Annotated in this window: 58 protein-coding genes and 2 tRNA genes (1 of these 60 only partly in view); 45 read left to right on the forward strand and 15 right to left on the reverse strand. The window is 66.9% G+C overall.

Annotated elements, in window-relative coordinates; translation table 11 throughout:
- Positions 1-100 precede the first annotated feature (100 nt).
- The 6 genes from ACLNEE_RS04540 (at position 101) to ACLNEE_RS04565 (ending at position 5,970) form a co-directional block, all read left to right on the forward strand.
- Positions 101-874, forward strand: a complete 774-nt coding sequence (locus ACLNEE_RS04540; protein ID WP_411422261.1) for a class I SAM-dependent methyltransferase — start codon at positions 101-103, stop codon at positions 872-874.
- A 13-nt stretch (positions 875-887) separates the two neighbouring features.
- Complete coding sequence (locus tag ACLNEE_RS04545) at positions 888-1,844, forward strand: exostosin domain-containing protein (protein WP_411422262.1); 957 nt, start codon at positions 888-890, stop codon at positions 1,842-1,844.
- A 1-nt stretch (position 1,845) separates the two neighbouring features.
- Positions 1,846-2,772 carry a glycosyltransferase family 2 protein gene (locus tag ACLNEE_RS04550; protein ID WP_411422263.1) on the forward strand — a complete coding sequence of 309 codons (927 nt, stop codon included), beginning with the start codon at positions 1,846-1,848 and terminating at the stop codon, positions 2,770-2,772.
- Positions 2,756-3,673, forward strand: a complete 918-nt coding sequence (locus ACLNEE_RS04555) for a hypothetical protein (protein WP_412006823.1) — start codon at positions 2,756-2,758, stop codon at positions 3,671-3,673. Before ACLNEE_RS04550 ends, ACLNEE_RS04555 begins: the two co-directional genes overlap by 17 nt.
- A 373-nt stretch (positions 3,674-4,046) precedes the next feature.
- Positions 4,047-4,808, forward strand: a complete 762-nt coding sequence (locus ACLNEE_RS04560; protein WP_411422265.1) for a class I SAM-dependent methyltransferase — start codon at positions 4,047-4,049, stop codon at positions 4,806-4,808.
- 124 nt (positions 4,809-4,932) lie between these two features.
- Complete coding sequence (locus tag ACLNEE_RS04565; protein ID WP_411422266.1) at positions 4,933-5,970, forward strand: glycosyltransferase family 4 protein; 1,038 nt, start codon at positions 4,933-4,935, stop codon at positions 5,968-5,970.
- Between the two features lie 32 nt (positions 5,971-6,002).
- On the opposite strand, the gene ACLNEE_RS04570 is transcribed toward ACLNEE_RS04565, so the two are convergent.
- Positions 6,003-6,218 (reverse strand): hypothetical protein, encoded by a 216-nt coding sequence (locus ACLNEE_RS04570; protein ID WP_411422267.1) that lies wholly within the window; start codon positions 6,216-6,218, stop codon positions 6,003-6,005.
- Here ACLNEE_RS04570 and ACLNEE_RS04575 point away from each other — a divergent pair.
- The 11 genes from ACLNEE_RS04575 to ACLNEE_RS04625 all read left to right on the forward strand — a co-directional run bounded on the left by ACLNEE_RS04575 (position 6,217) and on the right by ACLNEE_RS04625 (position 15,896).
- Entirely contained in the window at positions 6,217-7,338 is a 1,122-nt protein-coding gene (locus ACLNEE_RS04575; RefSeq protein WP_412006824.1) for an exostosin domain-containing protein, read from the forward strand. The genes ACLNEE_RS04570 and ACLNEE_RS04575 overlap by 2 nt on opposite strands.
- Before the next feature lie 123 nt (positions 7,339-7,461).
- Positions 7,462-8,601 (forward strand): glycosyltransferase, encoded by a 1,140-nt coding sequence (locus tag ACLNEE_RS04580; protein WP_411422269.1) that lies wholly within the window; start codon positions 7,462-7,464, stop codon positions 8,599-8,601.
- 30 nt (positions 8,602-8,631) lie between these two features.
- Positions 8,632-10,035 (forward strand): hypothetical protein, encoded by a 1,404-nt coding sequence (locus tag ACLNEE_RS04585; RefSeq protein ID WP_411422270.1) that lies wholly within the window; start codon positions 8,632-8,634, stop codon positions 10,033-10,035.
- A gap of 19 nt (positions 10,036-10,054) precedes the next feature.
- Positions 10,055-10,597 (forward strand): LbetaH domain-containing protein, encoded by a 543-nt coding sequence (locus ACLNEE_RS04590; RefSeq protein WP_412006825.1) that lies wholly within the window; start codon positions 10,055-10,057, stop codon positions 10,595-10,597.
- 88 nt (positions 10,598-10,685) lie between these two features.
- On the forward strand, positions 10,686-10,901 hold the full coding sequence (locus ACLNEE_RS04595; protein ID WP_411422272.1) for an AbrB/MazE/SpoVT family DNA-binding domain-containing protein: 216 nt from the start codon (positions 10,686-10,688) through the stop codon (positions 10,899-10,901).
- A gap of 30 nt (positions 10,902-10,931) precedes the next feature.
- Positions 10,932-11,270 carry a PIN domain-containing protein gene (locus ACLNEE_RS04600; protein ID WP_411422273.1) on the forward strand — a complete coding sequence of 113 codons (339 nt, stop codon included), beginning with the start codon at positions 10,932-10,934 and terminating at the stop codon, positions 11,268-11,270.
- A 97-nt stretch (positions 11,271-11,367) separates the two neighbouring features.
- Positions 11,368-11,559 (forward strand): PIN domain-containing protein, encoded by a 192-nt coding sequence (locus ACLNEE_RS04605; protein ID WP_411422274.1) that lies wholly within the window; start codon positions 11,368-11,370, stop codon positions 11,557-11,559.
- Between the two features lie 230 nt (positions 11,560-11,789).
- On the forward strand, positions 11,790-12,593 hold the full coding sequence (locus ACLNEE_RS04610) for a glycosyltransferase family 2 protein (protein ID WP_411422275.1): 804 nt from the start codon (positions 11,790-11,792) through the stop codon (positions 12,591-12,593).
- Positions 12,586-13,218 (forward strand): class I SAM-dependent methyltransferase, encoded by a 633-nt coding sequence (locus tag ACLNEE_RS04615; protein ID WP_411422276.1) that lies wholly within the window; start codon positions 12,586-12,588, stop codon positions 13,216-13,218. The genes ACLNEE_RS04610 and ACLNEE_RS04615 overlap by 8 nt, the downstream gene beginning before the upstream one ends.
- Before the next feature lie 478 nt (positions 13,219-13,696).
- A complete protein-coding gene (locus ACLNEE_RS04620) occupies positions 13,697-15,037 on the forward strand; it encodes a glycosyltransferase family 4 protein (RefSeq protein ID WP_412006826.1) in 1,341 nt (446 codons plus the stop codon).
- A gap of 130 nt (positions 15,038-15,167) precedes the next feature.
- Complete coding sequence (locus ACLNEE_RS04625; protein ID WP_411422278.1) at positions 15,168-15,896, forward strand: hypothetical protein; 729 nt, start codon at positions 15,168-15,170, stop codon at positions 15,894-15,896.
- A 380-nt stretch (positions 15,897-16,276) separates the two neighbouring features.
- Here the strand turns inward: ACLNEE_RS04625 and ACLNEE_RS04630 are convergent, their stop codons facing one another.
- Positions 16,277-16,495: a hypothetical protein gene (locus ACLNEE_RS04630; protein WP_411422279.1), complete on the reverse strand. Its 219-nt coding sequence runs from the start codon at positions 16,493-16,495 to the stop codon at positions 16,277-16,279.
- Between ACLNEE_RS04630 and ACLNEE_RS04635 the strand changes: the two genes are divergently transcribed.
- A complete protein-coding gene (locus ACLNEE_RS04635) occupies positions 16,485-17,267 on the forward strand; it encodes a hypothetical protein (RefSeq protein WP_411422280.1) in 783 nt (260 codons plus the stop codon). The two genes, ACLNEE_RS04630 and ACLNEE_RS04635, sit on opposite strands and share 11 nt — an antisense overlap.
- A gap of 7 nt (positions 17,268-17,274) precedes the next feature.
- On the opposite strand, the gene ACLNEE_RS04640 is transcribed toward ACLNEE_RS04635, so the two are convergent.
- The gene (locus ACLNEE_RS04640) at positions 17,275-19,665 is read right to left on the reverse strand and encodes a polysaccharide biosynthesis tyrosine autokinase (RefSeq protein WP_411422281.1); all 2,391 of its coding nucleotides are present in this window, start codon (positions 19,663-19,665) and stop codon (positions 17,275-17,277) included.
- A gap of 131 nt (positions 19,666-19,796) precedes the next feature.
- Between ACLNEE_RS04640 and ACLNEE_RS04645 the strand changes: the two genes are divergently transcribed.
- The gene (locus tag ACLNEE_RS04645) at positions 19,797-20,744 is read left to right on the forward strand and encodes an archaeosortase/exosortase family protein (RefSeq protein ID WP_411422282.1); all 948 of its coding nucleotides are present in this window, start codon (positions 19,797-19,799) and stop codon (positions 20,742-20,744) included.
- A complete protein-coding gene (locus tag ACLNEE_RS04650) occupies positions 20,741-21,283 on the forward strand; it encodes a pyocin knob domain-containing protein (RefSeq protein ID WP_411422283.1) in 543 nt (180 codons plus the stop codon). The genes ACLNEE_RS04645 and ACLNEE_RS04650 overlap by 4 nt, the downstream gene beginning before the upstream one ends.
- Here ACLNEE_RS04650 and ACLNEE_RS04655 read toward each other — a convergent pair.
- Positions 21,272-21,730 (reverse strand): hypothetical protein, encoded by a 459-nt coding sequence (locus ACLNEE_RS04655; protein ID WP_411422284.1) that lies wholly within the window; start codon positions 21,728-21,730, stop codon positions 21,272-21,274. The two genes, ACLNEE_RS04650 and ACLNEE_RS04655, sit on opposite strands and share 12 nt — an antisense overlap.
- A 54-nt stretch (positions 21,731-21,784) precedes the next feature.
- On the opposite strand from ACLNEE_RS04655, the gene ACLNEE_RS04660 reads away from it, so the two are divergent.
- The 3 genes from ACLNEE_RS04660 to ACLNEE_RS04670 are packed head-to-tail and all read left to right on the forward strand — an operon-like array spanning position 21,785 to position 23,933.
- Positions 21,785-22,414 carry a DUF1643 domain-containing protein gene (locus ACLNEE_RS04660; RefSeq protein ID WP_411422285.1) on the forward strand — a complete coding sequence of 210 codons (630 nt, stop codon included), beginning with the start codon at positions 21,785-21,787 and terminating at the stop codon, positions 22,412-22,414.
- Positions 22,372-22,617, forward strand: coding sequence for a hypothetical protein (locus tag ACLNEE_RS04665; RefSeq protein ID WP_411422286.1), 246 nt, complete (start codon positions 22,372-22,374; stop codon positions 22,615-22,617). Before ACLNEE_RS04660 ends, ACLNEE_RS04665 begins: the two co-directional genes overlap by 43 nt.
- Positions 22,614-23,933, forward strand: coding sequence for a cation:proton antiporter (locus tag ACLNEE_RS04670; protein WP_411422287.1), 1,320 nt, complete (start codon positions 22,614-22,616; stop codon positions 23,931-23,933). Before ACLNEE_RS04665 ends, ACLNEE_RS04670 begins: the two co-directional genes overlap by 4 nt.
- Here ACLNEE_RS04670 and gltX read toward each other — a convergent pair.
- From gltX to ACLNEE_RS04700, 6 genes are all read right to left on the reverse strand, one after another.
- Complete coding sequence (gene gltX / locus ACLNEE_RS04675; RefSeq protein ID WP_412006827.1) at positions 23,865-25,304, reverse strand: glutamate--tRNA ligase; 1,440 nt, start codon at positions 25,302-25,304, stop codon at positions 23,865-23,867. The genes ACLNEE_RS04670 and gltX overlap by 69 nt on opposite strands.
- A gap of 65 nt (positions 25,305-25,369) precedes the next feature.
- A tRNA-Asp gene (locus ACLNEE_RS04680) sits at positions 25,370-25,443 on the reverse strand.
- A gap of 156 nt (positions 25,444-25,599) precedes the next feature.
- Positions 25,600-25,788 carry an SH3 domain-containing protein gene (locus tag ACLNEE_RS04685; protein ID WP_006043540.1) on the reverse strand — a complete coding sequence of 63 codons (189 nt, stop codon included), beginning with the start codon at positions 25,786-25,788 and terminating at the stop codon, positions 25,600-25,602.
- Between the two features lie 36 nt (positions 25,789-25,824).
- A tRNA-Trp gene (locus ACLNEE_RS04690) sits at positions 25,825-25,897 on the reverse strand.
- A 57-nt stretch (positions 25,898-25,954) separates the two neighbouring features.
- The gene (gene rplS, locus ACLNEE_RS04695; protein WP_411422333.1) at positions 25,955-26,311 is read right to left on the reverse strand and encodes a 50S ribosomal protein L19; all 357 of its coding nucleotides are present in this window, start codon (positions 26,309-26,311) and stop codon (positions 25,955-25,957) included.
- A 219-nt stretch (positions 26,312-26,530) separates the two neighbouring features.
- A complete protein-coding gene (locus tag ACLNEE_RS04700; RefSeq protein ID WP_412006828.1) occupies positions 26,531-26,926 on the reverse strand; it encodes a hypothetical protein in 396 nt (131 codons plus the stop codon).
- A 90-nt stretch (positions 26,927-27,016) separates the two neighbouring features.
- On the opposite strand from ACLNEE_RS04700, the gene map reads away from it, so the two are divergent.
- Complete coding sequence (gene map, locus ACLNEE_RS04705) at positions 27,017-27,874, forward strand: type I methionyl aminopeptidase (protein ID WP_411422290.1); 858 nt, start codon at positions 27,017-27,019, stop codon at positions 27,872-27,874.
- On the opposite strand, the gene ACLNEE_RS04710 is transcribed toward map, so the two are convergent.
- A complete protein-coding gene (locus ACLNEE_RS04710; RefSeq protein WP_412006829.1) occupies positions 27,855-28,622 on the reverse strand; it encodes an NAD-dependent epimerase/dehydratase family protein in 768 nt (255 codons plus the stop codon). The two genes, map and ACLNEE_RS04710, sit on opposite strands and share 20 nt — an antisense overlap.
- 190 nt (positions 28,623-28,812) lie before the next feature.
- On the opposite strand from ACLNEE_RS04710, the gene ebsA reads away from it, so the two are divergent.
- The 3 genes from ebsA (at position 28,813) to ACLNEE_RS04725 (ending at position 30,953) form a co-directional block, all read left to right on the forward strand.
- Complete coding sequence (ebsA, locus tag ACLNEE_RS04715) at positions 28,813-29,214, forward strand: type IV pilus biogenesis protein EbsA (protein WP_411422292.1); 402 nt, start codon at positions 28,813-28,815, stop codon at positions 29,212-29,214.
- Between the two features lie 92 nt (positions 29,215-29,306).
- Complete coding sequence (locus ACLNEE_RS04720) at positions 29,307-30,404, forward strand: phosphotransacetylase family protein (protein WP_411422293.1); 1,098 nt, start codon at positions 29,307-29,309, stop codon at positions 30,402-30,404.
- A 36-nt stretch (positions 30,405-30,440) separates the two neighbouring features.
- A complete protein-coding gene (locus ACLNEE_RS04725) occupies positions 30,441-30,953 on the forward strand; it encodes an LOG family protein (RefSeq protein WP_411422294.1) in 513 nt (170 codons plus the stop codon).
- Positions 30,954-30,972: 19 nt separating this feature from the next.
- Here ACLNEE_RS04725 and ACLNEE_RS04730 read toward each other — a convergent pair whose 3' ends face one another.
- The gene (locus tag ACLNEE_RS04730; protein WP_412006830.1) at positions 30,973-31,404 is read right to left on the reverse strand and encodes an MAPEG family protein; all 432 of its coding nucleotides are present in this window, start codon (positions 31,402-31,404) and stop codon (positions 30,973-30,975) included.
- A 64-nt stretch (positions 31,405-31,468) separates the two neighbouring features.
- Between ACLNEE_RS04730 and ACLNEE_RS04735 the strand changes: the two genes are divergently transcribed.
- The 11 genes from ACLNEE_RS04735 to ACLNEE_RS04785 all read left to right on the forward strand — a co-directional run bounded on the left by ACLNEE_RS04735 (position 31,469) and on the right by ACLNEE_RS04785 (position 45,608).
- Complete coding sequence (locus ACLNEE_RS04735; RefSeq protein WP_412006831.1) at positions 31,469-32,494, forward strand: class I SAM-dependent methyltransferase; 1,026 nt, start codon at positions 31,469-31,471, stop codon at positions 32,492-32,494.
- 45 nt (positions 32,495-32,539) lie between these two features.
- Positions 32,540-33,031 carry a YajQ family cyclic di-GMP-binding protein gene (locus tag ACLNEE_RS04740; RefSeq protein ID WP_411422297.1) on the forward strand — a complete coding sequence of 164 codons (492 nt, stop codon included), beginning with the start codon at positions 32,540-32,542 and terminating at the stop codon, positions 33,029-33,031.
- A 257-nt stretch (positions 33,032-33,288) separates the two neighbouring features.
- Positions 33,289-33,828, forward strand: a complete 540-nt coding sequence (locus ACLNEE_RS04745; RefSeq protein WP_411422298.1) for a hypothetical protein — start codon at positions 33,289-33,291, stop codon at positions 33,826-33,828.
- An 84-nt stretch (positions 33,829-33,912) separates the two neighbouring features.
- Positions 33,913-37,803, forward strand: a complete 3,891-nt coding sequence (locus tag ACLNEE_RS04750; RefSeq protein ID WP_411422299.1) for a hydantoinase B/oxoprolinase family protein — start codon at positions 33,913-33,915, stop codon at positions 37,801-37,803.
- A gap of 107 nt (positions 37,804-37,910) precedes the next feature.
- Entirely contained in the window at positions 37,911-39,299 is a 1,389-nt protein-coding gene (locus ACLNEE_RS04755) for a V-type ATP synthase subunit B (protein WP_411422300.1), read from the forward strand.
- Positions 39,296-39,931, forward strand: a complete 636-nt coding sequence (locus ACLNEE_RS04760) for a V-type ATP synthase subunit D (protein WP_411422301.1) — start codon at positions 39,296-39,298, stop codon at positions 39,929-39,931. Before ACLNEE_RS04755 ends, ACLNEE_RS04760 begins: the two co-directional genes overlap by 4 nt.
- Complete coding sequence (locus ACLNEE_RS04765; protein ID WP_411422302.1) at positions 39,928-41,745, forward strand: V-type ATP synthase subunit I; 1,818 nt, start codon at positions 39,928-39,930, stop codon at positions 41,743-41,745. The genes ACLNEE_RS04760 and ACLNEE_RS04765 overlap by 4 nt, the downstream gene beginning before the upstream one ends.
- Positions 41,742-42,197 (forward strand): ATP synthase subunit C, encoded by a 456-nt coding sequence (locus tag ACLNEE_RS04770; protein ID WP_411422303.1) that lies wholly within the window; start codon positions 41,742-41,744, stop codon positions 42,195-42,197. The genes ACLNEE_RS04765 and ACLNEE_RS04770 overlap by 4 nt, the downstream gene beginning before the upstream one ends.
- Before the next feature lie 50 nt (positions 42,198-42,247).
- Complete coding sequence (locus ACLNEE_RS04775) at positions 42,248-42,949, forward strand: hypothetical protein (RefSeq protein WP_411422304.1); 702 nt, start codon at positions 42,248-42,250, stop codon at positions 42,947-42,949.
- A complete protein-coding gene (locus ACLNEE_RS04780) occupies positions 42,946-43,743 on the forward strand; it encodes a DUF2764 family protein (RefSeq protein WP_411422305.1) in 798 nt (265 codons plus the stop codon). Before ACLNEE_RS04775 ends, ACLNEE_RS04780 begins: the two co-directional genes overlap by 4 nt.
- A complete protein-coding gene (locus tag ACLNEE_RS04785) occupies positions 43,740-45,608 on the forward strand; it encodes a V-type ATP synthase subunit A (RefSeq protein ID WP_411422306.1) in 1,869 nt (622 codons plus the stop codon). The genes ACLNEE_RS04780 and ACLNEE_RS04785 overlap by 4 nt, the downstream gene beginning before the upstream one ends.
- 62 nt (positions 45,609-45,670) lie before the next feature.
- Here ACLNEE_RS04785 and ACLNEE_RS04790 read toward each other — a convergent pair whose 3' ends face one another.
- Positions 45,671-46,579, reverse strand: a complete 909-nt coding sequence (locus ACLNEE_RS04790) for a polyphosphate kinase 2 family protein (protein ID WP_412006832.1) — start codon at positions 46,577-46,579, stop codon at positions 45,671-45,673.
- A 180-nt stretch (positions 46,580-46,759) separates the two neighbouring features.
- Complete coding sequence (locus tag ACLNEE_RS04795) at positions 46,760-46,933, reverse strand: hypothetical protein (RefSeq protein WP_412006833.1); 174 nt, start codon at positions 46,931-46,933, stop codon at positions 46,760-46,762.
- A 111-nt stretch (positions 46,934-47,044) separates the two neighbouring features.
- Between ACLNEE_RS04795 and ggt the strand changes: the two genes are divergently transcribed.
- On the forward strand, positions 47,045-48,877 hold the full coding sequence (gene ggt / locus ACLNEE_RS04800; protein WP_412006834.1) for a gamma-glutamyltransferase: 1,833 nt from the start codon (positions 47,045-47,047) through the stop codon (positions 48,875-48,877).
- Positions 48,878-48,895: 18 nt separating this feature from the next.
- On the opposite strand, the gene ACLNEE_RS04805 is transcribed toward ggt, so the two are convergent.
- On the reverse strand, positions 48,896-49,411 hold the full coding sequence (locus tag ACLNEE_RS04805) for an HdeD family acid-resistance protein (RefSeq protein ID WP_412006835.1): 516 nt from the start codon (positions 49,409-49,411) through the stop codon (positions 48,896-48,898).
- 189 nt (positions 49,412-49,600) lie between these two features.
- On the opposite strand from ACLNEE_RS04805, the gene ACLNEE_RS04810 reads away from it, so the two are divergent.
- The 6 genes in view from ACLNEE_RS04810 to ACLNEE_RS04835 are tightly spaced (at most 19 nt apart) and all read left to right on the forward strand, a layout consistent with a single transcriptional unit that may run on beyond the window.
- Positions 49,601-50,098 (forward strand): DUF2231 domain-containing protein, encoded by a 498-nt coding sequence (locus ACLNEE_RS04810; RefSeq protein WP_411422334.1) that lies wholly within the window; start codon positions 49,601-49,603, stop codon positions 50,096-50,098.
- Complete coding sequence (locus ACLNEE_RS04815; protein WP_411422311.1) at positions 50,098-50,712, forward strand: DUF2231 domain-containing protein; 615 nt, start codon at positions 50,098-50,100, stop codon at positions 50,710-50,712. The genes ACLNEE_RS04810 and ACLNEE_RS04815 overlap by 1 nt, the downstream gene beginning before the upstream one ends.
- A complete protein-coding gene (locus ACLNEE_RS04820; RefSeq protein ID WP_411422312.1) occupies positions 50,709-51,665 on the forward strand; it encodes a cytochrome c oxidase subunit II in 957 nt (318 codons plus the stop codon). Before ACLNEE_RS04815 ends, ACLNEE_RS04820 begins: the two co-directional genes overlap by 4 nt.
- Before the next feature lie 2 nt (positions 51,666-51,667).
- Positions 51,668-53,371, forward strand: a complete 1,704-nt coding sequence (locus ACLNEE_RS04825; RefSeq protein WP_411422313.1) for a cytochrome c oxidase subunit I — start codon at positions 51,668-51,670, stop codon at positions 53,369-53,371.
- A gap of 4 nt (positions 53,372-53,375) precedes the next feature.
- Positions 53,376-53,975, forward strand: a complete 600-nt coding sequence (locus ACLNEE_RS04830) for a cytochrome c oxidase subunit 3 (RefSeq protein ID WP_411422314.1) — start codon at positions 53,376-53,378, stop codon at positions 53,973-53,975.
- Positions 53,976-53,994: 19 nt separating this feature from the next.
- A protein-coding gene (locus ACLNEE_RS04835) for a GMC oxidoreductase (RefSeq protein ID WP_412006836.1) crosses the window boundary here: on the forward strand, positions 53,995-55,200 show its 5' portion. It continues 315 nt past the right edge of the window; the window shows 1,206 of its 1,521 coding nt (coding positions 1-1,206); the start codon lies at positions 53,995-53,997; its stop codon lies off the right edge, out of view.

The following is a 55,200-nucleotide window of genomic DNA, read 5'->3' on the forward strand; positions in this document are numbered from 1 at the left end:
GGGATCGTGTCGGCCGCGAGACGCTTGCGTTCTACGAGCAGCTGCTGCGCCAGAACGCCTCTGGCGGCACCCGCCCCACCCTGAACACGCCAGGCTCCTGATGATCACCGAAGCTCTGCTGCGCACCCAGGCCTGGCGCTACCCGCCGCCCCTGATCGAAGGCCAACTCCGCGACATCCCACGCATCGCGTCCAACATCGGCTTCGCCCTGCGCCGCCATGCCGGTGCCGATCCGCGCAACCTGTCTCTGATGGACCTGGGGGGCGGCGTGGGGCTTTTCTCCATCGGTTGCGCGGCGCTGGGCATGCGGCGCGTCGTGCTGGTGGACGACTTCAACGACGAGGTCAACCAGGCCACCGGCAGCACCATCCTGGACCTACACCGCTCGATGGGCATCGAGGTGCACTCCCGCGATGTTGTGACCTGCGGCATCGGCGACATCGCGGGCACGTTCGACATCATCACCTCGTTCGACAGCATGGAGCACTGGCACCACTCCCCCAGGGCGCTGTTCGCGCAGGTGGTGGCCAGACTGAAGCCCGGGGGCACCTTCCTGCTCGGCGTGCCGAACTGCGCCAACCTGCGCAAACGCCTGACGCTGCTGTTCGGCCGCGGCCAGTGGAGCACGATGCGTGACTGGTATGAGGTGCCGGTGTTTCGCGGTCACGTCCGCGAGCCCGATGTGGCCGACCTGCACTACATCTGCCGTGACATGGGGCTGGTGCGCTCCGAAATCATCGGCCGCAACTGGCTGGGCCACCTCTCGTCCAGGCGCTGGGTGCGTCTGGGCGCGGCGCTGTTCGACCACCCGCTGCGCCTGCGCCCGCAGCTGTGCTCCGACATCTACCTGCTGGCCCAGAAGCCCACGGGCTGACGGGCGACGAGCCATGGCCCAGGTCTACCTGTTGTCGACCCGCCAGGACGCGACCGACCTGCCTCGCATGCAGGTCGCCGCGGAGCGTGACCGTGTGCGCCAGCACTGGCTGACCGGCCGCCCCGAAGACGCCGACCTGATCCTGTTCACCGACCCTGCCGTGCCCGACATGGCCGACATTCGGCAGCACCCGCTCTACAGGCAGCACGCATCCCGATGCTTCGTGATGGCAACCGGCGACCGCGTGCTGCCCTTCGTGCCGGGCCTCTTCGCCTGTCCCGAAAAGACAACTCATCCTGTCCACCGCAGCCGCACCGGTCCCTACCTCAGGGTGGCCTTCGAGCCGCCGGCGCCCGACGAAGCGGAAGGGTTGCATCCCTCCGAACCTGCCGAGGAGCTGCTGTTCTCGTTCGTGGGCCGCACCGAGACGGCGGCCGTTCGCGAACGCATCGCCAGGCTGCGTCATCCCCGAGGCGTGGTGATCGATGCGTGCCTTCCCGACCGGGGCCTGGCACCGGCCGCATTTCGGCGCCTGCTGGCACGCAGCCGTTTCGTGCTCTGCCCTCGGGGTTACGGCAGTTCCAGCTTCCGCCTGTTCGAAACCTTGAGGGCCGGCCGCGTGCCGGTGATCGTGTCGGACGAGTGGATCCCCTGCTCGGGGCCCGATTGGCCGTCTTTCTCGTTGATGGTGCGCGAAGACAAGATCAGCTCCCTCCCGGCGCTGCTCGAGAAGGCCGAGACTCAGTATGCGCAAATGCAGCAGGCCGCCCGCCGGGCCTGGGCCGAGTGGTTCGCCACAGATGTCGTCTTTCACCGCACCGTGGAGTGGTGCCTCGACCTCGCCCGGCACCAGCCCGCATCGCGCCGATGGGACGACCGCCACTACCGCCTGGGCCGCTGGCGGCCGTCGATGCTGCGCTGGCAGTGGGCTGGCCGTCACTGGCGGCGCCGCCTGAGGGCTGCTGCATGACATGACCCGGGCTGACGACATCAGCATCGTGATCCCTACCTACGGCCGCGAGGCCGTGCTGGTGGACACACTGCGCGCTCTGATGGCGCAGCCCGTGAGGGCTGCCGACATCATCGTGGTCGACCAGACCCCGCAGCACGAACCGCAGACGGTCCAGTCTTTGCAGCGGTGGTCTGCCAGCGGAGAGCTGCGCCACGTGTTTTTCGCGCCGCCCAGCATCCCCCGCGCGATGAACCTTGGCCTGTTGCTGGCCCGCACCCCGTACGTGCTGTTCCTGGACGACGACATCGTGCCCGCCCCGGCGATGGTCGCCTCTCTCGCCCAGGTGCTGAACAGCCTCGATGCGCGCACCACCTGCGTGGCCGGCCAGGTGCTTCAGCCAGGTGAAGCCGTGATCCCGCGCAGCAGCTGGCGGCATAGCTGGTTCCCGTTCAACAGCGCCGAGCCGGCGATGATCGACGACGTGATGGCTGGCAACCTGTGTGTCCATCGTGAATCGGCCATCCACATCGGAGGCTTCGACGAGAACTTCCGCGGTGCCGCCCTGCGCTTCGAGAGCGAGTTCGCTCGCCGCGTGCGCGCCTCGGGCGCGACGATCGAATACCGCCCCGAGGTGAGCATGCACCACCTGAGGGCCGAGCGGGGCGGCACGCGTGCCAAGGGCACACAGCTGACCACCTGGCGGCCCCACCACTCGGTGGGCAAGTACTACTTCGCCTTCCTTGGCGGCCTGTGGCAAGCGTTCCAGGCTGTGCTGGTTTACCCGTTGCGCTCGATCCGCACCCACCATCACCTGGCCGCCCCGTGGTGGATCCCGGCGACTCTGCTGGCTGAGCTCCTTGGGATGGGTTGGGCAGCGTGGCTGCGCCTGAAGGGGCCGAGGCATGTGGATCTGCGCGACCCTGTAGCGCTTGGCAATCTTCAATAGAGGCAGAACTCTGTCTACACTACCGACAGCATTTCTGGGCTTAGCGGTCTACCCCGAAAATCAGGTCTGGCCGAATGTAGTTGCTTTCGTCGCCAGTGCGCGGCGAAACTCGCCGACGAGTGAAATCGTCTTGATCACCTCACCTTTGGGGTCGCGCGACCGCGCCGAATTCCAACGTCATGGTGTGTCAAGCCTGCCACTTGCCGACCCCTCTCCTGTGGGACATGAAGCTGATCCAGAGCATCGTCAGCTGCGCAAGCAGTGGGTCATGTCGCTCTACGCGAAGAGACATCTGCATTACGCCCATGCTCTTGAGCAGATGGCTTCACGCCATGTATTGCTGACTGATACACGCGATGTTGTTGTTGCTGGAGAGTTGAGTGCTCTTGGCGCTGGAAGAAATCTGCTCTTGGCGCAAGAGAATGTGACGCTATCTCTCGGCTCAGAGCCCACAAATCGGAGCTGGATCGTGAAATGTTACGGACAAGAAGAGATGGAGAGACTGCATGAAAGGAGGATACTCTGTGCCGGAACAGTGTACGGGCCCAGCGATGCCCTGCTGGTCTATGTCCGGGAGATGTCTCAAGAGTTCATGCGCGTCGGTATCGTGCGCATCACGGAGTTTGGTGATCAGCCAGTCCACAACTATTTGGCGTACAGCGGGCGATTGCCTGTGTATGAAGTTAGTACAGCAGAGGCCGGTGGAATTAAGACAATTGGTTTGCTACCCAAGCGCCGCTTTATGTTGGGATGGGTGAGAGACTCCTTGGCTCTACGTGCACGGCAGAAGACCGTGATCTATCACCAATACGATCGCCATATGAACTCAAGAGTGTTTCGCTGGGCTTTCGCTCACGCCTCAGCCGACTCAAATTTGCAATCGTACTCTGATCACCAATGACTTGATGGGATTGTCTAAGATATGATGCGCGTAGATCGCGTCGGGCCCTCCAGCAAGAACTCAGATATCTCCGCAAGTCGAGGAATGGCCAATGTGCATATTCCTCGTCATCCGGACTTGGTGTGGCAAATTTGAATTCATGGAATGGTTTTCCTGAGGCGGTTGGCATTGTATCTATAGAGCTTTTGACCTTTGAAGATGATTGCAAATCTATCTGGCGCTTCTTTCTTGATTTGGGATCAATCAGTTTTCGTGGTCGGCTGTCTATTGGCGTGCGCCTAGATAGTGTGTAGATTGAAATTGCTAAGCTGGATTCTCGGTAAAGACGACGTATAGCGCGTTCTGGATCGTTTCGCTAAAGATGGGAGTTTCGATGCTGCAATCCTGGGTCAAGGAACTTGATAGCCGAATCCTCGGCTCAGCCTTGGCGTCTGCCCGCCGCGCATATCGCATGAACAGGTCCGGCGTGCGGGTCGGTCTGAACGGTACGCTCTCATGGCAGGTCGACATGAAAGCGCGTAACCAAGTCGCGGAACTGTGCGATATGCATGGATCAGATAAGGGATCTCGCATGGCGAGTGGTCATTCTTACCAGTGGCCGCCGCACCGTTACTGTGAGTTCTATGCGCGCATGTTCGATCACTGTCGCTTCAGTATTGGGAGGGTGTTCGAATGTGGCATTGGTTCTAGCAATGCAGCGATCTCTTCCAGCATGGGTCCGAACGCGCGCGCAGGGGCTTCCCTTCGAGTCTGGCGAGACTATTTCCCCAATGCACAGATCTATGGTGCCGACATCGATCAGACTGTTTTGTTTCAGGAAGACCGCATTAAGACCTATTTTGTCGATCAGATGTCGATTGACTTGATAGAGAAGATGTGGCTTGATATAGGTGTTGCTGATTTTGATCTCATTATCGATGATGGCTTGCACACTGTGGCTGCGGCAGAAACCCTTTTCAACAACTCATTCTCGAAGCTCAGGCAAGGTGGCGTTTATGTAGTTGAGGATATGCTTTGGGAATATGCAGTGTCTCTCTGCGATCGGCTTCGTCATCTCGGGTGTTCCCCTGAGATTGTAAGTTCGACCATGCTTTCCGGGCACCCTGACTCATTTCTCGTCATCATTCGCCGCTAACTAGGCGACGCATCCCAATCCAGCAGATTGTGGACGTCGAAGATCAGGCTCCAGATTCCTATATGGCACAGAGATGATGCGAGTTGCCTTGCTTTCGGCGGCTCCACAAGCTGCCTGTGGCAGCATGTCTATTCACGCCGAGCTGGTGCGTCGGAGCGTTGAGGCGGTGGCTCCAGATGTCCAGCTGCGCACCGTGCATCTGCTGCGCCGGCAACCCCGCGGTGCAGCGGAGCGCCTGGCGGCGGTCGCGGCGGCCCGCTGGCGCTCCAGCCAGGTTAAGGCCGATGTGGTGCACTGGCTCGATGGCAGCCATGCCTATCAGGCTGCCGGCCTGCCCTGGTCGCGCACGCTGATCACCGTGCACGACCTGATCCCCGCTCTCCAGGCCGAGGGGCACTTCCCCGGGGTCGAGCCTCCCGGCTGGGCGGCTCGCCAGCTCGTGGCCGCCAGCCTGCGGGCCCTGCGCCGAGCCGGGGCGGTGTGTGCCGTGAGCCAGGCCACCGCCGCTGATCTTCAGCGTCTCGGCGGTCGCCAGGTGGATGCGGTGGTGCCCCTCTGCCTGCGGCTCCTGCCGAGCCCGGCCGTCGCGACGGCCCCGCTCCCCCGGCCCTACATCCTGCACGTGGGCCACAGCGGTTTCTACAAGAACCGCCCGGCCGTGATCGCCGTGTTCGCGGCGCTGGCGCCTTCCTTCCCGCAGCTGCAGCTGGTGCTCGCCGGCGGTGCTGCCACCGATGCACTGCGGCGACAGATCGATCGCCTCGGCCTCACTGAACGGGTGCACTGGCACTCTGCGCCCAGCGACGCCGAGCTGGTGCTGCTCTACCGCCAGGCCAGCCTGCTGCTGTTTCCCAGCCTCTATGAGGGCTTCGGCTGGCCGCCGCTCGAAGCGATGGCGCTGGGATGTCCGGTGGTCTGCTCCAACGCCGGGTCGCTGCCTGAGGTGGTGGGATCCGCCGCACTGACGTGCTCACCGGAAGATCATGAAGGATTGATCCACGCTGCGAAGAGACTGCTATGCAATCGAAGTCTGAGGGTTCATTTGATCGAGCAAGGCCGTACAAACACGGCACGTTTTTCATTGGATCGTATGGGTCACGCCTATGCAAGTCTTTATGGGAGGCTTTACAGGGAGAAGGTGGATAAGATGCACTATGGCTAAGGTTGTCAGTCATTGTTCGTGGCATGCTTGAATCAGCCGTGTTGAATCGCTTTGGCTGAATCTGCAATGTTTGTATTTGATCCTTGGATGAGCATTGAGGATGGCGTTGGCTCTCTTGAAGCCTCAATGCCTTTGGTGACTGGCGGTTTCGAGGTGTCTGCCTGTTCATGCTTCTTGCACATCACGTAAACCGTAATACTTCTGGCCGATTCTGCTCGATTTAGCATTCTCTTGGCTTTGATGGGCATGGCGGTTCCTCGAATCAGGATTCATATTCCAAAAGAGTGGACTGCTGCCAGTAAGGGTCGCAGGATGCTGCCTTTGGCAACAAGTCTGCTCGGTTTAAACCCTGCAGTGGGATCTAGCGCTAGTCAACGACTTGCCTTTGATCTGGGCATGGACTTTACGCAGTCTTGCTCGGTATCCACGGATCTTTATGAGTCAGATTTTTTGCTCTATCCTTATCACTGGAGAAACGATGATTGCCAACATGTCTTCTCTTCTGGTATTTCCCAGGCCAGTGTGTGTAGCGGGCTTTGGCCACCGGTTTTGCTCCATGGTTCCACCGCTGATATCTTGTCGCCATCCGAAGTGATTATACCCTTTGACGTCTATACTTATCTGAATCCTTGCCTGATCAAGGGGTGTGAGCCGAAGAATGCTATGGCTTCGCCATTCTTTATTCCTGATCTTGTCCAGGGCTCATGGTCTCCAGTTGGAGAGATGGATACGCCTTCCATAGGGTTTTGCGGAATTGCCGCGCCGCTGAAAACCCCTTTTAATTTTACCAAGCTCACTGACATGGCGCGGCTTGGTGCTACCTATCTCTCATTTCTCGGTATCAACTCGGATAGACTCTTAAGAAGAATTCGGAATAATAGCAAGCACGCTTACAGGGCAAGGCTGATCAGAAATCTGGCAAGGGAAAAGTCTTTTAACACTTCATTCATCCTTCGCGATCGCGGAGGCCTGGTTAGCAATGCCTACTATAGGATGACCGATGATAGCCCATATATAATTGAGTATCTTGATTGCATTAATAATAATCTCTACACCATATGCACTCGGGGGACCGAGAACTACTCGGTTCGTTTTTATGAGACATTGTGCCTAGGGCGGATCCCGATACTTGTTGATTCTGACATCGTTCTGCCGTTTGATGGCAAGATTAATTATAGAGAACGATGCATTTTCATTGAGCCTGCGGAGATTTCAGCGGCCGCTGAGATTATTGCTGAGTGGCACTATTCTCGAACCGCCAAGCAGCTGGAACAGATTCAGGCGAGCAACCGGGAACTGTGGCTTACGCATCTCTCCCATGCGGCCTTTTATCCACGTCTGCTTGAGCACTATCAATCCATGCGCTGAGCGATGGATGCCGTTGGTGGCGCCCAAGTGCGCTCCACAATGGTTGTATAGGTCATTGATGCATGCTTGTCTGTACGACATGCTGTGTCCAGATGCAGGCCTCCTTGAGATATACGCACTGACATGCAGATTTGCGTTGACGCCCTGGCGGTGACCAACCTATCGGGACGCCGTGTGCTGCTGGGCCATCTCGCCGAGCTGATCGCCGCTCACCATGAGCAGCATCGCTTTGTTGTGTTGCATCATTGGGGCAACCGCGATCTCATCCGGGATCTCGGCGCTCCCGTGCGCTGGCTGCAATGCCCGGGCCTGACCCGCCACTGGACCGGCCGCCTGCTGTGGCAGCACACGCTGCTGCCGCTGCTGCTGCGCCGCCACCACATCGACGCGGTGCTCAGCCCCACCGGCGGGCTCACCCCCGCCACGGCCCTGCCGCAGATCGTGCTGGCGCAGAACCCTTGGTGCCTCGTGGCGTCTCTGCATCGCGGGCCCGCGGCCAGACTCAAGGCGGCCCTGCAGCGTCACGCCTACCGCCGGGCCCAGCGCCGGGCCCGGCTGCTCTTCTGCAATTCGGCCTTCCTGGTCCGGCTCTATGCCCGCAATGCCGGCACCCCACCCCGCCCGGAACCGATCCTGGCCAACGGCATCGATGAAGCCATCTTCCTCGCTGCACAGCCGATTGCTCGCTTCGACGCGCGGCTGCTGGAGGTGCTCACCGTGTCGGTGATGGCCCCCCATAAGGCGATCGAACTGGTGGTGGAGGCCATCGCGCTGCTGCGGGGCCGGGGTGTGGCAGTGCGACTGCGCCTCGTGGGGCCCTGGGCCGATGCGTCCTACCGGCGCCGGATCGAGCGGCAGATCGCCGCGCTCGGCCTCGCCGATGCAGTGCTGATCCAGGGCCGGGTCTCTGAGGTGGAGTTGCACGGTTTCTTCCGCCGGGCCCGGGTGTTCGTCCTGCTCAGCCGCTGTGAGTCGTTTGGCCTGCCCGCCGTGGAGGCGCAGGCATTCGGCACCCCCAGCGTGGTGGCCGATCTCGGGGCCCCACCGGAGATTGCGGGCCCCGGTGGGCTTGTGGTGCCACCGGAGGATCCCGCCGCGGCTGCTGCCGCCCTGCAGAGCCTGCTCTGTGATGCCAACGCCTGGGCGCAGGCGTCGGCCAGTGCCGTGGCCAATGCCGAGCGGTTTCGCTGGAGCACCGTCTCCCGACCACTGGTTCACTGCCTGGAGCAATGGAATCAGAGCGGCTCGGTTGACCCTGGCTAACGTCAGCCAACGGCGCTTGCTCCAGCGGCCATGGCACTGTTCGTTCTGCTCACCCTCGGTGCTGTCGCCACGCTTTCGGCCTTGGGCAACTGGCGCTCGGGCTTGATCTGGATGCTGGTGATCGCTGCCGTGCAGGATCCCCTGCGCAAGCTGGTGCCGGGGGCCCCAGGCAGCCTCCTGCTGATTGTGATCCCGGTGTTTCTGGCCACGGGCTTCGGCCTGATCAGTGCCCGCCGGCATGTGTGGTTGGGCTTCCAATCCTCCTTCCCGGCTGTGGCCCGAAGCCTGGGCTGGTTTGTGGTGGCCTGCCTTCCCGCGGCGCTCCTTTCGCTCACCTATGGCCCGGGTTCGTGGGCCTTCACGGCCTTTGGCGTGCTCTCCTACGGCATCATTCTCAGCTCGATCCTGATCGGTTTCTATTACCTTCGCTCCGAACGTGAGCTCAGGCGCCTGCTGGCGATCTACTGCCTGATCACCGCTGTGGCCTTGACTGGCACCTTCCTGGAGTATTTCAAGGTCGATGCCCTTGCCGACATTGTTGGCACGAAAGCACTGGATTTTGACTGGATCCGCTATGGCTCCGGCTACACCGTGCAGCTCCTGGCGGGCTTCTACCGCAGCCCCGATGTGATGGGCTGGCATGCGGCGGCCGCGGCGATGCTCTCTCTGGTGCTTGTTTTTGCCGGGCGCGATCCCGGGCGCTGGCGCTGGCTGGCGGTCACAGGAATTGCGATCGCCGCCCTGGCGGTATCGGGTCGCCGCAAGATGGTGTACATGCTGCCCTTTTTTCTGTTGATGGTGGTTCTGCTGATCTTGCAAAGTCGCAAGCGTGGCCTCGATCTGCAGAGCCTGGTGTTGCTGGCATTGCCCCTGCTCATTGCGTTTTCAGTAGGCAACTGGCTGGGCGCGGAATCTGAATTCGTTCGGTATTACACCGATAACCCCAATGATGTAGCTGTCCAGGCCCAGCGGCATGGCTGGGAGGCTGTGATCGGCACGTTTCAGCAGACGGGATTCTGGGGTTCGGGCCTGGGGTTCGCCACTCCTGGCGCCCAGAACATTCCGTTCCCCAGGCCCAGGGTCTGGCAGGAGAGTGGGATGAGTCGACTGATGGTGGAGCTCGGTGTGCCTGGCCTGTTGATGATGCTGGTATTCATTGGCAACCTGCTCATGGCAGGCCTGCGCAGTGCCCGCTGGCAGTTTGCGGCACACGCTCCCTTTGGCCGCTATTCCATCGCCCTGCTCGCCTTCGTGCTGGCCAACATCGCCAGCCTGGCCATCTCCGGCCAGATCCTGGCCGACCCGTTCATCGCCTGCTTCATCGGCCTGATGATGGGCATGCAGTTGTCGCTCACGCGCCTGGCCTGGCGGTTGAGAGCCGCCGAACCAGTCATGGATGGCCCTCCCCAGGCGGCGATCGCTGCCGCATCCTGAATCACTCCCGCAGCGCCGCGTGATCCAGCGCCTCGATGCCTACCAAACCCCGCCACACTGGCATCCGGGCCGGCCCTGGTTGGTGCAGACCGTCTGGTTCTGCCTGGGCTCGCCGCTGCTGGCGGCCCGCTGGCTGCCAGGGTCCCCCTGGCGCGTGCTGCTGCTGCGCGCCTTCGGGGCCCGCATCGGCGCAGGCTGCCGCCTCAAGCCCGGCGTGCGCGTGCAGCTGCCCTGGCGGCTGGTGGTGGGCGACCACTGCTGGCTGGGGGAGCACGCCTGGTTCGACAACCTCGCCCTGGTGACGCTCGGCAACCGGGTGTGCGTGTCGCAGGGGGCCTACCTCTGCACCGGCAACCACGACTTCCGCTCGGCCGGCTTCGAGCAGCGGCTGGCGCCGATCTCCGTGGGCGATGACGTGTGGATCGCCGCCCGGGCGGTGCTGGCCCCCGGCACCGTGGTGGGCCCCGGCGCCGTGATCGCCCTGGCGGCGGTGGTGAGCGGTGTGGTGCCGCCCGGCGCCCTCCTGCGGGGCAACCCGGCCGTGGTGATGGGGCAGCGGTAGGGGGCAAGCAGGCTGTGCCCAGCGCTCGGAATTATCTGACTTAGGACTTGGTAATTCACCTCTGGGTTTTCCGCCCCTCGCCTCCGTCATGCGCAGCACCATCACCGCCCGCGGCCAGACGGTCATTCCTGCTCCGATCCGTGAGCGCTTCTCGCTTGGCCCCTCGCAGCGGCTCGAATGGATCGTGGAGGCCGATGGCTCGATTCGTGTGGTGCCGGTGGATCCGTCGCCCGTGAAGGCCTTCCGCGGTCAGGGCCGCTGCGGTGGTTCCGCAGACCGCCTGGTGGCCGAGCGGCAAGGCTGAACGCCATGACGAGCGTGTCGGCGAAGCCTGATGGCTGGCCTGCTGCTGCTGCTCGACACCTCCGCCTTGCTCACCCTACGCGACGATGAGCCCGGTGCCGACCGGGTGGAGCAGGCTCTCGGGGACTCTCACCGATGTTGCGCCTGCTTCCTCAGCCGCATGGAGGTGCTCTACCGGGTGTGGAAAGACGAAGGCGAGCGGGCTGGTCGTCTGTCCTACGAGCAACTCAAGGCTCCGCCGCTCGACTGGATCGAAGCTAGCGAGCCGCTGCTGGAGCGGGCCGCCAGTCTCAAGGCCTGCCACCCTGCTGCACAAAGATCCGGAGTTCCGTGCCATCGCCGAGCTTTCTCAGGAGTGGCTCGGCTCTGAAGTTGCTCAGCCTGAGGCCACCCTGTGAATCGGGAGGCTGATCGCCTGTGCGTGTCCGGCCAGCCGCTGTCTTGATGTTCTGGATGCCGAATCCGCGTTGATCGTGCCTGCGATCACCACCCAGGCTGTGGTGGCCATCGCCGCTGTCCAGCTCAGCCACTCCCTGCGTCTGCCGATGACAGGCATCATCCTCTTCGCCGCGGCCCGCATCCATCAGGCCCGGTTCTACACCGTGGACACCGATTTCAAGGGCCTCAACGACGTTGAGGCGATTGCGAAACAAGGCTGAAAGCTTCCATTCAACGTCCCGTGATTCATCCAAGGGGGTCTGGTCATGCGCCGCATCTGGAATGGATCGTGAAGGAGGAATGCCGCCAGGTTGAACCCAGACCTGGGCTGGGCTGCGATCGGCTCAGTCGAGCCTGCCTGATGCTGCACATGTCGAGGATCAGAGGGTCATCTCACTATCTTTAGACGCCATGCTTCCAGCCCGCTCCGCCATCTTCGCTGCCCGATACCGTGGCTGATTCACTCGATCAGGTCACCCCGCTGATCCTCACGTACAACGAGGAGGACAATATCGGCCGCACCCTCGAGGGTCTGCGCTGGGCACGGCGCATCGTGGTGATCGACAGCGGCAGCACCGACCACACCCTGGAGATCCTCCATGGCTTCCCCCTGGTGGAGGTGGTGATGCGGCAGTTCGACAACTTCGCGGCGCAGGCCAACGTTGGCCTCGGGTTGATCCGCACCCCCTGGTGTCTGAGCCTGGATGCTGATCACGGCATCACCCCGGCCTTTGGCGCGGCTCTGTCTGCGCTGATCGCCACCCTGGAGACGGATGTGGCGGCTGTGCGCACGCCGTTTCGCTACCTGGTGCATGGCCGCCCCCTGCGTGGCGCGCTGCTGCCTCCTCGCATCAATCTGATGCGTCCCGGTGCGGGCCACTACGTGAACGATGGCCACGCCCACCGCTTCCTGCCCCACGGCCGCGTTGTGGAGCTGGCTGAGCCCATCCTCCACGACGACCGCAAATCGCTGGATCGCTGGCTGGAAGCCCAACGGCGCTACCTGCCCCAGGAGGTGCACAAGCTGCGCACCACCCCCCGCCACCAGCTCTCTCGCGCCGACCGGCTGCGCCTGCGCCATGGGATCGCTCCCTTCGCGGTGCTGCTGCTCTGCCTGGTGTGGCACCGCGGCCTGCTCGATGGCTGGCGCGGCTGGTATTACGCCTTCCAGCGGATGCTGGTGGAGCTGATGCTCAGCCTGATGCTCTGGGAGGCGCGGCAGTCGGAGGTTGTGGGTGACGTTCCGCGTGGCTGATCCCATCTCCCACTTCGATTACCGCTGGTCAGAGGAGATTCCCCACACCCTCGCCTATCTGATCAGGCCGCTGTTGAGCCTGTTGCAGGAGGGCACAGCTCCTGGTTGTCGGATCCTCGATCTGGGCTGCGGCAACGGCGCTCTTAGTGCCCACCTCAGCCGCCTTGGCTACCAGGTGGTGGGTGTGGATCCCAGTGTCAGCGGCATTGCTGTGGCGCGTCGATCTTTTCCTGCGGTGGCCTTTCATCAGGCTCCTGCTGCGCCTGATGCACTCCAGGCACTGGAGCTGCCGCCCTTCGATGTGGTGATCAGTACCGAGGTGGTGGAGCACTGTTACGCCCCCCGTCAGTGGGCCACAGCGGCCTTCGGAAGCCTCAGGACCGGTGGCCGATTCATCTGCTCCACGCCCTACCACGGCTATTGGAAGAATCTGGCCCTGGCGCTGAGCGGGAAGCTCGACGGTCACTTCACGGCCCTCTGGGACGGTGGCCACATCAAGTTCTTCTCACGCCCCACCCTCACCGAGCTGTTGTCGGAGGCCGGATTCGTGGATCTGAAGTTCATGGGTGCCGGCCGCTGCCCATGGTTCTGGAAGTCCATGTTGATGGCTGGGCGCCGGCCCTGAAAAGAGATGCTGCCCTGTTCACTCCCAGACAGCAGCACCCCTACCTAGGCGATCGAGGACATAAACCCGACATGATCCATCTGGTCATTCAATACGACACCAGTAATCTGCAGATCATCCAGGCACATCTCCGCTGCCTCAAGGGATATGGTGATAGTGGCTCTGAGGAGCTGGCAGTTCATGCAACGCGACCCGTTGATGCCAATCACCCCCTGATAACTCAGCTGTTTCAAGGGTGGCTGGGAGCTTGCCGATCATCGGCAGCAGCGTGACCAGAGTCCGGAAGCCATCCTCTTGGCAGACCGCCTCATGGTGTGGGTGCCGTCATCTTGACCACCGTTGACGCGGTGGCGTTCACGTTTATCTTCCTCATAGTTTCACGGGACGAACCCAGAGTGTTGGCCAGCGGTCGCCTCGATTTCGCGTGACCCTCACAAGCTTTCCCGGTCTTCGCCTGGCTAAGGGTGTGTGCCTCCGCTTGAGGCAGCGGTTCCACTGGCGTCAGCAGCGCAGCCGCAAGGCCAGGCTCACGCTGGTGAATCAGTTCTTTCCGCCTGATTACGCCGCCACCGGCCAGCTGCTCGACGACCTCACCCGGCGCCTGGCAAGCAGCGGCCTTCAGAGCCAGATCCTTACCGGCATGCCGAACTATGCCGGTGGAGCGAGGGAAGCGGCGAGTCTGGAGTTCGAGCCCAACCGCTGCATCCGCCGCACCCGCGTCACCCGCTTCTGGCCCCGGCGGATCCGCGGCCGCGCCGTGAACGGCTTGTTTTTCTGTCTGCGCATCGCGGCACGGTTGATGCGCTATTCCTGGCGCGGTGATCTCCTTTGCTACACCACCGAGCCGCCGTACCTGCCCATCGTGGGCTGGCTGGTGCACCGTCTCACCGCCACCCCCTACCTGCTGATCATCTACGACCTCTACCCCGAGGTGCTGGTGGAGCTGAAGGTGCTGCCGGCCGATCACTGGCTCTGCCGGCTCTGGCGCCACGGCAACCGGCTCGCCCTCGCCGCGGCCCAGGAGGTGGTGGTGCTCAGCCAGCCGATGGCGGATCGGATCGCGGCTCTGGCACCGGCGGTGCGGCACAAGCTGCAGGTGATTCCCAGCTGGGCTGACCCCGAAACCATCCGGCCGCTGGCCAAGCTGGCCAACCCGTTCGTGCGCGAACACGGCCTCGAGCAGGCCTTCACCGTGCTCTATTCCGGCAACCAGGGCCGCTGCCACGACCTGGTCACCCTGGTGGCCGCAGCGGCCATCCTCCAGGCCGAGCGTGACATCGTGTTTCTGATTCAGGGGGATGGACCGCAGAACACACGGCTGCGCCATCTCGTTGCCGATCTCAATCTCGCCAACTGCCGCTTTCTGCCCTGGCAGGACCCGGCCGTGCTGCCGCTCGCCCTGGCGGCCGCCGATCTGGCCGTGGTGAGCGTGGGCATCCAGGGGGAGGGTCTGGTGGCTCCCAGCAAGCTCTATGGCCATCTGGCAGCGGGCACGCCGATCGCCGCTATCACACCAGCCACCTCCTACCTCCGCCCGCTGGTGGAGAACGGGGGCTGTGGCCGCTGGTTCGCCAATGGCGATGCGGTGGGTCTGGCGGCCTGGATCCGCGCCCTTCACGCCGACCCGCCCCAGGTGGCGGCGTACGGCCGAGCGGCCCGGGAGCTGCTGCTGGCCACGGCCAGCTTGGAGAAGGTGAGCGCGGCCTACCTGAGCCTGATCCTGCGCCATCTGCCGGCCCGCAAGCGCGAGGTGCTCCGCTGCGAAGGGTTTGTGAGTTCAGCTGCAGTGGTGGACGAATTTTCCGCGGTGACTCACTAGGATGAAGACTCAGCTGTCTTGTCCATGGACATCGTCACGTACCCCTTTTGGGTACAACTGACCAGGATTCAACGATCGAGCCTCCAGGCTATCGGGCTGCTGGGCGCTGTGAACTCCTGCCGGCTCGCGGGTGGCTGATCCCCTTCTGCCACCGCGGCCAGCCAGGTTTCGCCTGGCGTCCATTCTGGGCGGTGCCCTCCTTACCACAGGACTGGCGCTCGGATGGGAGGGCCAGGCCAAGGGGGCCGATCTGGTGTTGTCGTATAGCTTCAGTCAAGATATTACTTTTAGCTATTACAAGGATAGTCAAAATAACCCTGAGACGAGTTCGCTTTCTGGATCCTTCTCGTTGAACTGCGGTCCCCTGTCGGCACTGGAGTGTGTGACCAGCCCGGGAACTGCGGCCGATCCAACCCAGGTTGAATTGACCAATGTGCAAATCAATCAGCCCGCTACTACTTTCACGGCCGGTTACTACTTCGATACAGCGGCGAATTCCTATTTTCTTGAATTCCGAACAAAAGAGCTTGATACCGGCGGAAAAGGACAGGCGCTGAGGATCGCCTTGGCCAACGCGCTTCCCCCTGGAGAGGGTCAGTCGGCTCCTTACTCATCGATCGGTTTGATAACAACTGGGAGTTTTTACTGCAAGAGCACTGATAATAACATTGGTTGCCCCGGCCAGGACAATCCATCTACTGGTCAGACGGGGCAAATCTTTTGGTTTTCTCCTGGGGCCAGTGTGAACTTGGTGAGTATCAAGATCGTTCCAGCTCCCTTCTCTTTGCTGCTCCTGGCTCCTGCCGCTCTGATCTCGCGTCTACGGCGCCGCTACACAGTGCGCACCCCAGTATCCTGATCCCGTACCCAGCGGCTGGTTCGTCAGGGTACCTGGGTCGGGGTGCTTTTGATGGGATGCTTTCCGGCTCATGACAAAGCTTCTTTCGAGCCGATGGCCGGCTGCGCGAACGACTCTTGGATGGCTCTTGGATGCCTCTACTGTCCAAGCCGTCGATAATCTTGGCTACACCTTTGGATCGGGGGTCAGCTTTTCTTGCGGCGGAAGAAATGGCACGACCACTCCTGGCGGCAGATTGACCGGCAGCTTCGCCCTCGAGTGCGGCTATGCGGCCTCCGCCCAGGATTGTCTGACCTATTTCCGGTCAGACGACAGGTCTGACCGATTGAGAGACTTACGATGGGGGCTTGGATCTATTTCAAAGGCGGATCCTAGTGCTATCAGGACATCACCACCTTTTCGCTCACCTCGCCCAAATGAACCTTGTTGTCGGGAGGCTGTGACAGCACGGAGCCGCCACTGACGAGCGTCTCCTGTCCCAAGGGGAAGACGCTGACCCTGCCATATTTCAATGGCAATGTGAGGGCTGTGCCAGCACCCTTCGGTCTTCCCCTGTTTTTCATTCCGCTGCGTCGATAGCCTGAGGCGATGGAGTTCACCGGCCGTCGCACCCGCAGTCTTGCCCGGCTGGCTGCCTACGTGCTGCTGCTGGTGTTTCTGCTCAGTCTGCTCGGCTCGGCCCTGCCCCTGCCGCTCGGCGATCCCGACCGGGCCATGTTGCTGCTCAACGAGGTGCTGGAGCGCTCCCCACTCCCCCTGATCGGCGTGCTGGCGCTCTTCTTCGGCTTTGCCGAGGACGCTCAGCCGGCCATCTGGGAAGTGATGCTGGCCCGCGGGTTGCGGCCGCTGCTGCGCCTGGCCGCCCTCGCCTATCTGCTGCTGGCCCTCGCCGTTCTGGGCCTGGCCGATCGCATCGAAGCCAACGGCGTGCAGTTGCTCTCCGGCCAGCTGCAGACCTCGCTGCAGAGCCTGGAGCGGTTGCGCCGGGGTGTGGATCAGGCCGGGGATGCCCAGACCCTGCAAACGCTGCTGGCCCAGGATCCCCGCCTCATCCAGGCCATGCAGCAGGCCGGCATCACCGTGGGCGAAGCCCGCACCTTCCCCCAGCAGCAGGCCCTCGCCCGGCAGCTGCTGGAGCGCGCCGAGGGGAACCTGCGCCAGACAGGCCAGCGGCGCCGCGCCGATGCCAGCGGCAACCTCACCCGCCAGAGCGTGCGGCTGGTGCTGGTCGCCCTCTGCTACGCCGGCTTCCATCTGCTGGCCAGTTTCATCTGGCCACCCTCCCTGGCCCTCACCCTTGAGCGGGCGGTCGAGCGCCGCCAGGCCCTGGCTCTCGAGCAGCAGGAGGAGGCCATTGATCCCTCCCCCTGAGCCCCTTTCAGCCGTTCAGCCAGCGGCGCAGGCCCTGGGCCCACATCCGGCGGTTGCGTTGGTTCGGCAGCAGCCGTTGAAGCGCTGATCGCTGCTCCACGCCCTCGGCCGCCTCGCTCTGGTAATAGCTGTAGGCCACAGCGGGATCGTAGGGATCGTCGCCGCCGTAGCCGCCGTAGCCATAGCCATACCCGCCGGTGTAGGGCCGCTGCAGCTCATCCCGGGCCACGCGCGCATTGGTCACCACGCCCAGCAGCGGTGCCCCGGCTGCCTCGATCCGCTCCAGCGCCTGGGCCGGCAGGGAGCGATCCACCCGGTTGAGGCTCACCAGCAGCAGGATCCCGTCGAGCTGCTCGGCCACCAGCGCCGCATCCGCCAGACCCAGGGTCGGCGGGGTGTCGTAGAGGATCAGGTCGTAGTTCCCCGTGGCCGCGATCTCCTTCACCAGCTCGGCCATCCGCGCCGAACTGAGCAGCCGCGGTGGATCGGGTGGCCGACGGCCGGCGGTGAGCACATCCCAGCTGGGGTAGTCGGGCAGGGTCTGCACCACCTCGCGCCAGTGCCTCTGGTCGTCGGTGAGCAGGGTGGTGAGCCCTTCGATGTTGTCCAGCCCGAGCCGCAGGTGCATCTGCGGCTTGCGCAGATCCGCATCCACCAGCAGCACCCGCTGGCCCAGTTCGCAGAGGGTCTTGGCCAGCAGCACGATCGCCAGACTCTTCCCCTCGCCCGGGATCGAGCTGCTCACCGCCACCGAGCGCACCTGCCGGTCGCTGTTCAGGAAGCGCAGGCTCGTGTAGAGGTTGCGGAAGGCCTCCTGGTAGGAGAAGCGTTCGTAACCGGCCAGGCCGGCGGCTTCGGTGTCGAGCTCCTTGAGCAGGAAGCGCTTCGAGCGGCGCACCCCCTTGAAGAAGCTGATGTGGGGGATGTGGCCCAGCAGCGGTTTGCGGAGGTCTTCGCGCACCTCCCCCGGGCTGTGGAACACATGGTCGAGCCGGTCGTGCAGCAGGGCCGCCCCGGTGCCGGCCAGCAGCCCCAGCAGCAGACCCTGCATCAGCCCGCGGTTCAGATCGGGCTCCACCGGTGTCGGATTCACCCCCACCGGCGCAATCACTTTCCAGGGCACGTTGTTCTGGGCGATCTCCAGCTGGAACTGTTCCCGTGTGCGCTGGTAGCCCGCCAGGTTCGATTCGGCGATGTCCAGTTTTCCCTTGAGTTCCTGGAACTCCCGCAGCAGCGGCGGCTGGCTCTTGAAGCGTCCCTCCAGCTCTACGATCTGGGTTCTGGTGGAGGCGATCGCCTTGCTCTGTTGTGCCAGAGCCGCATCCACGGCCTGCAGTTCCTTGCGCAGCAGCTCCGGCCGCAGACGATCCCGCAGGGCCACCAGATCCGCCAGCATCGGGGCTCCGGGCTGGTAGACCGCCCGCGCCGCGGCGATCTGCTCCTCCAGCTTGGTGAGCACGGAGAGTTCCGATTGGTTCGGCACATCCAGGCTCAGGCCAGTGCCGCCCCCGGCACCGCTCTCACCCCCGGCGCTGCTGCTGAAGCTGCGGGCCGTGAGTGTGCCGCCGGCCACGGCGCTGCGCACCTGCTGCAGCCGCTGCAGTTCGGCCTGCTGGGTCAGCAGGGTGCCGCGCAGCTCCTCCACCCGGCCCCGCACCGCCTGGGCTTCCTCCTCGGGTGCCAGCACGTTGTGGCGGGTGCGGAATTTCTGGAGCTCCTCCTGCAGCTTGTTGCTCCTGGCCTGGAGCAGCGGAGCCTGCTCGTCGAGGAATTTCACCCCCTCGGTGAGTTTCTGGCGCCGCTGATCCAGCGACCATTCCAGAAAGCTGGCCTCGCTGAGTTCCAGGGCCTTGCGCACCATCGCCACATCGCCGCCCCGGGAGGACACCGCCAGCACGCCACCGGAGACGAAGCTCTGACCACCGGCGCCGGAGGTCACCAGCGACACATTGATCGAGGGGGGACTCCTGTCCGGGAACTGCTTCGCCAGCTGGGTGTAGACCGGTTCGAGCACCACCGGGCTCTGCAGCACCTGGATCAGGGTGGGCACGTCGATGCGGCTCTCGTTGCGCGCCACCGAGGAGATCGCCCCGCCTTCACCGCTGCCGCCCCCTGCCGTGCTGGCCTCGTTCACCGGATCGGAGATCAGCAGCGTGAAGCCCCCCGCATACACCGGCGAGAGCACCCGGTTGGCCAGCGCCCGTGCCCCGGCGATCGCCGTCACCGCCACCACCACCAGCACAAAGGTGCGCCGCCGCCGGCGCAGCACCTTCAGCAGGGTCTGCAGCTTGAAGCCGCCTTCGCCATCCCCCTCATCGAGGCTGGGGGGGGTAGGCACGTAATAGAGGGCAGCCCCCTTGGCTGCCGGTGTCGGCGCTGGTCCGCTGCTGGTGGCCATCAGATCAACCGAGTCAGCTGCCGATCAGCTGCAGTGTATGGACCCTGGCGGGATTGAGCAGAAGTGATGATCACCAGAACCCAGCCTGACCCTCGAAGCGGTTTCCGTGTCCCGGGCGGTATCTAGCCTCGATGGCGTTCACCCCCCAACCGCCCCGCGGTCCGGCCCTGGCCCGTCTCACCCTGCTGGCCGCGCTGGCCGGTGCCCAGCTCACCCTGGCGCAGCGGGCTGGGGTGGGGGATTTCGTGGTCATGGCCGCCCTCTCCTGGCTGGCCGGTGGTCTGCTCCTGCTCGAGCGGGAGGAGCAAGGCCAGGTGCCGCCCTTGGCGGCGATTCCCTGGTCCCGCTTCAGCGCTGGTGTGCTGCTGCTGCTCTGGGCCCTGCTGGCCCTCAGCTTTGCCGCCCGGCTCTACGACCCCCTGCTCTGGGGCCTCCCCCTGGCCAGCTTGGCCGGCCTGGCCCTGCTGGCGGGTGTGCCCTGCAGAGCAGCCCTGTTCGGCAAGCTGCTGCTGATCGGCGCGCTGCTGCCCCTGCAGGGGATCGTCAACGCCCTCTGGCCGGTGGAGCCCCTGGCGCTGATCACCGCCCGGTTCACGGCCTTCCTGCTCTGGCTGGTCGGCCGGCCGGCCTTTGCCGATGGCCGCCAGGTGATGCTCGACAACCAGATCCTGGTGGTGGATGGTGGCTGCACCGGCCACACCACCCTCAGTTTCTGCCTGGCCACCCTGGTGGTGCTGGTGGTGCTGTTTCCCCTTGGGAACCTCGGGCTACCCCCCGGGAGGCTCACGGGGCGCTGGTCACGCCTGGGGTTGGCCGCGCTGGCGGTGGCGCTGCTCCTGCTCGGGGTGATGCTGATCAACGCCGTGCGCATCGCCCTGCTCGCCTACACCCTCAAGGACCCCGGCCTGCAGGGCTGGCGCGCCTGGCAGAGCTTCGACTTCTGGCACAGCGGCGCCGGTGCCCAGCTGTTCGCCCTGCTGGCCAGTGGCCTGGTGTGCGGCGCCTACGTGCTGCTGCTCGAGTGGAACCTGCGGCGCCGGCGCCGGCGCCGCACCGGTTCGGGAGGGTCCGCCCCGTGAGCGTTCCTCGCGCGAGGGTCCGGCTCGGGCTGCTGTGGCTGCTGGCGGGCTGGGCCGCCCTGCTGTCGCTGGATGCCCTGATCCGGCCCGCGGCCGTTCACCCCGGCGCGGCGCTGCCCCAGCAGCTGCGGCGCGATGGTGTGGCCTACGGGCGGCTCGATCCGGCCCCTCCGCCGCCATCCCTTCCCCTGCCGCCGGGGGTGGTGCTGCTCGAGGCCGCCGACTACCGCCCCCTCACCGCGGCGGCGCCGCAGCCGCTGATCCGGCTGCGCCTCCTGGGCCACAGCCGCACGGGGGAGAGTGGCGTCTTCCCGCTGGCGGCGATCAGCCAGGCCCTGAACGCTCCGGCGGACGGAGCGGGTGCCTGTGTGGTGCTCGATGCCAGCGGGATGGTCACGCAGCGCTTCAGCTCGGAGTGGGAGCACACCACCTGGGTTCGCTCCCGCCCGGTGCCCCTCCACGAACGCCTGGCCTGGCTGGCCGGCCTGCGCCCTTACCGCGCCAACAGCTGCCTCTGGCAGAGCGCCTCAGCTCCCTAGATCCACATAGCGCCCGCCGTCCTGCCGCCGGTGGCGCTGGCGCCGCGCCTCCCGGCGGCTGAACTCGCTCACGCTGGGATTGGCCACCGCCGGATCCACATGGGCCACCTGCTGCCAGAGCTCCGGCGGTGCCCAGCGGACCCGGTGGTGGCCCTGCTCCGGCTGCACCACATGGCACCAGCGGCTCTGGCCGCAGCCGGCGCAGAAGAGCTCCTCGAGCCACTCGTTGCTCAGCACCAGCACCGGGTAGGCCTGCAGCACCAGCCGGGCCTTCTTCTCCGTCAATCCCCGCTGTCTGAGCTCCTCGGCCGTGAGCAGATGCAGGAAGTACTTGCGGCCGTTGCCGAGCAGCCGTTCATCGGGATGGGCCGGACACCACAGTTCGCGGCGGCGGGGGCGACGCCGCTGTCGCGTGGCGGGCGCCGGCAGGGCGCGCTCCGGTGGCATCAGGCTGGTATCGGGATTCTGGATGGATCCTCCCCAGACACGGGAGACGGAGGTGTGACGGCGGCTACCGAATGCTCCAGCTGCGCCGGCGGGCCCCAGGGCGAGGCCCCTGCCGCCGCCTTCAGCCCCTGCGGCCGCTACCGCTGGTGGCTGGAGCGCCACTGGGATCCCCGCGGGCCGCGGCTGATCTTCATCGGCCTGAACCCCTCCCGCGCCGATCACCGCCGCGATGACCCCACCCTGCGGCGCCTGGTGGGCCTGGCCCGCGGCTGGGGGTACGGGAGCCTCGAGGTGCTCAACCTGTTCGCCTGGATCAGCCCCACCCCCGCCGCCCTCTGCCGCCAGGCGGATCCGGTGGGTGCCGAGGCCGACAGCTGGCTGCTCCGCAGCCTCGCCCGCCATCCGCAGGCCCCCATATGGCTCGGCTGGGGAGCCCAGGCCGATCGCAGCGGCCGCAGCACCGAGGTGCTGGCCCTGCTGAACGGCCGTGAGCTCCGGGCCATCGGCCGCACCCGATCCGGCCAGCCCCGCCATCCCCTCTATGCCCCGGCCAGCGCCAGGCTGGAGCCCTGGTGCTGGCGCGATCCCTGGCTGCTGGGGCATCCTGGGCTCACCCGTCGTCAGCGTCCGGCCGCTCCCCCATGTCCCGCATCCCCCGGCGCTATGCCGTCCATCTGCACATGAGCGGCGGCCAGACCCAGTCGGTCACCTTCGCCACCCTCGAGGCGTTCCAGGAGTGGTACGGCGGCGTGCTCACGGCCTCCACGTCGGACACCTTCGTGAACGTGCCGATCGCTGACATGGAGGGGGAGTACCTGGTGGTCCGTCCCTCCGCGGTGATCGGCATCCATGTGGAGCCCCGGTTCAACGCCATCGATGATGAATGACCCCTGAGCGGCTGGGCCTGCTCTGGGGCATCACTGTCTTCGCCGGTGCCACGGCCCAGGCCCTGGCCTGGGCGACCGGTCTGCCCGGGGTGGTGCTGCTCCTCAGTGCCGGCCTGCTGATCGGCCGGGCCGGGCTGGGGCTGGTGGAGCCCCTCGACCTCGGCAACGGCCTCGAGACCATCGTGGGCCTGCTGGTGAGCCTGGTGCTGTTCGACGGCGGGCTGAACCTGCGCCTCCCCGCCGACGGCACCCGCCAGGCGGTGCTCCGCATTGCCGGAGTCCGGCTGGTGCTCGCCCTGCTGGGGGGGCTGGTGGTGGCCCATGGCCTGGCGGGTCTGAACTGGCCCCTGGCGGCGGTGTTCAGCGCCATCGTGCTCGCCACCGGGCCCACCGTCGTCAACCCCCTGGTGCGGCAGATCGGCCTGGCGCCACCCCTGGGCGAAGTGCTCGAGGGGGAGGGCCTGGTGCTCGAGCCGATCGGCGCGGTGCTGGCCCTGCTGCTGCTCGAACTGGTGCTCGGCAACCTGCAGGGTTGGCGGGAGCTCGCCTACGGCCTGCTGCTGCGGCTCGGGGGCGGCGTGCTGATCGGTGCCGCCAGCGGTTGGTTGCTCTCCGAGGCGCTCCGCCGCATCCCCGCCGTTCCCACCACCGGCGCTCTGCGCCTCCAGCTCACCCTCGGCACCCTCTTCCTGATGTTCACCGGCTGTGAGCAGCTGCTGGCGGAATCGGGCCTTCCGGCCGCGGTGGCCGCCGGCGTTGTGGTGGGTCGCCGCCCCGAGACCGATGCGGCCGAGCTCGACGCCCTGATCCGCCAGCTGGCCCAGCTGGCGATCACCATGCTCTTCCCGCTCCTGGCCGCCGACGTGAGCTTCGCCCAGCTCAGTCCGCTCGGCTGGGGCGGCGTGGCCTGCGTGCTGAGCCTGATGCTGCTGGTCCGTCCCCTGGCGATCGGTCTGGCCACCTGGGGCATGGGCTTCACCCTGCCGCAGCAGGCCCTGCTGAGCTGGCTGGCCCCCCGCGGCATCGTCACCGCCGCGGTGGCGAGTCTGTTCGCCATCCGCCTCGAGCAGGCCGGCGTGGTGGGCGCCGGCCGGCTCCAGGGGCTGGTGTTTCTGACCATCCTGCTGACCGTGGGCCTGCAGGGGCTCAGCGCCGGGCCGATCGCCCAGCGGCTCGGGCTGGTGCTGGTGGACGGCGAGGAACCCCGTCGGAACCTTGGCGAGCCCGCGCCTTCAGGGGCAGACGCTTCAGAGGCAGCGGCTGATCCGGGCGCGATCGTCGCCGCTGCGGTGGAGCAGCAGCCAGGTGGCCAGTAGGTCCGGGCCCTGCAGGCTGCCGAGCAGGGCGGCCCGCAGACTTTTCATGATCACGCCCTTCTTCACGCCGGCGCTGCTGGCTGCCGAGCTCAGCAGCTCCTGGGCCTGCCCGGCCTCCAGCGCACCCTCGGGAAGCTGCTCCAGCAGCGCGGCCAGGGCCGGCCGTGCACCGTCGCTGGCCAGCTGGGCCTGGGCCGCCTCGTTGAGCTCCGGCGTCGTGAAGAAGGGCTCGGCCTGGGCCACCCCATCGGCCAGCAGGGTCAGGGAGGGACCCAGCAGCTCGCAGAGGTCGGCCTGCCAGGCCGCGTCGGCCAGGGCCGGGCTGGTGCCGCCCGGCTCCCCCCAGCCCCTCGCCGCCCAGAGGGGACGCAGCTGATCCCGCAGCGCCTCGGGCCCCGCCTCCCGCAGCACCTGGCCGTTGAGCCAGTTGAGCTTGTCCCAGTCGAAGCGGGCACCGGCCCGGTTCACCCGCTCGAAGCCGAACACCGCGGCCGCCTCGGCCAGGGAGAACCGCTCCCCCATGCCCTCCGGCGGGGACCAGCCCAGCAGGGTCATGTAGTTCGCCAGGGCCTCCGGGGTGTAACCCATGCCGCGGAAATCGCTGATCGAGGTCACCCCATCCCGCTTGGAGAGCTTCCTGCCCTCCTGGTTGAGGATCAGCGGCGTGTGGGCGAAGACCGGAGCCTCCACGCCGAGGGCCTCGTAGAGCAGCAGCTGCTTCGCCGTGTTGGCGATGTGGTCCTCCCCGCGGATCACGTGGCTGATCGCCATGGCGGCATCGTCGACCACCACCACCAGGTTGTAGAGGGGATCGCCGATCCGGTCGGCCGGGGCGCGGCGGGCGATCACCATGTCGCCGCCCAGGTCGGAGCCCGACCATCGCATCGCACCGCGCACCAGGTCGGTCCAGCCGATCGTGCGCCCGTCGTCGATGCGGAAGCGGACCACCGCCTCGCGGCCCTCGGCGATGAAGGCCCGTTCCTGCTCGGGGCTGAGGTCGCGGTGGCGGTTGTCGTAGCGGGGGGCCAGCTTGCGGGCGGCCTGCTCGTCGCGCATGGCGGTGAGCTCGGCTTCGCTGGCATAGCAGCGGTAGGCCAGGCCCCGATCCAGCAGCTGCTGGATGGCTGAGCGGTGGACTTCCACCCGCTCGCTCTGGATCACCGGCTCGCCATCCCAGTCGAGACCCAGCCAGCGCAGGCCGTCGAGGATGTTCTCGGTGTACTCGGGCCGGCTGCGCTCGCGGTCCGTGTCCTCGATGCGCAGCAGGAACCTGCCCCCCTGGTGGCGGGCGAACAACCAGTTGAACACCGCTGTTCTGGCGGTGCCGATGTGCAGGGTGCCGGTGGGGCTGGGGGCGAGGCGAACGCGCACGGCCTCGCCGGTTGTCACCTGCCGGGATCCTGCCAAGGGATTGGTGGGTTGGGGAAGGGTTGGAACGGGACTGACGGGGCTCGAACCCGCAACTTCCGCCGTGACAGGGCGGTGCTCTAACCGATTGAACTACAGTCCCAGGCTGCCTTCTGGCCGTTCAGGCCTTGGGCGTCGCGCTTGAACCCTGGCGGGAAACCGAAGAGGGATCGGCCGGGTGGTGCGACTCGGAAAGTATCCGTGATCACTGGCCCCGTCGTCAACCGACCGGTGACGACGGGGCCAGGACCAGGCGTTTCTAGGGGCGGAATCCCGCCGGTTCGATCAGGCGAACCTGATTGCCCCGGGCCGTGAACTCACGACCCTGGTCGCTTTGAACCACGACACGGCCACCCGATTTCACCCGGATCACCCGGGCGCGGACCCAGCCCAGCGCTGCGGACTCAAGCACTTTGACCACGTCACCGGGTTGTAGATCCAACTCCATGTTCGGAACCACGAAACAGCAGGTGGGGACATCGAACGCGCCGTGGAGGACTTGAACCCCCGACATCAGGTTTTGGAGACCTGCGTTCTACCAACTGAACTAACGGCGCAGGGCCGATGTCCCCAGGGATTGAAGATGATGAGGGATGCTCCTGGCGGAGAAGTCCTCAGCGGTCGAAGCGTTGCTTGACCCGGGTGGCTTTACCCACCCGATCGCGCAGGTAGAAAAGCTTCGCCCGGCGAACCTTACCGCGCCGCTCGACTTTCACGAAAGCAACCTGGGGGCTGTGCAGCAGGAAGACCCGCTCGACGCCCACACCCTGGAAGATCCGGCGGACGGTGATGGTGGCGTTCAGGCCGCCGTGGCGCTTGGCGATCACCACGCCTTCGTAGGGCTGGACCCGCTCCTTGTTGCCCTCGCGGATCCGCACGCCCACCTTCACGGTGTCGCCCACGTAGATCTCGGGGAGCTCGCTCTTGAGCTGTTCCGCCTCGAAGGCACGGATCAGGTCGTGGGCGCTCAGCTTGCCGGTGGTCGCCTTCACGGGCTGCTCCTTCACGGCTGTCGCCGTTGCCGTCGCGGCGGTCGTGGCCTCTTCAGCGCCAGCGGTCTCGGCGGTCACCGCGTCCACGGCCTCCGCCGGGGCACTCCCGTTGGTCTGGGCTTCGTCTGTCTGATTGTCCTCAGCTGCCATCTCAGCTCCGCGTCGCCTGGCCAAACCGCCAGTGTACCGGCTGGGGGGTCACCCCCTCGGGCGCCCCCAGCTCCGGCGCAGCTTCTGAACAGCCATGCCGCCCCCGCTCACCAGCATCCAGAGCAGCCCCAGGCCGTTGAGCAGCACGTAGAGCGTTTCGCCGTTGGGGCCGAACCACTGGCGCAGCCACTCGCCCTCATGGAGCACCATCAGCCCGTGGGCCTGGTCGCGGCCCAGTCCTCCCCAGTCGCGCAGCAGCCGGTACCCCAGGCCCGTGCTCACCGTGAGCAGCAGGGGGAGCAGCACCACCGGGGCCAGCGCGGCATGGGCCTGGCGCAGGCGCTGGCTCAGGGACCGACGTTTCTTGGAGGTTTCGCGCGGCGCTGAGGCCTCGCAGGGCGCTGAGGCCTCGGGAGCATCGGCGGGGGGTGGGGATGGAGGCACGGCCGGCGAGCGGGGCGGCAGAAAGGGTGGCGGCATTGATAACTTGCAGGTTGACAGTCCCGCGTTGTTCCGCCTCGCCAGTCGATCCGAATGAACCTGTTTGCCGATCTGCTGGCCAGCACCAAGGCGGCCCCCACCAGCCCACCGGTCGTCGCCACCGGGCCCCGGATCCAGAAAGGCCGCCGTGGCGTGGAGGTGAAGTCGGCGCGGGAGATCGCCACGATGCGCCAGGCCAGCCACATCGTGGCGACCGTGCTGCGGGAAATCCTGGCAATGGCCGCACCGGGGATGACCACCGGCGACCTCGACGCCCACGCCGAGCGCCGCATCCGCGAGATGGGAGCCACGCCGAGCTTCAAGGGCTACCACGGCTTCCCGGCCAGCATCTGCGCCTCGATCAACAACGAGGTGGTGCACGGCATCCCCAGCACCAAGCGGGTGATCCAGCCCGGTGACCTGCTCAAGGTCGACACCGGCGCCTATTTCGACGGCTACCACGGCGACAGCTGCGTGACCATCTGCGTCGGCGAGGAAACCCCCGAGGAGGCCCGCCGCCTGGCCCGGGTGGCCCAGGAGTCGCTGATGCGGGGGCTGGCCCAGATCAAGGCCGGCAACACCCTGATGGACATCGCCGGCGCCGTGCAGGATCACGTCGAGGCCCACGGCTACGCCGTCGTGGAGGACTACACCGGCCACGGCGTCGGCCGGAACCTGCACGAGGAGCCCTCGGTGTTCAACTTCCGCACCCGAGACCTCCCCAACATGAAGCTGCGGCCCGGCATGACCCTGGCGGTGGAGCCCATCCTCAATGCCGGCAGCAAGGCCTGCCGCACCCTGCGGGACCGCTGGACCGTCGTCACCGTGGACGGCAGCCTCTCGGCCCAGTGGGAGCACACCATCGCGGTGACGACCGATGGCTGCGAGATCCTCACCGACCGGGATGGGTGATGGCCCGGACGTAGAGCCATCGCGTCAGGGTGGCCAGGGGCATCAGCACGTAGGTCAGCGGGTTCGGCGTGACGATGATCAGGTTGCATCCCAGCCGGGCCTGGAGCATCACCTGACCCGCCACGAAGTTCGGTGACATCACGCCGATCGGGTTGAGGGCCGAGCGGAACGGCCCGAGCACCAGGCGCCGGATCCTGAGGGCCGGAGCCAGATCGAGGGCCCGCAGGCTGAGCAGCTGCCCCAGCAGGCGCTTGCTGATCTCGTAGAGCGGGCTGAGCGCCGGCTGGATCTCGGCCTCCGAGGTGTTCACCCACACCTCCGGCGGGGGACGATCCGCCTGGTCCCGGTCGGGGTTGGGCCCGCGGCGTTCGGCCGTCACCGCAGCGAACAGCTCCAGCAGCCGCCAGCTGCTGAGGGCGTTGACCTCCAGAGACTCCCGGGTGGCCTCGGGGCTGCGGCGGTCGTGGACGTTGACGCCATGGTTCAGCACCAGCACATCCACCTCGGCCAGCAGGGGCCGCAGGGCCTCCTCCTCCCCCACCTGCCAGCAGATCTGGCGGAGCTTGAGGGACTCGCCGCCGTCATCGCCCAGCTCGAGGGCCGCCGCCGAGCTGCGCAGGGCGATCAGATCGGCACCCCGGCGGTGCCACTGGCGCAGCAGCGCCTGGCCCAGGGCCCCGCTGGCTCCGGTGATCGCCACGGTGGGTCGTCGGCCGCTGGAGAAGGCCCGGGAGTGCTCAGGATCCATCCGTTGATCCCCGGCCCCATCGACCGCAGAACTTTGCCGAAACTGGCACGACACCGGCATCGTGCGCCACCATGACCAGCATTCCGACCTGCCGTGTCCTCGCCTTCCTCAGCAGAGCTGCGTGCTGCATCCCGTTCCCTGCGAGCGTTCCCCCCAACCGTTCCCCCCGACCGAGTGACCTGCCGTGCTGATGGCCACCACCGATGACCAGGCTCTGACGAGCACGAACTCCGAGCCCCTGATTCCCCTGTTCGCCCCCTACTGCGGCGGGGTGTCGCAGCAGACCTCCCTGGAGGAGGCCGTTGCCCTGCTGCTGCACGGGGAGTGGTCCGGTGAGCGCAAGCTGGTCGGCGGCCGGCGCCATCTCTACCGGCTGCGCTGGACCGGCGAGCCGGCGCCCCTGGAGCAGCTCACCTGCCACATTCGCTTCCCGGAAGTTCCCTCGGTGGCCTACGACTTCGAACTCCAGGCCTATCAGCTGGTGCAGTGGCTGATGCTCCGCGAGGATCAGGAGCTGCCGGAAACCTTCTGGCGCTGGTTGCTGCTCGGCGTTCCCCCCGGCCACGTCAGCGAGGCGGGTCAGGCCAGCTGAGCCGCTGCCCTCCGCAGAGGACCCCGGCCTGAGGCACCCCCCTGACGCCCCCTAAATTGACGCCGGACAGCAGTCAGCAGCGAGGTTGATCGATGGCCCCCACCTTGCTGGTCGGCTCCTGTGAACCGTTCAGTGGTAAATCGGCCGTGGTGCTCGGGCTGGCCCGTCAGCTGCGGGCCCGGGGGATCGAGGTGCGCTTCGGCAAGCCCCTGGCCACCAGCCTGGAGACCGATGCCCCCCCTCCGCCCGGCGAACCCCTGGTCGATGCCGACGTGCGCTTCGTCGGGACCACCCTGGGCCTGGCCGAGGACCAGCTGATTCCCTCGCTCGATGCCCTCGATCCCGCGCTGGCGCGGGCCCGGCTGCTCGAGGGTCGCCTGGAGCCCGGCCCGGGCTTCGCTGCCCTGCGGCAGCAGCTCGAGCAGGCCCCGGACGGGATGGCCCTCCTGGAAGCGGCCGGCAGCCTCCACGAGGGACTGCTCTATGGCCTCAGCCTGCCCCAGCTGGCCCGGGGCCTCGATGCTCCGGTGCTGCTCGTCCAGCCCTGGGCCGACAGCCGCAGCGTGGATTCCCTGCTGGCCGCCCGGGCCGAGCTCGGAGACCATCTGGTCGGCGTGGTGCTCAACGCCGTCAACCCCGACGCGGTGCCGCAGCTGCGCGAAGACACGGTCCCGGCGCTCGAGCAGCTGGGGATTTCCGTGCTCGGGGTCATGCCCCGCAGCCCGTTGCTGCGCAGTGTCACCGTGGAGGAGTTGGCGCGCCGGCTGGGGGCCCAGGTGCTCTGCTGCCGGGATCGGCTCGATCTTCTGGTGGAGACCCTCTCGATCGGCGCCATGAACGTGAATTCCGCGATGGAATTCTTCCGCCGCCGCCGCAACATGGCCGTGGTGACCGGGGCCGACCGCACCGACATCCAGCTGGCGGCCCTGGAGGCCTCCACCCAGTGCCTGATCCTCACCGGCGCCGGCGATCCGCTGCCCCAGCTGCTCACCCGAGCCGAGGAGCTGGAGGTGCCGTTGCTGAAGGTGGAGCACGACACCCTCACCACCGTGGAGGTGATCGAGCAGGCCTTTGGCCATGTGCGTCTGCATGAGGCCGTGAAGGCCACCTACGCCTTCCGACTCGTCGAGGAACACTGTGATTTCGGTCGACTTTTCACCCGTCTACAACTGCCCGCGATGTCCCTCTAACGCTGCTAGTTTCACGGTGCAGCCTGCGGTCTCCTGGTGACCCGATCTCTGGATTTGCCGTCTCTGGATCGGATCGACACCCTTGCTCAGGAGCTGGCCATGCTCCAGGACCGCAGCAAACGGCGCATCGCCATTCTCGGCAGCCGCCACGTTCCGGTTGTCTCGATCCACCTCGTGGAGCTCGTGGCGCGCTCCCTGGCCCAGGAGGGGCACAACCTGATCACCTCCGGATCCCAGGGGGTGAACGCCGCCGTGATCCGCAGCGTGCTGGAGATCGATGCCGCCCGGCTCACCGTGCTGCTGCCCCAGAGCCTGGATCGCCAGCCGCGCGAGTCGCGCGACCAGCTCGATCAGGTGCTCCACCTGGTGGAGAAGCCGGAACACGACGAGCTGCCCCTGCCGATGGCCAGCAGCCTCTGCAACCAGGACATCATCAGCCGCTGTGACCAGCTGATCTGCTACGCCTTCCACGACAGCGAAACGCTGCTCTCCAGCGTCCGGCTCGCCGAGGACATGGGCAAGGTCGTGAGCCTGATGTTCTTCGACTGATCAGCTCTTCTTCGACCGATCAGCCCGCGCCGGCCAGCACGGCCTTGAGGCCCTCGCCGTAGAGCAGGGCGGAGCAGACCAGTCCCCCGGCCCACAGCACGCCGCGCAGCGGCGGCACGTTGGCGATGTAGGCGCCCAGGTAGGCCGCCCGCAGCAGGGGATGGAGCCAGGCGGCGGCCACGGCGAGCGGGCCCATCGCGCCGGCCACCAGGCACAGCAGGGTGGCCGGCGCGTGCAGGGTGAAGGCCTCGAAGCTGTTCTGGTGCGCCCAGCTGGCCCGCTGCCCCCAGGCGGGCAGCCGATCGAACATCGCGCGGGGGGCCTGCAGGTCCGCCAGGGTGAAGTCGGCCTGCGAGCGGGCCGCCCCCAGGGGCACCGTGCTGAGCACGACCACCGCTCCCGACAGCAGCAGGGACCAGGCAAAGGCGGCGCTGGGAGTGCTGGAGAGCATGGCGGTGGGTCCGGAGAGCCCGGCAGGGAGTGACCATGATCTCAGCCCCCCCAGCACAATGGGGATGACCCCGGTGAGCGAGACCGCTGCGGGTCTGCCCGTGCCTCCTGCGATGACCAGCCGATCCGCCCTTCCTGCGGCCGCCCCTCCCAACTGGGTCGACGACCGTCACCCCCTCGGGCGCCTAATCGCCGGCCTGCTCGCGGTCGAGCCGCTGCGCCGCCTGCTGTTTCTCCAGGCCCGTCGGCTGATCATCCGCACCGCGGAGCGGCGGGGCATCGCCTGGCGGGCGCGCCGGGACGAGCTCCAACGCCTGGCCGAGCCCCTGCTCGCGCCCAGCCGCAACGGTGCCACCACCGCGCCGGCCTATTACCACGCCCGCTTCCACGCCTACCAGCAGGGCAATCTCTGCTGGGCGGCGGCCTGCGAAGCCGAACAGGCCACGGATGCGATGGCGTTGCGGGTCTGGCCGCGGGAGGAGCTGAGCCCGGAGCAGGCCCAGACCCGCCTGCGCCAGGCGATCTTTGCGGCGATCGAGCCGAGCCTGGCCGGGCGCAGGGTCAGCGAGGTCCTCGACATGGGCTGCTCCGTGGGGGTCGGCACCCTGGCGCTCAAGCGCTGGCTGGATGCCCGTGAGGGGCGCCCCGTGGCCGTCAGCGGGCTGGACCTCTCGCCGCAGATGCTGGCGGTGGCCAGGGTTCGGGATCCCGAGGGCCTTGTCTGCAGCTGGCACCATGCGGCGGCGGAGGCCAGCGGGCTCCCCGGCGCCAGCGTGGATCTGATCACGCTGCAGTTCGTCTGCCATGAGCTGCCGGCGCAGGCCACCCGGGCGGTGCTGCGGGAGTCGGCCCGCCTGCTGCGGCCCGGGGGGGTGATCGCCCTGGTGGACCAGGATCCGGACTCGGCCGTGATCCGACGCCTGCCCGCCCCGATCGCCACCCTGCTCAAGAGCACCGAGCCCTACCTGGAGGATTACTTCCGGCTCGATCTCGCCGCGGAACTCTGGGCCGCCGGCTTCGAGGCCGTGCGCCGAGAGGCCTGTGATCCGCGCCATCGGGTGCTGGTGGCGACCAGGGGGGCGGGGTCCTGAGCCGTTTTCTAGGGTGGGCACCGAGCGCCCCTGATGCCGGAGCCCATGGCTGACACCTTTTCCTTTGATGTGGTCTCGGATTTCGACCGGCAGGAACTGGTGAACACCATCGACCAGGTGCGCCGGGACGTCGGCCAGCGCTACGACCTCAAGGATTCCGGTACCGAGATCGAGCTGGAGGAGACCAGCCTCACGATCACCACGGCCAGTGACATGACGCTCCAGGCCGTGGAGGACGTGCTGCGGCAGAAGGCGACCAAGCGCAACCTGTCGCTGAAGATCTTCGACTTCCAGTCGCCGGAAGCCGTGGGGGGCAACCGGGTCCGGCAGGTGGTGACCCTGCGCAAGGGCCTCAGCAAGGAGCTGGCCAAGGAACTCAGCAAGACCGTGCGCGACAACCTCAAGAAGGTGTCGGTGGCGATCCAGGGGGAGAGCCTCCGGATCACCGCCAAGAGCAAGGATGATCTCCAGGCGGCGATCCAGCTGCTCAAGCAGCAGGACGTGGAGGTGCCGCTCCAGTTCGAGAACTACCGCTGAGCCAGGCCAGGGCTGCCCAGCCTCAGGGGCTGCGGACGATTCACGCACTGACCCTGCGGCATCTTGCGGTGGGGGCGTTAAGAGGTAAGGCCTCTTGACAATACTTTTCGGAGTGTTTCTTGGCTACCGCGCGCGTCAAGCCCGCAGCGCCATTGGGAATTAGGAAAAGCTGATCAGTGCCGCTTTTTTTTCTTCCTGGCCACAGTTCCGTTGGCCTGTTCGGTACGGTGAGCGCCAAGCATCCCTTGAGTTCATCGATGAGCGAATTCGTCATCAGCGGTCTTCCCGGCTGGATCAGCAAATCCGAAAAGGAATCTCGAAAAGCGTCCAGGCTGACACTTTTGGGCAATGCCCGTACCTGGGCCGGGCAGCCTGTGGTCGCCAGAGTCAAAATCAAGGCCAAAGGCAAAAATGGCGATGGCGACGTCAACAGGGTCGTCGTGAATCGGGCCATGGCGGCCAGCTGGACCTACAAGGGCAATGCCGACAAGGACACGATCATCTTCGGTGCCCAGGCTGGTGCCATCACCAAGCGCACGAACAGCGTCATCGACTTCGGCAATGACAAGGTTCGCGACACGTTCGCCTTCACCAACAACACCCGCTTCCACGGTCCCTTCAATCACATGCAGAGGTATGTGATCAGGAACTTCGGCAAGCAGGATGTGGTCAAGCTCAACAACATCGGCAAGACCCTCCGCTTCAAGGACCTGCGCAGCTATGGCAACGGCGTGTACGGGTTCAACGGTGTGCCGCTCGACAAGCTGCGCATCACCCTCACGCCCGATCAGGCCTGATCCCCCTGCAGCCTGAATCCCTGCGCTGAGCCATGCTCTGATCGGGGCCACCAGCAGCCCTGAGGTTGGAGAGCCTGCGCGTCCATGGGTTGGCGGTTCTGGATCGACCGGGGGGGCACCTTCACCGATGTGGTGGGGCTCGACCCCCTGGACGGGCTTCACGTTCGCAAGGTGCTCTCCCGCCAGCCCGAGCGCTCCGGCGACCCTGCCGTGCGGGCGATCCGGGAGCTGATCGGGCAGGAAGCGATCCCCACCGAGGTCCCCACCGAGGTCCCCACCGCGATCCTCACGGTGACCTCCATCGACGAGGTGCGGCTGGGCACCACCGTGGCCACCAATGCCCTGCTGGAGCACCACGGCGCCCCGGTGCTGCTGCTGATCAACCGTGGCCTGGCCGATCTGCTGCAGATCGGCGACCAGCACCGTCCCGACATCTTCGCCCTGGCGATCGAGCGGCCCCGCCCCCTGCAGGTGCGCGTGCTGGAGGTGGAAGGGCGCCTGGCCGCCGACGGCAGCGAACTCGAGCCGCTGCGGCTCGACGACACGCTGGCAGCCGAGCTCAGGGCCGCCCGCGCGGCTGGCTACGGCAGCTGCGCCGTGGCCCTGCTGCACGCCTGCCGCAATCCGGAGCATGAGCGCCGGCTGGGGGCCTGGCTGGAGGGCCTGGGCGTCACGCGGCTGGCGCTCTCCCACCAGCTCAGCCGCCAGCCCCGGCTCGTGCCCCGGGGCCACACCACCCTGGTGGAGGCGGCGGTGGCGCCGGTGCTCGACGCCTACCTGGAGCAGGTGCGCCGGGACCTCGGAGCAGGGCCGCGGCTGCGGGTGATGCGCTCCAGCGGCTCCCTGGCTGCCCCGGAGCTGCTGCACGCCAAGGACACGATCCTCTCCGGCCCCGCCGGCGGCATGGTGGGGGCGGTGGCGGTGGCCGAGCAGGCCCTGGCGGCGGCGGGGGAGGCGCCCCGGCCGGTGGTGGGCTTCGACATGGGCGGCACCTCCACCGACGTGTTCCACTTCGATCCGGCCCTCGGCGCCCTGGCCTGGGAGCGCCAGCCGGAAACGGAGGTGGCCGGCCTGCGGCTGCAGGCGCCGATGCTGCCGATCCACACGGTGGCCGCCGGTGGCGGTTCGATCGTGCGCTTCGAGGGCCAGCGGCTGATCGTGGGTCCTGACTCCGCCGGTGCCGACCCCGGCCCGGCCGCCTACCGCCGCGGCGGCCCGGCCACCATCACCGATGCCAATCTGCTGCTGGGCCGGCTGCCTGCCGCCGCCCTGCCGCCGGTGTTCGGCCCCGGCGGCGACCAGGGCGCCGATCCAGAGGCGGCGCGGGACCGCTTCGCCTCCCTGGCGGCCCGGATGGGCGCCGCGCCCGGGCAGAGCGGGGCCGCCATCTCGCCCGAGCGGGTGGCGGCCGGGGCCCTGGCCATCGCCATCGAAACCATGGCCGGTGCCATCCGCCGCATCTCGATCCAGCGCGGCCACGACCTGCGCGGCGCCCTGCTGGTGAGCTACGGCCGGGCTGGCGGTCAGCACGCCTGCCGCCTCGCCGAGGCCCTCGGGGTGAGCCAGCTGCTGCTCCATCCCCTGGCCGGGGTGCTCTCCGCCTATGGCATCGGACGCGCCGAGCAGCGGCTGCTGCTGGAGCGCTCCCCCCGCTTGCCCCTCGATGGCCGCACCCTGGAGGACCTGCGCTGCCGGGCGGAGGCGCTCACCGCGCAGGCCCGCGCCGATCTGCACCGGGCCGGAGACCTGGCTCCCGGCGAGTCGGGCCGGGTGTGGTGGCGGCTGGAACTGCGTTTCACCGGTAGCGAGCAGGGGCTCGTGGTGGCCTGGGAGCCGTCCGCCGAGCTGGAGGAGCTGCTGGAGGCCTTCGGCCGCAGCCACCAGCGGCGCTTCGGTTACCGGCCGGCCTTCACCGCCGCCGATCTGGTGGTGGAGCGGCTGCTGGTGGAGCTGGCCGAACCCCTGAGGAGCCCACCGCCGCCCCTTGTGGCGGCCGACGCTGGTGAGGCGCTGCCCGGGCCGGGGGAGCCGGTGGGGCCGGGAGAGCCAGAGGCCGGTGTGCCCACCGTGCCGGTGTGGCTGGATGCGGATCAGGGGCCGCAGCCGGTGCCCCTGTGGCAACGCTCGCAGCTGCGGCCCGGCCAGGAGCTGCAGGGGCCTGCCCTGGTGCTCGATCCCACCAGCACGACCCTGCTGGAGACCCACTGGAGCGGGCGGGTGCTGGAGGACGGCGCCCTGCTGCTGCGGCACCAGCCACCCGGTCCGGACAGCGCCACCATCCCGTCAAGCACTGGCACCGGCACCAGCTCGGGCACTCCGCAGCTGTCCGATCCGCAGGCTGCGGCCGCCGAGCCCCCCGATCCCACCCTGCTGGAGCTCTACAACCATCGCTTCTCGGCCATCGCCGAGCAGATGGGGGTGCAGCTGCAGCAGAGCGCCCGCTCGGTGAACATCCGCGAGCGGCTGGATTTCTCCTGCGCCGTGTTCGACGGCCGCGGCCGTCTGGTGGCCAATGCGCCCCACATCCCGGTGCACCTGGGCTCGATGGGCGAGAGCATCGCCGCCCTGCTGGCCGCCATCGCGGCCGGCCGCCGGCCGCCCCTGGGGCCGGAGGACGTGGTGCTCTCCAACAACCCCTACGACGGCGGCACCCATCTGCCGGACATCACCGCGATCACGCCGGTGTACGTGGACGACGCAGCCGATGCCGGCGCGCCGCTGTTCTATGTGGCCAGCCGCGGCCATCACGCCGACGTGGGCGGCATCACCCCCGGCTCGATGCCGGCCTTCAGCCGCCGCATCGAGGAGGAGGGGCTGCTGCTCGACAACTGTTCCTTCCTGCGCGCCGGACGGCTCGATGAGCGGGCCTGGCTGGAGCGCTTCGGCGAGGGTGAGCATCCCGTGCGCGATCCGGCTCAGCTGCTGGCCGACCTCAAGGCCCAGGCGGCCGCGAACCGGCTCGGGGTGCGGGAACTGTTGCGGCTGCTGCGGCTGGCGGGGCAGGCCGAGGTGGAGGCCTACATGGGGCATGTGCAGGCCAATGCCGCCGAGGCGGTGCGCCGCACCATCGAGCGCCTCCAGCCGGGGCATGCCGCCGTGGAGCTCGATGACGGCAGCCACATCCGCGTGGCCGTGAGCCTCGATCACCGCCGCCGCCGCGCCCGCATCGACTTCAGCGGCACCTCGCCCCAGCAGGACGGCAACCACAACGCCCCGCTGGCGATCACCAAGGCCGTGGTGCTCTACGTGTTCCGTTGCCTGGTGGGTGAGGACATTCCCCTCAACGCCGGTTGCTTCGAGCCCCTCGAGCTGGTGGTGCCGGAGGGCTCGCTGCTGCACCCGAGGCCGCCGGCGGCCGTGGTGGCGGGCAACGTGGAGACCTCCCAGGCCCTGGCCAATGCCCTGTTTGCCGCGCTCGGTGTTCAGGCGGCGGCCCAGGGCACGATGAACAACCTCAGCTTCGGCAACGAGCGTTTCCAGTACTACGAGACGATCTGCGGCGGCAGCGGCGCCGGCCGCGATCTCCGCGGCCGCGGCTTCGCCGGAGCCTCAGCCGTGCAGACCCACATGACCAATTCGCGCCTCACCGATCCTGAGGTGCTGGAGCAGCGCTTCCCGGTGCGGCTGGAGAGCTTCGCCATCCGCCGCGGCTCCGGCGGGGCGGGCCGCTGGCCCGGGGGGGATGGGGTGGTGCGCCGCCTGCGCTTCCTGGCGCCGATGACGGTGGACCTGCTCAGCGGATCCCGGCGGATCCCGCCGGCGGGGCTGGCGGGCGGCGGTGACGCCCAGCCCGGAACCAACCGGATCGAGCGGGCCGATGGCCGTGGGGAGCCGCTGGGTGGCCGGGTGGAGCTGAAGGTGCAGCCGGGCGATGTGCTGGTGATCGAGACGCCTGGCGGAGGTGGCTACGGGGCCGCCGAGCCATGGCAGGAGGCTGTTGAACAGGAGGTTGTCAACGACTGTCTGATTGCCTGAGCTGCGGGCTGACAAGCCTTGCCCTGCGGGCTATGTTCGGCTCATGACGGGTGCACGGGCTGGGCTTTGGAGCCCAGCCTGATGTTCTCCATCGAGGCCCTGCCCTGATGTCTTCGCTGATCAGTTACTCCCGGATTCTTGAAATCGTGGGAGACATCATCCGGGTGGAGGTGCCGGCCGGGGCAGAGGGTGCCTCCGATGGACCGCGCTTCAACGATCTGGCGGTGCTGCAGAACGCCGATGGCAGCTCCTCGCTGGCCCAGGTGATCGATCTGAAGCAGCGATCGGTGGCGTTGCAGGTGTTCCGGGGCACGAAGGGAGTGTCGACCAACTCCCAGGTGCGCTTTCTGGGTCATCCGATGACGGCCACCTATTCAGGGAACATTCTTGGCCGGGTGTTTCGCGGCACGGGGGAGCCGATCGATGGAGGACCCGACCTCTCTCAGGATCCACGGGTGGCGATCGGTGGACCATCGGTGAATCCGATGTGCCGCATCCTGGCCTCCAAGATGATCCGCACCAATGTGCCGATGATCGACATCTACAACTGCCTGGTGGAGAGCCAGAAGATTCCGATCTTCTCCATTTCTGGTGAACCCTTCAATCCCTTTCTCGCCCGGATCGGCATTCAGGCGGATGCGGATGTGGTGGTGTTCGGCGGGCTGGGTCTGATCTTCGACGACTACTACGCCTTCCGCAAGGCCTTCGAGGATGCCGGCGTCTTTCCACGCACGGTGATGTTCGTGAATCTGGCTTCCGATCCGATCGTGGAGCGGATCCTGATTCCCGACATGGCTCTCGCCGTGGCCGAGAAGTTCGCCGTGGAGGAAGGCAAGCGTGTGCTCGTGCTGCTCAGCGACATGACCTCCTTTGCCGATGGCCTCAAGGAGATCAGCATCGCCATGGACCAGGTGCCGGCCAACCGCGGCTATCCGGGCGATCTCTACTCCCAGCTGGCCCGCCGTTATGAAAAGGCCGCCGACTACGCCAAGGGTGGTTCCGTCACCGTGCTCACGGTGACCACCATGCCCGGCGATGACGTGACCCACCCGGTTCCCGACAACACCGGCTACATCACCGAAGGCCAGTTCTACCTGCACGACGGCATGATCGATCCCTTCGGTTCGCTGTCGCGTCTGAAGCAGAACGTGATCGGCAAGGTGACCCGCGAGGACCACAACCAGATCATGAACACCACGATCCGGCTGTATGCGGGCGCCCGGGATGCCCAGCAGAAGCTGGCCATGGCCTTCGAACTCTCCGACTACGACCGCAAGCTGATCCGCTTTGGCGATCTCTTCCGCCAGCGGTTCATGGACATCAACGTGGACCTGCCACTGGAGGCCGCTCTGGATCTCGCCTGGCAGACCCTTGCCGAGTGCTTCGAGCCACAGGAACTGCTGATGAAGCAGGAGCTGATCGACAAGTACTTTCCCCGCAAAGCTGGGCAGGAGGCCCCCCAGCAGGAGGCACCTAAGCAGGAGGCCGTGGCATGAGCCGGCTGCCGCTCACCAAGGCTTCGCTGAGCCGGCAGAAGGGTCTGCTGAAGACCTACCACGACGTGCTGCCGTCCCTGGATCTCAAGCGTCGTCAGCTTGGGGCCGAGCGCGAAGCGGCCCGACGCCAGCTGGAGGAGGCCAGGGCCCGTGCCGCCGCGATCGCTGCGGAGGTGGGCCAGTCCTGCCCGATGCTGGCCCATGAGCGGATCGATCTTTCGGGCCTGGTGACGATTGCGGCCGTCCATCAGGTGGAGGAGAACCTGATGGGAACGCGCCTGCCGAAGCTCGAGGGGGTGGATTTCCAGGTCGCCGACTACGGCCTGCTCACCCGTCCCTTCTGGGTGGATGCCGTGGTGGTGTGGCTGCAGCAGGCGCTGCGCAACCAGCTGCAGCTCCGCGTGGCCGAACAACGGCTTGAGCTGCTGCGGCAGGCTGAGCGCAAGGTGACCCAGCGCTTCAATCTCTTTGACAAGGTGCTGATCCCGCGAACCCGCCACAACATCAAGAAGATCACGATCTACCTGGCGGATGCTGAGCGTGCCGCCGTGGTGAATTCGAAGATCGCCAAGCGCAAGAAGCAGAACCCTTCGAGCCAGAACCCGAACCCTTCGAGCCTGGTGGCGGCATGACGATCATTCCGCTCGCCAAGGTGACCCTGCTGGGCCTGTCCGCCGATCGGGAGGCCCTGCTGGATGGTCTGCAGGGCCTCGGCTGTCTGCACCTGATTGCACTGGAGGGCGACACCGCCACGGCCGACGACCAGGGCTTCGTGGTGTCAAAGCCCAGCGAGGACGCCCGCCAGGCCCTGCGCTATCTGATGGATGTGCGGCGACGGCGCCACCAGAGCCGGGTGGATGCCGACTTCGACTTCGAGCGCATCGTGGCCGAGGCCCTGGCCAATCGCCACCAGAAGCAGGAGGCGGAGGATCAGGTGCTGGCCCTCAGCAAGCGGCTCGAGGAGCTCAGACCCTGGGGAGATTTCGAGCTTCCCGATCTCGAGGTTCTGGGAGGGTGTCGCCTCTGGTTCTACCGCGTGCCCCATGCCAAGGGACGGGCCTTCCGCCAGGCTCTCGCCACGCTCGATCTGCCCTGGCAGCTGTTGTATCAGAGCGCCCGCAATGCCTATGTCGTGCTGATCGCCGAGCAGGAGCCGGATCCCGCCCTTCTGCCGGTGCCTCGCTCCCATGTGGGGTCCCAGTCCCACCGGGATGTGCAGCAGGAGCTCGATGTCGCGCGCACGGCCCTGGAGGATGTGGAGGCGGAGCACGAATCGCTCAGCCGCTGGATCTTTCTCCTCTCCAAGCACCTGAACCGGGCCGAGGATGCCCAGGCGCGGGAGCAGGCCGCGGGCCTCGCCCACGACGACAGCACCCTGGTGCAGCTTCAGGGTTGGATCCCCCGCCCCCTTCTGCCGCGCCTGGAGGCGTTCGCGGCCCAGCAGGGCCTCGCCTACCTGGCCGAGGTGCCGACCCCGAAGGACAGTCCCCCCACCCTCTTGCGCAATCCCTCCGTCCTCAGCGGAGGTCAGGACCTGGTCACCTTCTACGAAACCCCGGCCTATCGCGACTGGGATCCTTCGGTCGTGGTGTTTTTCTCGTTCGCCTTGTTCTTCGCCATGATCATGGCCGATGCCGGCTATGCCCTGGTGCTGGGTCTGCTGCTCGGGCTGAAGTGGAAGGCGATGGGACGCTCGCCAGGCGGACGTCATTTCCGCATCCTGGCGTCCTTCGGCCTGCTGATGGCGCTCCTCTATGGAATCCTCGCCGGCAGCTATTTCGGTGTGGAGCCTCCGGAGGGTTCCCTGTTGGGGCATCTCAAGCTGCTCGATCTCAATGATTTCGCGGCGATGATGAAACTCTCCCTGCTGGTCGGCTGCGCCCACCTGCTGCTGGCCAACACCGTGGTGGCCCTGCGGGGCCATTCCGTGGCCAGCAGGGCGTCACCGATCGGCTGGATGGCGGTGATTCTGGGGGGGCTGACGCTCTATCTCGGCAATGCCGCCGCGCCTTACCTCCATCTGGGGATTGGCCTGATCGCCGGCGGACTGATCACCGTTCTGCTGCTGAGCAGTGAACGCCCCATCCGCCACCCGGCCGATCTCCTGCTGCGTCTTCTCGATGGTGCTGGATCGCTCACCGCCATCTCCAAACTGTTCGGTGATGTGATGAGCTATTTGCGCCTCTTTGCCCTCGGGCTGGCGAGTGCGTCCCTGGCCATCACCTTCAATCAGCTGGCCAGTCAGGTGTCAGGATCGGGTCTGGCTCTTGGAGTTCCGATCGCCCTGCTGATTCTGGTGCTGGGCCATGGCATCAATCTGCTGCTGGCCATCATCAGTGGCTTTGTGCATGGTCTCCGGTTGAACTATATCGAGTTCTTCAACTGGGGACTTTCCGGGGAAGGTGTCCCCTTCAGGCCTTTCATCAAAAAGGAGCTTGCCTCTTGAACGACCATTTTTCTCTTCTCGGGCTGGGCTGGATCGGGATCTACGCCCCGGTCGCCCTCGGGGCCATCGGGGCGGCGATCGGCTGCACGATTGCCGGCCAGGCGGCGATCGGCGCCATGATGGAAGTCAACAGCGGCTATGGCCGTTTCGTTGGCCTCTCCGCCCTTCCCTCCTCGATGTCGATCTACGGCATCGTGGTGATGTTCATCCTCAACAGGCCGGTGTCGCCGGAGAACTCCGGCGCCCTCTTCGGTCTGGGTGTGCTCTCCGGACTCACCTTCCTGCTGGCGGCCATTTATCAGGGCCTCTGCTGTGCCTCGGCCATCTCGGGCTCGAAGGCGAAGCCCGAGATCTTCGGTCTGGCCCTGGCCCCTGCCGCGATCGTGGAGGGCTTCGCCGTGTTCGCCTTCGTGTTCGCCCTCGTGGCGGCGGGGGGGATCCCCAAACCGTGAACCCTTCCCTCGATCCCACCGTTTGATTCTCCCCTCGCCCCCTCCCCGCGATGCCCAAGTCCCGCGCCAACCGTGACGACACCCCGGCTCAGGTGGCCTCGGGGGTGGAGGAGCTGATCGCCCGCCTGCGTGATCAGGGGGTGACCGCCGGCCGCAGCCAGGCCGACCAGATCGTGGCCGAGGCCAGGGCCGAGGCCCAGCGCACCCTCGCCCAGGCCCGCCAGCAGGCCGACCAGATCGTGCAGCAGGCCCGCACCGAAGCCGAGACCCTGGAGAGTTCCGGCAAGCAGGCCCTCGAACTGGCGTTGCGGGATGCGGTTCTGGCCCTGAAGTCCCAGCTGATGGAGCGTTTTCGCGGGGAGGTCCGCCAGCTGGTGGGCGAGGAACAGCAGAAGCAGGAGCTGATCGAGAAGATGATCCTGGAGGTGGTGGGTCGCGTGCGGGAGCAGGCCGACCGCTCCGACCACACCGAGGTGCTGCTGCCCCGTCACATCGCCGGCCTCGAGGAGCTCAGTCAGAACCCCGAGGAACTCGAACACGGGGTGCTCACCCGCTTCGTGCAGCTGGTTTCCCGCGGCATGCTGCGGGAGGGGGTGAGCTTCGGCATCGGCAGCGATCAGCAGGCCGGGCTCCGCCTGCGGCTCGTGGATCGCGACGTGGTGCTCGATCTCAGCGACCAGTCTGTCGCCGAGGCGATCCTGCAGCACCTGCAACCTCGCTTCCGCGCCCTCCTGGAGGGTGTCGTGAAATGAGCCCCCGCTTCACAGCTCCGCGCTACACGGTGCTGATGGCCAGCCTGCCCCCCCTGGGGGGACTGTTCGAGGCCGGCACGCCAGCCATCTCGCTGCTGAAGCTGCAGAGTCGGCTGTCCCTGCTGCATCCGGACGATCGGCACACCCTGGATCTGATCGTCGGCCTGCTCGCCCAGTCGGTTCGGGATGACGACAGCCTGGCGGGTCCTGCGGATGCGCGGGTGCTGCAGGCGGCGCAGGGGTTCTTCCAGGAGGTGTCGAATCCCACCCTGCGGGAGCTGGTGGCGCAGCGGCTCGATCTGCGCACGATCCTGGCGGCCCTGCGCCGCCGCCACCGCGGTGAGGAGGAGCCACCCATCGGGCAGGCCTGGGGCTTCGGTCCCTGGGTGGCCACGATCGAACGTCGCTGGAAGCAACCGGCCTTCGGGCTCGAGGTGGTGTTCCCCTGGATCCCGGAGGTGAGCCGCCTGCTGGAGTCCGGCGATCTGGTGGCGCTCGAACGCTCCCTGTTTCAGGTGATCTGGAACGGGCTCGAGCGACTCTCCTTCGGCCACCGCTTCGACTTCGAAGCCGTGGTGATCTACGTGGCCCGCTGGGCTCTGGTGGACCGCTGGTCGCACTACGACGCCCAGGAGGCGCAGCAGCGCTTCGGTGAACTGGTGAAGGCCGCGCTGGAGGGCGTCGCCATCGGCGCCGGTGTCCCCTCTCCGGTGGCCTCGCCCCAGCAGCCTCCTCCTCCAGTCCCTGCTTCCGCCCCTGAGTCAGCCCAACAACCCGTCGCAGCCGGCCGATGACCGACGCCTCCTTCAATCCCGCCCGCGTGGTCGCCGTTCAGGACGACCTGGTGACCATCGCCATGGCCGACACCGATCCGCGGCCGATCCTCAAGAACGAGGTGATCTACATCCTGCCGAGCCGCCGGCAGGGGGACCGCCAGGAGCGGCTCAAGGCCGAGGTGCTGCGGGTGCATGGGACCACCGCCGATGCCCAGGTGTACGAGAGCACCAAGGGCGTCGGGGTGGGCGATGCGGTGGAGCAGACAGGTGAGTTGCTTTCGGTGACCCTCGGCCCCGGCCTGCTCAGCCAGGTGTACGACGGCCTGCAGAATCCCCTGGCCGGCCTGGCGGCTGGGTACGGCACCTTCCTCCCCCGCGGAGCGACCGTGGCTCCGCTCGACACCGAGCGCAAGTGGTCGTTCCAGTCCACGGCCCGCATGGGCGATCGCCTCAAGGCCGGCGATGTGATCGGCACCGTCCAGGAGGGCCGCTTCACCCACAAGATCATGGTGCCCTTCGCCGAACCCGGGGAGGTCACACTCGAGTGGATCCAGCAGGGCAGCTTCACCGTCGACACGGCGGTCGCCCGCATTCAGGATGCCCGAGGCAACACCCGCTCCCTCACCCTCACCCAGGAGTGGCCGGTGCGGCGTCCCCTGCCCCAGGGCCTGCTGGAGCGGCGCCTGTGCGAGCGGCTCTATCCCGAGGAGCCGATGATCACCACCCAGCGCATCGTGGACACGTTCCTCCCGATTGCCCGTGGGGGCACCGGCTGCATCCCCGGACCGTTCGGTGCCGGGAAGACGGTGCTGCAGAACATGATCTCGCGCCACTCGGATGTGGACGTGGTGATCGTGGTGGCCTGCGGCGAGCGGGCCGGCGAGGTGGTGGAAACCATCACCGAGTTCCCCAAGCTCTCCGATCCCAAGACCGGTGGATCGCTGATGGATCGCACGATCATCATCTGCAACACCTCCTCGATGCCGGTGGCGGCGCGGGAGGCCTCGATCTACACCGGTCTCACCCTGGGTGAGTATTACCGCCAGATGGGCTACAACGTGCTGCTGATCGCCGATTCCACCTCCCGCTGGGCCCAGGCGATGCGCGAAACCTCCGGCCGGCTTGAGGAGATTCCCGGGGAGGAAGCCTTCCCGGCCTATCTCGACTCCTCGATCAAGAGTGTGTACGAGCGGGCCGGCATCATCCGCACCAACGACGGCAGTGTGGGCAGTCTCACGATGATCGGCACGGTGTCGCCGGCTGGCGGCAACTTCGAGGAGCCGGTCACCCAGTCGACCCTGAGCACGGTGAAGGCCTTCCTGGGGCTGAGTGCCGATCGGGCTTACAAGCGCTTCTATCCCGCCGTGGACATTCTGCTTTCCTGGTCGCGCTACTTCGGCCAGCTGGAAGACTGGTTCGCCAAGCATGTTGCGCCAGATTGGGTGCAACGGGTTCAGTCGATGAACGACCTGCTGCGCCGTGGTGATGCCGTGAATCAGATGATCCAGGTGACTGGTGAGGAAGGCGTCACCATCGAGGATTTCATCCTGCATCAGAAGGCGCTTTTCCTCGATATGGTGTATCTGCAGCAGGATGCCTTTGATGCGGTGGATTCCAGCTGCTCGATTGAACGCCAGAAAACATCCTTTGATCTGGTCTGCGATCTGCTGAACCGCCCTTATCACTTCGCTGACAAGGGGGCGGTGCGGGAGTTCTTCACCCGTCTCACGGGTCTGTTCAAGAACCTCAATTACGCCCCTGGTGAATCACCCACCTATGCGGGTTATCTGAAGCAGATTCAGGATCTGGCTGCAGGCCAGACTGGCGCGCCAGCCTCCGCGGCGTCGCCCTCGTCGTCGGAAGCAACCGCCAAAGCCGCCTAGTCCGAGGCGGGCTCGGGCCAAGGCGGCAGTTTGGGCTCAGGTGGATGCATGGGTGGATGCGGTCACTCGTTCAGGAGCTCCTGCTTCGCCTGCTCCAGCCTGGCCCGGTCCTCGTCGCTGACGGTGGGATAGCGGAGGTTGAGGGAGTCGAGGGTTTCCACAACGGCGGCCGCCACCACGATGCGCGTGAACCACTTGTTGTCGGCCGGAACCACATACCAGGGCGCGCGCTTGGTGGCCGTATTCCGGATCATGTCCTCGTAGGCCTGCATGTAGTCGTCCCAGTAGGCCCGCTCCTTGATGTCGTTGGCGGAGAACTTCCAGTTCTTCTCAGGATTGTTCAGCCGTTCAAGGAAGCGCCTCTTCTGCTCTTTCTTGGAGACATGCAGGAAGAATTTTCGTACCACTGTTCCGTTGTTGCTGAGGTACTTCTCGTAGTTGCGGATATCCTTGAAGCGCTTCTCCCAGATGTCCTTGCCCATCAGTTCGTCCGGGAGTGTCTGCTTGTGCAGAAACTCGGGGTGAACACGCACCACCAGGGTCTCCTCGTAGTAGCTGCGGTTGAAGATGCCGATCCGCCCCCGCTCGGGCAGGGCGATGTTGCAGCGCCAGAGATAGTCGTGATCCAGGGCGATGCCGGAAGGTGCCTTGAAACTGCTCACCTGGCAGCCCTGGGGATTGACCCCGCTCATCACATGCTTGATGGTGCCATCCTTGCCGGCGGCATCCATGGCCTGGAAGGCCAAGAGCACGGCCCAGCGATCCTGGGCATAGAGCATGTCCTGAAATTCCGCCAGCAGCTCCACACCCAACGCCAGGGCTTCCTTGGCCTGGGGTTTGTCTTCCTGGTCGAAGTGGAGCGTATCGCCAGGGTCCACATCCTTGAGGCGAAACGATTCGCCATCCTCGATGCGAAAGGGCCTGGCCAGTTCCCGTGCTCGTTCAATCAGGGCTTTCTGCTGTTGATTCATGCTGGTCTTCAGGATCCTCTTTCTGGGTGCACTGTAAGCATGGTTGGTGCATCGGATCATCCGCTTCATGATCGTTGCGATGCCTCCCATCGCGCGCGACGACATTGCAGCAAGGGAGTGGTCCGTGCGATCAGCGGGGGGACTGGCGCAGGCCTGTCTCCGGGCGAGGCAGGGGGCGTTTCAGGGTTCTGAGCGTGCTGCACGGGCCGCTTCGGCATCGGGGGGTGTTGCCCCCTTGGTGAAGCTGAGGGTGTCGTTGTTGGCTCCTGTCAGCGTTTCACCCTTGCTGTCCAGCTTGGTGAAGGGATACAACGCCTCGCCCTGCAGGTTGGCCGGCCAGCCGAAGGCGGCCACCACGGCGCGCTTGAGCTAGGTGGTGCCCTACACGCCGAGCTCCTTGGCGATCACGCCGCCGACTTCGTATGGACCTCCACCATGGGATCAACGCAGACCCTGCCCATCCCCATGTCCTCCCTGGTCCGGCGACGATCCCTCCAGGGCCCTGCTCCGGGCCTGAGGCGGCTGCTGCCGGTGCTGCTCGCTCCCGCCCTGCTGGCACTCCCCGGCCCCCTGCGCGCCGATGTGCTGCAGGAGCGGGAGCAGCGCTCCCATCCGGTGTGGTCGCCTGGGGGCATGGTGGCGGTGCAGGAGCCATTGGCCGCGGTCGCCGGGGTGGAGCTGCTGCGGCAGGGCGGCAATGCGGTGGATGCGGCGGTCGGCACCGCCTTCGCCCTGGCGGTGAGCCACCCCCAGGCCGGCAACCTGGGCGGCGGCGGCTTCCTGATGCTGTGGTTGCCCGGCGCCTCGCCGGCCCGCTCCCGCGGCTGTCTGCCGGAGGCCGGCACCCAGGGCAGGGCCGGCAGCCCTGAGCTGAGGATCGGCCGGGGCACGGCCGTGGCGGTGAACTTCCGTGAGACGGCGCCGGCCGCCGCCCGCGGTGATCTGTTCGTGGGGCCGGATGGACGCGTGGATCGCAAGCTGGCCACCGGCAGCCTGCTGAGCACGGCCGTGCCCGGCTCGGTGGCGGGGCTGGTGCTGGCCCAGCGCTGCTATGGCCGCCTGCCGCTGCGCCAGGTGCTCCGCCCCGCCATCGCCCTGGCCGAGCGGGGGTTCCCGGTGAGTCGGGTGCTGGCGGAAGATCTGCGCCGCGCCCGCCCGCGGCTGGCGGCCGACCCCACCGCCCGGGCCTTGTTCCTGGCGGCGGCCCGGCCCGGCGCCCTGCTGCGTCAGCGGGCGTTGGCGGCCACCCTGCGCCGGATCGCGGAGCAGGGCGAGCGCGGCTTCTACGCGGGCCCAACGGCCGTGGCTCTCACGGGGTTGATGCGGCGGGGCGGCGGGCTGATCACCCCCGCCGATCTTGCGGACTACCGGGCCCAGCTGGTGCGACCCCTGACGGGCCGCTTCCGTGGCACCACCGTGCTGGTGCCGCCGCCACCCAGCAGCGCCGTGACGATCCTGCAGCTGCTGGCCCTGCTGGAGCCCATGCCGCTGGCCAGCCTGGGGGCCAACGGAGCCGCGACCCTGCACCGCATGGCCGAGGCCATGAACCTGGCCTACCGCGACCGCAACGCCCTGCTGGGTGATCCCGACCAGGTGGCGATCCCCCTGGCCCGGATGCTGGCCCCCGCCTACGTGGCGGCGATGGGCCGCTCCCTCGATCTGCAGCGGCACCGGCCCGCCGCGCAGGTGCAGCAGGGGCCGCCGCCCCTGCCCGAGAGCGAGGACACGATCCACCTCTCCGCCGCCGATCGCCAGGGGGGCATGGTGGCCCTCACCACCACGCTCAACTTCCCCTTCGGCAGCGGCATCGCCGTGCCCGGGGCGGGCTTCCTGCTCAACAACGAGATGGACGATTTCACCGCCCAGCTGGGCAGCCCGAACGCCTTCGGGCTGGTGCAGGGCGCCTCCAATGCCATCGCCCCGGGCCGGCGGCCGCTCAGCTCGATGAGCCCCACCCTGGTGTTCCACGCCGACGGCCGGCCCTGGTTCGCCACCGGCAGCCCCGGCGGCAGCCGCATCCTCACCACCGTGCTGCAGGTGCTGCTCAACCGCATCGAGCACGGCCTCAACCTGGCCGGTGCCGTGGCGGCTCCACGCATCCATGCCCAGCTGCTGCCCGATCGCTTCTTCCATGAGGAAGGCCTCAGCCCCGACACCCGCCGGCTGCTGGAGGCGAAGGGCCACCAGCTGGTGCGCAGCCCCGCCATGGGAGCGGCCAACAGCGTGGAGATCACGGCCGAGGGCACGCTCGGTGTGGTGGATCCCCGCAAGGCCGAGGGGTTCGCGGCGGGGGAGTGACGCCGCCCGGCCCGGTCCTCAGCCCGCCTGGGGGCTCGGGGTGGTGAGCAGGTTGATGGCCGAGAAGGCCAGGCCGATGCCCAGCAGGGTGCCGATCGCCCAGAGGCTGTCGCTGGGCCATTCGGCGATCAGCATCCCGCCCAGCACGGTGGTGACGATTCCATCGAGCAGCACCAGGCTGCGGGCGGGGCCCTGGCCGGCGGCCGCGGCGGCCAGCTCCATCACGCCCTGGAAGGCCAGCAGGAAGCCCACGAACAGGGTGAGGCTCACCTCACTGGCGAGGGGGTAGAGCAGGATGTAGATCCCGCCGCCGGCATAGAGGAGGGCGGAGAGCAGGCGGAACAGCTTGCCCTTCAGATCGGCTTCACCGGTGAGGCGCAGCCCCTGGGAGAGGCCGGCAGCGATGGCCACGCCGCCGATGGCGATCGTGAGCAGGGTGGCCGACACGAACGGCAGGGCGATGGCCAGGCCCGCCGCAGCCAGCAGCAGGCCGGCGGTGAGCCAGCGCAGCGCGGGGGAGGAGGGAGCGGCCACGGAGTGCATGCAATGGCCATCACCCTACGCAGACTCACCAGCAGGGACTCACCAGCAGGAAGTGCAGCTCGTTCTGCCTGTCCTTTGATCGGCGAATGCCCACAGGGCTGTCGCAATCCATCACAACCCCCGCAGCGCCCGGATGGAATCCCCCAGGGTATGGGCAGCTTCGCAGCCGTTCCGGTCTCCATGTTTGAGCTGCTTCCCCCGCTCAACGACCGCAACCTGCCGTGGATGGACACCATCCACCCGATCGTGGTGCACTTCGTCATCGCCATGGCGCTGATCAGTGTGGTGTTCGATCTGATCGGCCGCTTCGGCCGCCGACCTGCCCTGTTTGAAGTGAGTTTCTGGAATTTGCTGGTGGCCACGGTGGCCATCTTCGTGGCGATCATCTTCGGCCAGATCGAGGCCGGCCTGGCCAGTCCCTACGGCGAGGCCAGCACGATCCTCAACCTGCACAGCACCCTCGGCTGGTCGCTGGCCGGGGTGCTGGCCCTGCTCTCCGGCTGGCGCTACGTGATCCGCAGCCGTGACCCCCTGCAGCTGCCGCCGGCCTTCCTGGGCGCCGGAGCGCTGCTGAGCGTGCTGGTGGTGGTGCAGGTGCTGCTGGGGAATCAGCTGGTGTGGGTGTACGGGCTGCACACGGTGCCCGTGGTCGAAGCCGTGCGCGCGGGGCTGGTGTGATGTACGCCTTGGTGCCCCTGGCCGCTGCCCCTGTGGCCGAGCAGCTGGGCCCCAACCAGTTGCCCTACGCCATGCCGCTGCACCCCAACCTGGTGCACTTCACGATCGGGTTGTTCGTGATCGCGATTGTCTTCGACATCGCCGGCGCCCTGTTTCCGCTCGAGAAGCGGCTGTTCCGCTTCCTGGCATTGCCGGTGACCCGCTGCAGCTTCCACGATGTGGGCTGGTTCAACCTGCTGGCCTGCGTCGTGGTGAGCTTCTTCACCGTCGCGGCCGGCTTCTACGAGATGTTGCTGGCGGTGCCGATCCCGGGGGGGCGCAGCGACTTCGGCCTCGGCAGCGCCGCCACCATGCTCTGGCACGGCGTGGGGGGTGTTGTTCTGCTGCTGTTGATCGTGGCGATGGTGGTGTGGCGTGGCCTGCAGCGGTTCCGCTGGCGCCGCGACCTGGGCCGCGAGGTGCAGTGGAGCTACCTGCTGGCCGGCCTGGGCCTGTTCGTGCTGATCGGGGTGCACGGCACCCTCGGTGCCCAGCTGGCCGGTGAGTTCGGCGTGCACGTCACGGCAGACCAGCTGCTGGCGGCGGGCCTGAACCTGCGGGAGGCCCTGCCATGACCAGCTCTGCCGCGCGATCCCCAAGGCTCTGGTCCGTCGCGCTGCTGCTGGCTGCGGTGCTCAGCGACCTGGCCGCCAGCTTCTGGATGGCCGCCCAGTCGCACCGCTGGCTTCCGGTGCCGGCCTCCGCGGCCGCTGGCCCCGTGGACGACCTGTTCGCCCTGGAGGTGGGCATCGGCAGCTTCATCTTCCTGGGCTGCAGCGGCGTGATCCTCTGGACGCTGCTGTTCAACCGAGCCCCCAAGTACGACCTGGACAACGGCGATCCGATCGAAGGCAACCTCAAGCTCGAGATCATCTGGACGCTGATCCCACTGGTGATCGTGATGCTGATTGCCTGGAAGGCGATCGACGTGAGCGACACGCTCTCCACCCTGGGCGGCAAGATCCGCGTGAGCGGCGGCCATGCCGCCATGCACGGCGTCGAGGGCCCCGCGGCCAGGGTGCTGGCCGCAGACGACCCGGCCGCCGCGATGCCCATTCAGGTGATCGGCCGCCAGTGGAGCTGGGAGTTCATCTATCCCAACGGCGTGCACAGCAGCGAGCTGCACCTGCCCGAGGGCCAGCGCAGCTTCCTGCGCCTCAGCGCCACCGATGTGATCCACGGCTTCTACGTGCCGGCCTTCCGGCTCAAGCAGGACCTGATCCCCGGCAGCGTGATCGATTACAGCCTCATCCCCACCCGCGCGGGCCGCTACCGGCTGCGCGATTCGATGTTCAGCGGCGGCTACTTCTCCTCCAACCAGACCGATGTGGTGGTGGAGCCGCCTGAGGCCTACGCGGCCTGGCTCAAGCAGGCCCTGCGCCAGCCGCTGCAGCCGGCCGCCAACGCCGCCACCGACCTCTACGCCCAGCGTCTGGCCCGCGGCGACCGGGGCTGGGCGACGGTGCCGCCGGCGCCCCCGCCGCTGGTGCACGTCAGTGCCGATCCCACCGCCAGTCACGAGGGCTGACCATGACCAGCACCACCCCCGCTCCGGCCTTCGATCCCCGCGTGCTGCGGGCGCCCCATCCGGTGCCCGGCGCGCCGAACAACTGGCGGCGCTTCCTGAGCTTCAACACCGACGCCAAGGTGATCGGCCTGCAGTACATGATCACCGCGCTGTTCTTCCTGCTGGTGGGCGGCCTGCTGTCGATGATCATGCGCGGCGAGCTGATCACGCCGGCGGCAGATCTGGTGGATCCCTCCGTCTACAACGGGCTCTACACGATGCACGGAACGGTGATGCTGTTCCTGTTTCTGTTCCCGATCCTCAACGGCTTCAACAACCTGCTGATCCCGCCGATGATCGGAGCGCCGGACATGGCCTTCCCCCGCCTGAACGCGGCCGCCTTCTGGATGGTGCCGGTGTTCGGCGTGATTCTGATGGCGAGTTTCCTGGTGCCAGGCGGCCCCTCCGGCTCCGGCTGGTGGGCCTACCCACCCCAGAGCATCCAGAACCCGCTCGGGCATTTCATCAACGGCCAGTTTCTGTGGATCCTGGCGGTGGCGCTCTCGGGCATCTCCTCGATCATGGGGGCGGTGAACTTCATCACCACGGTGATCCGCCTGCGGGCGCCGGGCATGGGCTGGTTCCGCATGCCGATCTTCTGCTGGACGGCCGTGGCCGCCCAGACGATCCAGCTGATCGGCCTGCCGGTGCTCACCGCCGGGGCGGTGCTGCTGCTGTTCGACCTCAGCTTCGGCACCAGCTTCTACCGGCCGGAGGGGGGCGGCGATCCGATGCTGTATCAGCACTTCTTCTGGTTCTATTCCCATCCGGCGGTGTACGTGATGGCGCTGCCGGTGTTCGGCATCTTCTCCGAGCTGTTTCCGGTCTATGCCCGCAAACCCCTGTTCGGCTACCACGTGGTGGCGATCGCCTCGTTCGGGATCACCTTCCTCAGCCTGATCGTGTGGGTGCACCACATGTTCTACAGCGGCACACCGCAGTGGATGCGCAACCTGTTCATGGTCACCACGATGCTGATCGCGGTGCCCACCGGCATCAAGGTGTTCGCCTGGATCGCCACGCTGTGGCGCGGCAAGCTGCGCCTCACCACGGCCATGCTGTTCTGCCTCGGCGGTGTGTTCAACTTCATCTTCGCCGGCATCACCGGCATCATGCTGGCCACGGTGCCGGTGGACATCCACGTGGGCAACACCTACTTCGTGGTGGGCCATTTCCACACCGTGATCTTCTCCACCATCACCTACGGCGTGTTTGCCGGCATCTACCACTGGTTCCCGAAGTTCACCGGCCGGATGATGTACGAAGGCCTGGGCAAGCTGCACTTCGTGCTCACCTTCATCGGCAGTCAGCTCACCTTCCTGCCGATGCATGCGGCCGGCCTGCTGGGCATGCCGCGCCGGGTGGCGTCCTACGACCCGGAGTTCGCCTTCGCCAACGTGCTCGCCAGCCTCGGCGCCTTCCTGCTGGGGGTGGCCACGATTCCGTTTCTGCTCAACCTGGTGAGCTCCTGGGTGCGGGGCGAGAAGGCACCGCCCAACCCCTGGCATGCCATCGGCCTGGAGTGGCTGCTGCCCTCGCCGCCACCGGCGGAGAACTTCGAGCACGACGTGCCCACCGTGGTGAGCGGCCCCTACGGCTACGGGCTGGAGCGGCCGCTGGTGCTCGATCAGGCGCGCTACGTGGCCAGGGCGGCCCAGGGAGGTTGACCCCATGACCACCATCACCCCCAACCCGGCCGACGCCCCCGTGCACGCCGACCATGGCCACGGCGATCACACCCTCACGGGCTTCGTGATCTTCCTGCTCTCCGAGAGCGTGATCTTCCTGGCGCTGTTCGCCGGCTACGCCATCTACAAGACCTCCTCACCCCTGTGGCTGCCGCCCGGTGTGGAGGGGCTGGAGCTGGCCGATCCGCTGCGCTTCACCGTGGTGCTGGTGAGCAGCAGTGGTGTGATCTGGCTGGCCGAGCGCGCCCTGCACCGGGGCCGGCTGCGGCAGTTCCGCGCCTGGTGGCTGCTCACCATGGCGATGGGGGTGGTGTTTCTGGTGGGGCAGGGGCTCGAGTGGGCCGGGCTGCCCTTCGGGCTGGGAGATGGGGTGTACGGCGCCAGCTTCTATCTGCTCACCGGCTTCCACGGCCTGCACGTGCTCACCGGCGTGCTGCTGATGGGGCTGATGCTGGCCCGCTCCTTTCGCCCGGGCAACTACGACGCCGGCTCGGTGGGGGTGACGGCCGTGTCGCTGTTCTGGCACTTCGTGGATGTGATCTGGGTGGTGCTGTTCGTGCTGATTTACGTGTGGCAGCGCTGATGCTGATGGGGCCATCGCGATGATCATTGACGACACCCTCTACGACGTGGTGGTGATCGGCAGTGGCGCGGCCGGCGCCACGCTGGCCGCCGAGCTGGCCCAGGCGGGCCGACGGGTGCTGCTGCTCGAGCGCGGCGAGCGGCTGCCGCTGGTGGATCAGAACGTGGGCGATGTGGAGCTGTTCCGCAGGCCGCGCTACCACCCGGAGCAGCCCTGGTTCGGCAGCGACGGCGATCCCTTCAACCCCCAGATGGTGTACGCCCTGGGCGGCAACACCAAGATCTGGGCGGCGGTGCTGGAGCGGTTGCGGGAGGCGGAATTCGAGGGCGTGGCGATGCAGGACGGCCGCTCGCCGGCCTGGGGGTTGCACTACGGCGATCTGGCCCCCTGGTATGACCGGGCCGAGGCCCTCTACCGGGTGCACGGTCAGGCCGGCGAGGATCCCACGGCGCCGCCGCGCGCGGCGGCCTATCCCTATGGCCCGCGGCCGATGGAGCCGGTGCTGGAGCAGCTGCACGCCGACCTGTCGCGCCAGGGATTGCGGCCCTATCACCTGCCGCTGAGCTGGAGCGAGAGCAGCGCCGATCCCATCGGCGACGCGGAGCTGTTCGGCGTGGAGCGGGCCCTGGCGGCGGTGACCCCGGCGGCGGTTCGCAGCGGCGCGGTGGTGGAGGCGCTGCATGTGGACCCCAGCGGCCGTGAGGTGAAGGGCGTGGAGGCGCGGATCGCAGGCGACCGCTGGCTGTTCCAGGGGCACCAGGTGGTGCTGGCGGCCGGGGCGGTGAACACCGCCGCGATCCTGCTGCGCTCGGCGGGGGAGCGGCACCCCAGCGGGCTGGCCAACGACTCGGATCAGGTGGGCCGCAACCTGATGAAGCCCCAGCTCACGGCGCTGCTGCAGCGGGCCAGCAGCCCCAATTCGGGCCGCTACTCACCGGCCCTGGGCCTCACGGAGTACTACTGGGGCGACAAGAACGTGGACTACGCCCTGGGCTCGATCCGCAACGGTGGGGGCGTGCTGCAGGATCTGCTGTTCGCCGAGTCGCCGCCGCTGCTGTCGCTGGTGAGCCGGCTGCTGCCGGATCCGGCGCTGGAGTGGCTGGCCGACCGCTCGATCACCTGGTGGGCGATGACGGCGGTGCTGCCCGACCCGGAGAACCGGGTGACGGTGCGGGGTGAGCGCATCGATGTGGCCTACATCCCCAACAACCGCGAAGCCCACGAC

Origin of the sequence: Aphanothece stagnina RSMan2012 (assembly GCF_046764815.1) — a bacterium.
Lineage (GTDB): Bacteria > Cyanobacteriota > Cyanobacteriia > PCC-6307 > Cyanobiaceae > NIES-981.

Bases quoted from the DNA above. Each gene is read 5' to 3' on its own strand.
- ACLNEE_RS04740 (WP_411422297.1), top strand. From the start codon at position 32,540: ATGGCTGACACCTTTTCCTTTGATGTGGTCTCGGATTTCGACCGGCAG.
- ACLNEE_RS04820 (WP_411422312.1), top strand. From the start codon at position 50,709: ATGACCAGCTCTGCCGCGCGATCCCCAAGGCTCTGGTCCGTCGCGCTG.
- ACLNEE_RS04825 (WP_411422313.1), top strand. From the start codon at position 51,668: ATGACCAGCACCACCCCCGCTCCGGCCTTCGATCCCCGCGTGCTGCGG.
- ACLNEE_RS04810 (WP_411422334.1), top strand. From the start codon at position 49,601: ATGTTTGAGCTGCTTCCCCCGCTCAACGACCGCAACCTGCCGTGGATG.
- ACLNEE_RS04745 (WP_411422298.1), top strand. From the start codon at position 33,289: ATGAGCGAATTCGTCATCAGCGGTCTTCCCGGCTGGATCAGCAAATCC.
- ACLNEE_RS04585 (WP_411422270.1), top strand. From the start codon at position 8,632: ATGGCACTGTTCGTTCTGCTCACCCTCGGTGCTGTCGCCACGCTTTCG.
- ACLNEE_RS04575 (WP_412006824.1), top strand. From the start codon at position 6,217: ATGGCGGTTCCTCGAATCAGGATTCATATTCCAAAAGAGTGGACTGCT.
- ACLNEE_RS04815 (WP_411422311.1), top strand. From the start codon at position 50,098: ATGTACGCCTTGGTGCCCCTGGCCGCTGCCCCTGTGGCCGAGCAGCTG.
- ACLNEE_RS04655 (WP_411422284.1), bottom strand. From the start codon at position 21,730: ATGCCACCGGAGCGCGCCCTGCCGGCGCCCGCCACGCGACAGCGGCGT.
- ACLNEE_RS04550 (WP_411422263.1), top strand. From the start codon at position 1,846: ATGACCCGGGCTGACGACATCAGCATCGTGATCCCTACCTACGGCCGC.
- ACLNEE_RS04670 (WP_411422287.1), top strand. From the start codon at position 22,614: ATGACCCCTGAGCGGCTGGGCCTGCTCTGGGGCATCACTGTCTTCGCC.
- ACLNEE_RS04775 (WP_411422304.1), top strand. From the start codon at position 42,248: ATGCCCAAGTCCCGCGCCAACCGTGACGACACCCCGGCTCAGGTGGCC.
- ACLNEE_RS04780 (WP_411422305.1), top strand. From the start codon at position 42,946: ATGAGCCCCCGCTTCACAGCTCCGCGCTACACGGTGCTGATGGCCAGC.
- ACLNEE_RS04565 (WP_411422266.1), top strand. From the start codon at position 4,933: ATGTCTATTCACGCCGAGCTGGTGCGTCGGAGCGTTGAGGCGGTGGCT.
- ACLNEE_RS04595 (WP_411422272.1), top strand. From the start codon at position 10,686: ATGCGCAGCACCATCACCGCCCGCGGCCAGACGGTCATTCCTGCTCCG.
- ACLNEE_RS04540 (WP_411422261.1), top strand. From the start codon at position 101: ATGATCACCGAAGCTCTGCTGCGCACCCAGGCCTGGCGCTACCCGCCG.
- ggt (WP_412006834.1), top strand. From the start codon at position 47,045: ATGTCCTCCCTGGTCCGGCGACGATCCCTCCAGGGCCCTGCTCCGGGC.
- ACLNEE_RS04640 (WP_411422281.1), bottom strand. From the start codon at position 19,665: ATGGCCACCAGCAGCGGACCAGCGCCGACACCGGCAGCCAAGGGGGCT.
- map (WP_411422290.1), top strand. From the start codon at position 27,017: ATGAACCTGTTTGCCGATCTGCTGGCCAGCACCAAGGCGGCCCCCACC.
- ACLNEE_RS04560 (WP_411422265.1), top strand. From the start codon at position 4,047: ATGCTGCAATCCTGGGTCAAGGAACTTGATAGCCGAATCCTCGGCTCA.
- ACLNEE_RS04830 (WP_411422314.1), top strand. From the start codon at position 53,376: ATGACCACCATCACCCCCAACCCGGCCGACGCCCCCGTGCACGCCGAC.
- ACLNEE_RS04600 (WP_411422273.1), top strand. From the start codon at position 10,932: ATGGCTGGCCTGCTGCTGCTGCTCGACACCTCCGCCTTGCTCACCCTA.
- ACLNEE_RS04765 (WP_411422302.1), top strand. From the start codon at position 39,928: ATGACGATCATTCCGCTCGCCAAGGTGACCCTGCTGGGCCTGTCCGCC.
- ACLNEE_RS04730 (WP_412006830.1), bottom strand. From the start codon at position 31,404: ATGCTCTCCAGCACTCCCAGCGCCGCCTTTGCCTGGTCCCTGCTGCTG.
- ACLNEE_RS04645 (WP_411422282.1), top strand. From the start codon at position 19,797: ATGGCGTTCACCCCCCAACCGCCCCGCGGTCCGGCCCTGGCCCGTCTC.
- ebsA (WP_411422292.1), top strand. From the start codon at position 28,813: ATGGCCACCACCGATGACCAGGCTCTGACGAGCACGAACTCCGAGCCC.
- ACLNEE_RS04785 (WP_411422306.1), top strand. From the start codon at position 43,740: ATGACCGACGCCTCCTTCAATCCCGCCCGCGTGGTCGCCGTTCAGGAC.
- ACLNEE_RS04545 (WP_411422262.1), top strand. From the start codon at position 888: ATGGCCCAGGTCTACCTGTTGTCGACCCGCCAGGACGCGACCGACCTG.
- ACLNEE_RS04665 (WP_411422286.1), top strand. From the start codon at position 22,372: ATGTCCCGCATCCCCCGGCGCTATGCCGTCCATCTGCACATGAGCGGC.
- ACLNEE_RS04685 (WP_006043540.1), bottom strand. From the start codon at position 25,788: ATGGAGTTGGATCTACAACCCGGTGACGTGGTCAAAGTGCTTGAGTCC.
- ACLNEE_RS04735 (WP_412006831.1), top strand. From the start codon at position 31,469: ATGACCCCGGTGAGCGAGACCGCTGCGGGTCTGCCCGTGCCTCCTGCG.
- ACLNEE_RS04635 (WP_411422280.1), top strand. From the start codon at position 16,485: ATGGAGTTCACCGGCCGTCGCACCCGCAGTCTTGCCCGGCTGGCTGCC.
- ACLNEE_RS04755 (WP_411422300.1), top strand. From the start codon at position 37,911: ATGTCTTCGCTGATCAGTTACTCCCGGATTCTTGAAATCGTGGGAGAC.
- ACLNEE_RS04720 (WP_411422293.1), top strand. From the start codon at position 29,307: ATGGCCCCCACCTTGCTGGTCGGCTCCTGTGAACCGTTCAGTGGTAAA.
- ACLNEE_RS04760 (WP_411422301.1), top strand. From the start codon at position 39,296: ATGAGCCGGCTGCCGCTCACCAAGGCTTCGCTGAGCCGGCAGAAGGGT.
- ACLNEE_RS04570 (WP_411422267.1), bottom strand. From the start codon at position 6,218: ATGCCCATCAAAGCCAAGAGAATGCTAAATCGAGCAGAATCGGCCAGA.
- ACLNEE_RS04580 (WP_411422269.1), top strand. From the start codon at position 7,462: ATGCAGATTTGCGTTGACGCCCTGGCGGTGACCAACCTATCGGGACGC.
- ACLNEE_RS04710 (WP_412006829.1), bottom strand. From the start codon at position 28,622: ATGGATCCTGAGCACTCCCGGGCCTTCTCCAGCGGCCGACGACCCACC.
- ACLNEE_RS04750 (WP_411422299.1), top strand. From the start codon at position 33,913: ATGGGTTGGCGGTTCTGGATCGACCGGGGGGGCACCTTCACCGATGTG.
- ACLNEE_RS04790 (WP_412006832.1), bottom strand. From the start codon at position 46,579: ATGAATCAACAGCAGAAAGCCCTGATTGAACGAGCACGGGAACTGGCC.